54 protein-coding genes (2 of these 54 running past the window's edge) are annotated in these 55,949 nt (G+C 66.9%); 33 read left to right on the top strand and 21 right to left on the bottom strand.

Going from position 1 to position 55,949, the window contains the following annotated elements:
- Together cobU and BLS81_RS01790 are read left to right on the top strand one after the other, a co-directional pair.
- Positions 1-177: the final stretch of a bifunctional adenosylcobinamide kinase/adenosylcobinamide-phosphate guanylyltransferase gene (cobU, locus tag BLS81_RS01795; protein ID WP_093219956.1), read on the top strand. Its footprint begins 330 nt before the window's first position; 177 of the gene's 507 nt are visible here — the last part of the coding sequence; the start codon falls outside the window, past its left edge; the stop codon is at positions 175-177.
- Positions 178-238: 61 nt separating this feature from the next.
- The gene (locus BLS81_RS01790) at positions 239-1,255 is read left to right on the top strand and encodes an LLM class flavin-dependent oxidoreductase (protein WP_093219953.1); all 1,017 of its coding nucleotides are present in this window, start codon (positions 239-241) and stop codon (positions 1,253-1,255) included.
- A 32-nt stretch (positions 1,256-1,287) separates the two neighbouring features.
- Here the strand turns inward: BLS81_RS01790 and BLS81_RS01785 are convergent, their stop codons facing one another.
- Positions 1,288-3,021, bottom strand: a complete 1,734-nt coding sequence (locus BLS81_RS01785; protein ID WP_093219951.1) for a DUF885 domain-containing protein — start codon at positions 3,019-3,021, stop codon at positions 1,288-1,290.
- Between the two features lie 115 nt (positions 3,022-3,136).
- On the opposite strand from BLS81_RS01785, the gene BLS81_RS01780 reads away from it, so the two are divergent.
- Positions 3,137-4,045: an alpha/beta fold hydrolase gene (locus tag BLS81_RS01780; RefSeq protein WP_093219948.1), complete on the top strand. Its 909-nt coding sequence runs from the start codon at positions 3,137-3,139 to the stop codon at positions 4,043-4,045.
- Between the two features lie 153 nt (positions 4,046-4,198).
- Here the strand turns inward: BLS81_RS01780 and BLS81_RS01775 are convergent, their stop codons facing one another.
- Positions 4,199-4,543, bottom strand: a complete 345-nt coding sequence (locus tag BLS81_RS01775; protein WP_256326022.1) for an FtsB family cell division protein — start codon at positions 4,541-4,543, stop codon at positions 4,199-4,201.
- Positions 4,544-4,595: 52 nt separating this feature from the next.
- Positions 4,596-5,873 (bottom strand): phosphopyruvate hydratase, encoded by a 1,278-nt coding sequence (gene eno, locus BLS81_RS01770; RefSeq protein WP_093219945.1) that lies wholly within the window; start codon positions 5,871-5,873, stop codon positions 4,596-4,598.
- Between the two features lie 141 nt (positions 5,874-6,014).
- On the opposite strand from eno, the gene BLS81_RS01765 reads away from it, so the two are divergent.
- The 15 genes from BLS81_RS01765 (at position 6,015) to BLS81_RS01700 (ending at position 26,437) form a co-directional block, all read left to right on the top strand.
- Positions 6,015-6,509: a hypothetical protein gene (locus tag BLS81_RS01765; protein ID WP_093219943.1), complete on the top strand. Its 495-nt coding sequence runs from the start codon at positions 6,015-6,017 to the stop codon at positions 6,507-6,509.
- 26 nt (positions 6,510-6,535) lie between these two features.
- The gene (locus BLS81_RS01760) at positions 6,536-6,871 is read left to right on the top strand and encodes a phage holin family protein (protein WP_093219941.1); all 336 of its coding nucleotides are present in this window, start codon (positions 6,536-6,538) and stop codon (positions 6,869-6,871) included.
- Positions 6,868-7,221, top strand: coding sequence for a hypothetical protein (locus BLS81_RS01755; RefSeq protein ID WP_093219938.1), 354 nt, complete (start codon positions 6,868-6,870; stop codon positions 7,219-7,221). Before BLS81_RS01760 ends, BLS81_RS01755 begins: the two co-directional genes overlap by 4 nt.
- The gene (locus BLS81_RS01750; RefSeq protein WP_093219935.1) at positions 7,218-7,697 is read left to right on the top strand and encodes a hypothetical protein; all 480 of its coding nucleotides are present in this window, start codon (positions 7,218-7,220) and stop codon (positions 7,695-7,697) included. The genes BLS81_RS01755 and BLS81_RS01750 overlap by 4 nt, the downstream gene beginning before the upstream one ends.
- A gap of 176 nt (positions 7,698-7,873) precedes the next feature.
- Complete coding sequence (locus BLS81_RS01745) at positions 7,874-9,997, top strand: autotransporter assembly complex protein TamA (RefSeq protein ID WP_093219932.1); 2,124 nt, start codon at positions 7,874-7,876, stop codon at positions 9,995-9,997.
- Positions 9,997-14,256 carry a translocation/assembly module TamB domain-containing protein gene (locus BLS81_RS01740; RefSeq protein WP_093219930.1) on the top strand — a complete coding sequence of 1,420 codons (4,260 nt, stop codon included), beginning with the start codon at positions 9,997-9,999 and terminating at the stop codon, positions 14,254-14,256. Before BLS81_RS01745 ends, BLS81_RS01740 begins: the two co-directional genes overlap by 1 nt.
- 71 nt (positions 14,257-14,327) lie before the next feature.
- A complete protein-coding gene (locus BLS81_RS01735; protein ID WP_176787041.1) occupies positions 14,328-15,758 on the top strand; it encodes a flavin-containing monooxygenase in 1,431 nt (476 codons plus the stop codon).
- 97 nt (positions 15,759-15,855) lie between these two features.
- Positions 15,856-16,089: a hypothetical protein gene (locus tag BLS81_RS20610; RefSeq protein WP_176786978.1), complete on the top strand. Its 234-nt coding sequence runs from the start codon at positions 15,856-15,858 to the stop codon at positions 16,087-16,089.
- Positions 16,086-17,246 (top strand): HlyD family secretion protein, encoded by a 1,161-nt coding sequence (locus tag BLS81_RS01730; protein WP_256326021.1) that lies wholly within the window; start codon positions 16,086-16,088, stop codon positions 17,244-17,246. The genes BLS81_RS20610 and BLS81_RS01730 overlap by 4 nt, the downstream gene beginning before the upstream one ends.
- A gap of 2 nt (positions 17,247-17,248) precedes the next feature.
- A complete protein-coding gene (locus tag BLS81_RS01725; RefSeq protein ID WP_093219926.1) occupies positions 17,249-18,847 on the top strand; it encodes a DHA2 family efflux MFS transporter permease subunit in 1,599 nt (532 codons plus the stop codon).
- Positions 18,844-20,325, top strand: coding sequence for an efflux transporter outer membrane subunit (locus tag BLS81_RS01720; RefSeq protein WP_093219924.1), 1,482 nt, complete (start codon positions 18,844-18,846; stop codon positions 20,323-20,325). The genes BLS81_RS01725 and BLS81_RS01720 overlap by 4 nt, the downstream gene beginning before the upstream one ends.
- Before the next feature lie 49 nt (positions 20,326-20,374).
- Positions 20,375-21,541, top strand: a complete 1,167-nt coding sequence (argE, locus tag BLS81_RS01715) for an acetylornithine deacetylase (protein WP_093219921.1) — start codon at positions 20,375-20,377, stop codon at positions 21,539-21,541.
- A 394-nt stretch (positions 21,542-21,935) separates the two neighbouring features.
- Positions 21,936-23,453 (top strand): EAL domain-containing protein, encoded by a 1,518-nt coding sequence (locus BLS81_RS01710; protein ID WP_256326020.1) that lies wholly within the window; start codon positions 21,936-21,938, stop codon positions 23,451-23,453.
- 70 nt (positions 23,454-23,523) lie between these two features.
- Positions 23,524-25,983: a tetratricopeptide repeat protein gene (locus BLS81_RS01705; protein ID WP_093219915.1), complete on the top strand. Its 2,460-nt coding sequence runs from the start codon at positions 23,524-23,526 to the stop codon at positions 25,981-25,983.
- Positions 25,984-26,047: 64 nt separating this feature from the next.
- Positions 26,048-26,437, top strand: a complete 390-nt coding sequence (locus tag BLS81_RS01700) for a response regulator (protein ID WP_093219913.1) — start codon at positions 26,048-26,050, stop codon at positions 26,435-26,437.
- 62 nt (positions 26,438-26,499) lie between these two features.
- On the opposite strand, the gene BLS81_RS01695 is transcribed toward BLS81_RS01700, so the two are convergent.
- The 4 genes from BLS81_RS01695 to BLS81_RS01680 all read right to left on the bottom strand — a co-directional run bounded on the left by BLS81_RS01695 (position 26,500) and on the right by BLS81_RS01680 (position 29,302).
- Positions 26,500-26,853 (bottom strand): hypothetical protein, encoded by a 354-nt coding sequence (locus BLS81_RS01695; RefSeq protein ID WP_093219909.1) that lies wholly within the window; start codon positions 26,851-26,853, stop codon positions 26,500-26,502.
- Between the two features lie 62 nt (positions 26,854-26,915).
- Positions 26,916-28,364, bottom strand: a complete 1,449-nt coding sequence (locus BLS81_RS01690; RefSeq protein WP_093219906.1) for an AMP nucleosidase — start codon at positions 28,362-28,364, stop codon at positions 26,916-26,918.
- 64 nt (positions 28,365-28,428) lie between these two features.
- Complete coding sequence (locus tag BLS81_RS01685) at positions 28,429-28,752, bottom strand: hypothetical protein (RefSeq protein ID WP_093219904.1); 324 nt, start codon at positions 28,750-28,752, stop codon at positions 28,429-28,431.
- A 70-nt stretch (positions 28,753-28,822) separates the two neighbouring features.
- Entirely contained in the window at positions 28,823-29,302 is a 480-nt protein-coding gene (locus BLS81_RS01680; RefSeq protein ID WP_093219901.1) for a peroxiredoxin, read from the bottom strand.
- A 94-nt stretch (positions 29,303-29,396) separates the two neighbouring features.
- Here BLS81_RS01680 and BLS81_RS01675 point away from each other — a divergent pair, with 94 nt between their 5' ends.
- Positions 29,397-29,957: a YqgE/AlgH family protein gene (locus BLS81_RS01675; protein WP_093221695.1), complete on the top strand. Its 561-nt coding sequence runs from the start codon at positions 29,397-29,399 to the stop codon at positions 29,955-29,957.
- 12 nt (positions 29,958-29,969) lie between these two features.
- On the opposite strand, the gene ruvX is transcribed toward BLS81_RS01675, so the two are convergent.
- A complete protein-coding gene (gene ruvX / locus BLS81_RS01670) occupies positions 29,970-30,431 on the bottom strand; it encodes a Holliday junction resolvase RuvX (protein WP_093219898.1) in 462 nt (153 codons plus the stop codon).
- On the bottom strand, positions 30,428-31,606 hold the full coding sequence (locus tag BLS81_RS01665; protein ID WP_093219896.1) for a DUF3089 domain-containing protein: 1,179 nt from the start codon (positions 31,604-31,606) through the stop codon (positions 30,428-30,430). The genes ruvX and BLS81_RS01665 overlap by 4 nt, the downstream gene beginning before the upstream one ends.
- A gap of 138 nt (positions 31,607-31,744) precedes the next feature.
- Between BLS81_RS01665 and gatC the strand changes: the two genes are divergently transcribed.
- The 7 genes from gatC to BLS81_RS01630 all read left to right on the top strand — a co-directional run bounded on the left by gatC (position 31,745) and on the right by BLS81_RS01630 (position 38,392).
- Positions 31,745-32,032: an Asp-tRNA(Asn)/Glu-tRNA(Gln) amidotransferase subunit GatC gene (gatC, locus tag BLS81_RS01660; protein ID WP_093219894.1), complete on the top strand. Its 288-nt coding sequence runs from the start codon at positions 31,745-31,747 to the stop codon at positions 32,030-32,032.
- A gap of 118 nt (positions 32,033-32,150) precedes the next feature.
- The gene (gene gatA, locus BLS81_RS01655; RefSeq protein WP_093219891.1) at positions 32,151-33,635 is read left to right on the top strand and encodes an Asp-tRNA(Asn)/Glu-tRNA(Gln) amidotransferase subunit GatA; all 1,485 of its coding nucleotides are present in this window, start codon (positions 32,151-32,153) and stop codon (positions 33,633-33,635) included.
- Between the two features lie 99 nt (positions 33,636-33,734).
- Entirely contained in the window at positions 33,735-34,142 is a 408-nt protein-coding gene (locus BLS81_RS01650; protein ID WP_256326019.1) for an AbrB/MazE/SpoVT family DNA-binding domain-containing protein, read from the top strand.
- Positions 34,143-34,144: 2 nt separating this feature from the next.
- On the top strand, positions 34,145-34,552 hold the full coding sequence (locus BLS81_RS01645) for a type II toxin-antitoxin system VapC family toxin (protein ID WP_176786977.1): 408 nt from the start codon (positions 34,145-34,147) through the stop codon (positions 34,550-34,552).
- The gene (gene gatB, locus BLS81_RS01640; RefSeq protein ID WP_093219883.1) at positions 34,545-36,017 is read left to right on the top strand and encodes an Asp-tRNA(Asn)/Glu-tRNA(Gln) amidotransferase subunit GatB; all 1,473 of its coding nucleotides are present in this window, start codon (positions 34,545-34,547) and stop codon (positions 36,015-36,017) included. Before BLS81_RS01645 ends, gatB begins: the two co-directional genes overlap by 8 nt.
- On the top strand, positions 36,014-36,643 hold the full coding sequence (locus tag BLS81_RS01635; RefSeq protein ID WP_093219881.1) for a peptidylprolyl isomerase: 630 nt from the start codon (positions 36,014-36,016) through the stop codon (positions 36,641-36,643). Before gatB ends, BLS81_RS01635 begins: the two co-directional genes overlap by 4 nt.
- 135 nt (positions 36,644-36,778) lie before the next feature.
- Positions 36,779-38,392, top strand: a complete 1,614-nt coding sequence (locus BLS81_RS01630) for an AmpG family muropeptide MFS transporter (protein WP_093221693.1) — start codon at positions 36,779-36,781, stop codon at positions 38,390-38,392.
- Positions 38,393-38,617: 225 nt separating this feature from the next.
- Here the strand turns inward: BLS81_RS01630 and BLS81_RS01625 are convergent, their stop codons facing one another.
- The 7 genes from BLS81_RS01625 to BLS81_RS01595 form a co-directional block, all read right to left on the bottom strand.
- Positions 38,618-39,046, bottom strand: coding sequence for a DUF6628 family protein (locus BLS81_RS01625; protein WP_093219878.1), 429 nt, complete (start codon positions 39,044-39,046; stop codon positions 38,618-38,620).
- A 59-nt stretch (positions 39,047-39,105) separates the two neighbouring features.
- On the bottom strand, positions 39,106-40,452 hold the full coding sequence (locus BLS81_RS01620) for a bifunctional folylpolyglutamate synthase/dihydrofolate synthase (RefSeq protein ID WP_093219876.1): 1,347 nt from the start codon (positions 40,450-40,452) through the stop codon (positions 39,106-39,108).
- A gap of 48 nt (positions 40,453-40,500) precedes the next feature.
- The gene (gene accD / locus BLS81_RS01615; RefSeq protein ID WP_093219873.1) at positions 40,501-41,358 is read right to left on the bottom strand and encodes an acetyl-CoA carboxylase, carboxyltransferase subunit beta; all 858 of its coding nucleotides are present in this window, start codon (positions 41,356-41,358) and stop codon (positions 40,501-40,503) included.
- On the bottom strand, positions 41,355-42,158 hold the full coding sequence (gene trpA / locus BLS81_RS01610; RefSeq protein WP_093219870.1) for a tryptophan synthase subunit alpha: 804 nt from the start codon (positions 42,156-42,158) through the stop codon (positions 41,355-41,357). The genes accD and trpA overlap by 4 nt, the downstream gene beginning before the upstream one ends.
- The gene (locus BLS81_RS01605) at positions 42,155-42,343 is read right to left on the bottom strand and encodes a hypothetical protein (protein WP_143023266.1); all 189 of its coding nucleotides are present in this window, start codon (positions 42,341-42,343) and stop codon (positions 42,155-42,157) included. Before BLS81_RS01605 ends, trpA begins: the two co-directional genes overlap by 4 nt.
- Before the next feature lie 5 nt (positions 42,344-42,348).
- A complete protein-coding gene (trpB, locus tag BLS81_RS01600) occupies positions 42,349-43,578 on the bottom strand; it encodes a tryptophan synthase subunit beta (RefSeq protein WP_093219865.1) in 1,230 nt (409 codons plus the stop codon).
- Between the two features lie 136 nt (positions 43,579-43,714).
- The gene (locus BLS81_RS01595; RefSeq protein ID WP_093221690.1) at positions 43,715-44,353 is read right to left on the bottom strand and encodes a phosphoribosylanthranilate isomerase; all 639 of its coding nucleotides are present in this window, start codon (positions 44,351-44,353) and stop codon (positions 43,715-43,717) included.
- Positions 44,354-44,452: 99 nt separating this feature from the next.
- Here BLS81_RS01595 and radA point away from each other — a divergent pair, with 99 nt between their 5' ends.
- From radA to BLS81_RS01565, 6 genes are all read left to right on the top strand, one after another.
- Positions 44,453-45,823, top strand: coding sequence for a DNA repair protein RadA (gene radA / locus BLS81_RS01590; protein ID WP_093219863.1), 1,371 nt, complete (start codon positions 44,453-44,455; stop codon positions 45,821-45,823).
- A 209-nt stretch (positions 45,824-46,032) separates the two neighbouring features.
- Positions 46,033-46,596 carry a CvpA family protein gene (locus BLS81_RS01585; RefSeq protein WP_093219860.1) on the top strand — a complete coding sequence of 188 codons (564 nt, stop codon included), beginning with the start codon at positions 46,033-46,035 and terminating at the stop codon, positions 46,594-46,596.
- Between the two features lie 27 nt (positions 46,597-46,623).
- Positions 46,624-47,325 (top strand): SDR family NAD(P)-dependent oxidoreductase, encoded by a 702-nt coding sequence (locus BLS81_RS01580; protein ID WP_093221688.1) that lies wholly within the window; start codon positions 46,624-46,626, stop codon positions 47,323-47,325.
- An 84-nt stretch (positions 47,326-47,409) separates the two neighbouring features.
- Positions 47,410-47,844 carry an iron-sulfur cluster assembly scaffold protein gene (locus BLS81_RS01575; RefSeq protein ID WP_093219857.1) on the top strand — a complete coding sequence of 145 codons (435 nt, stop codon included), beginning with the start codon at positions 47,410-47,412 and terminating at the stop codon, positions 47,842-47,844.
- Positions 47,841-49,598 (top strand): cation:proton antiporter domain-containing protein, encoded by a 1,758-nt coding sequence (locus BLS81_RS01570; RefSeq protein ID WP_093219856.1) that lies wholly within the window; start codon positions 47,841-47,843, stop codon positions 49,596-49,598. Before BLS81_RS01575 ends, BLS81_RS01570 begins: the two co-directional genes overlap by 4 nt.
- Positions 49,598-49,927, top strand: a complete 330-nt coding sequence (locus BLS81_RS01565; RefSeq protein WP_093219853.1) for a DUF423 domain-containing protein — start codon at positions 49,598-49,600, stop codon at positions 49,925-49,927. The genes BLS81_RS01570 and BLS81_RS01565 overlap by 1 nt, the downstream gene beginning before the upstream one ends.
- Positions 49,928-50,179: 252 nt before the next feature.
- Here the strand turns inward: BLS81_RS01565 and mmsB are convergent, their stop codons facing one another.
- The 5 genes from mmsB to BLS81_RS01540 form a co-directional block, all read right to left on the bottom strand.
- A complete protein-coding gene (gene mmsB, locus BLS81_RS01560; protein WP_093219851.1) occupies positions 50,180-51,070 on the bottom strand; it encodes a 3-hydroxyisobutyrate dehydrogenase in 891 nt (296 codons plus the stop codon).
- Positions 51,071-51,190: 120 nt separating this feature from the next.
- A complete protein-coding gene (locus tag BLS81_RS01555; protein ID WP_093219849.1) occupies positions 51,191-51,970 on the bottom strand; it encodes an enoyl-CoA hydratase-related protein in 780 nt (259 codons plus the stop codon).
- Complete coding sequence (locus tag BLS81_RS01550) at positions 51,967-53,004, bottom strand: enoyl-CoA hydratase/isomerase family protein (protein WP_093219847.1); 1,038 nt, start codon at positions 53,002-53,004, stop codon at positions 51,967-51,969. Before BLS81_RS01550 ends, BLS81_RS01555 begins: the two co-directional genes overlap by 4 nt.
- A 139-nt stretch (positions 53,005-53,143) precedes the next feature.
- Positions 53,144-54,283 carry an acyl-CoA dehydrogenase family protein gene (locus BLS81_RS01545; RefSeq protein ID WP_093219844.1) on the bottom strand — a complete coding sequence of 380 codons (1,140 nt, stop codon included), beginning with the start codon at positions 54,281-54,283 and terminating at the stop codon, positions 53,144-53,146.
- Positions 54,284-54,285: 2 nt separating this feature from the next.
- Entirely contained in the window at positions 54,286-55,785 is a 1,500-nt protein-coding gene (locus BLS81_RS01540; protein WP_093221686.1) for a CoA-acylating methylmalonate-semialdehyde dehydrogenase, read from the bottom strand.
- Between the two features lie 118 nt (positions 55,786-55,903).
- Between BLS81_RS01540 and BLS81_RS01535 the strand changes: the two genes are divergently transcribed.
- Positions 55,904-55,949, top strand: partial view of a LysR family transcriptional regulator gene (locus BLS81_RS01535; RefSeq protein WP_093219842.1) — the beginning only. It continues 830 nt past the right edge of the window; the window shows 46 of its 876 coding nt (coding positions 1-46); it begins with the start codon at positions 55,904-55,906; the stop codon falls past the right edge of the window.

Genomic DNA, 55,949 nt, shown 5'->3' with positions numbered 1-55,949 from the left:
ATCACAGCACCCGGCCCGGTGATCCTCGTCGCCAACGAGGTCGGGCTGGGGATCGTCCCGGACAATGCGCTCGCGCGCCGCTTCCGCGACCATGCCGGGCTGCTCAACCAGCGGATCGCCGCCGCCGTCGGTGCGGTCGTTCTCGTCACCGCAGGGTTGCCGTTATCGCTCAAATAGCGGGGTTGCGCCGGCGCGCGCGAGGGGCGACCTGATGCGCGACACGCAAGGACATTCGTCAATGAAGAGCATTGGTTTTCTGTCGTTCGGCCACTGGTCGCCGTCCGCGCAATCGGCGACACGCTCGGCCTCGGACGTACTGCTGCAATCGATCGACCTCGCCGTCGCGGCGGAGGAACTCGGGGCCGACGGCGCCTATTTCCGCGTCCACCACTTCGCGCAACAGCTCGCGTCGCCGTTCCCGCTGCTCGCCGCGGTCGGCGCCAAGACCAGCCGGATCGAGATCGGCACCGGCGTGATCGACATGCGCTACGAGAACCCGTTCTATATGATCGAGGATGCCGGCTCGGCCGATCTGATCTCGCGCGGGCGGCTCCAGCTCGGGATCAGCCGTGGCTCGCCCGAGCAGGTGATCGAGGGCTGGCGGCATTTCGGCTATGCCCCCGCCGAGGGCGAGAGCGATGCCGACATGGGCCGCCGCCACGCCGAGGTGTTCCTCGATCTGCTCGACGGCAAGGGCTTCGCCAAGCCCAACCCGCGCCCGATGTTTCCCAACCCGCCGGGGCTGCTCCGGCTCGAACCGCATGCGCCCGGCTTGCGGCGGCGAATCTGGTGGGGGTCTGGCGCCAACGCCACCGCGCTCTGGGCGGCGCAACACGGCATGAACCTGCAAAGCTCGACGCTCAAGGCCGACGAAAGCGGCGAACCGTTCCACGTCCAGCAGGCGAAACAAATCCGCCTGTACCGCGAGGCGTGGAAGGCGGCGGGGCATGACTGGGCGCCGCGCGTCTCGGTGTCACGCTCGATCTTCGCGCTGGTGAACGATCGCGACCGCGCCTATTTCGGACGGGGCGACAGCAGCGATCAGATCGGCATCATCGATAACATGCGCGCGGTGTTCGGCCGCTCTTACGCCGCGGAGCCTGACGCGCTCGTCAAGCAACTCCGCGAGGACGAGGCGATCGCCGAGGCCGATACGCTGCTGCTGACGGTGCCCAATCAACTCGGCGTCGATTACAACGCGCACGTGCTCGACGCCGTCCTGACCCACGTCGCACCAGCACTTGGCTGGCGCTGAGCTTCGGGCGGCTCACGCCGCCCGAGCGCGCCTCAGAACACCGCCTTGCCGTCGCCGCCGAGCATCGCCTTGCGCACGAGCGGAATCGGCGGCCCGCCGAAGCTGAGGAAGGTGTCGTGGAACGCCTTCCAGCCGGCGCGGCCGCCGTGGTTCGCAGTCCAGTCGTCGCGCAACCGGCGGATCATCAGCTTGCCCATCGTGTAGTTGAGATACGCCGGATCGTAGGTGCCGCGCGCGGACTGCTGCCGCGCATTGCCTTCGTCCTGATAGCATTGCTCTACGAACATTTTCCGCGACTGTTCCTGCGTCATCCCGCGCGCGTGCAGACCGATCGCCGAGAGGAACCGGCAGTCGCGGAGCAAGGCGTTGGAAAGCTCGCCGATGTGCGTTTCGGGATCGCCTTTGTGGAGGCCCGCGTCCCACATCATTTCCTCGGCATAATGCGCCCAGCCTTCGGCGAAGGCGTAGCCGACGAACAGCCGCCCGAACACCGAAGGCGAATGGTTGGCGTGGCGGAACTGGAGGAAATGGCCGGGCATCACCTCATGCACGGTGGTGAACAGCAGGTCGTTCTTGCCCGGAATGAAATCGAGCTGGACCTGCCTGCTCCACGAAGGATCGGGCGGCGAGATGTAATAGACCGACGGGATGCCCTTCTCGAACGGTCCCGGCGGATCGATGTACGCCGAGTTCTGCCGGTTGTAGGGCGGGCTTTCCTCGACCAGCGCCTGTTCATTGTCGGGAATCGAGACGATGTTGTGGGTCAGCACGAACGCGCGCAGCTCGGGGATCTGCTTGCGCGCTTCGGCAACGGGATCGTTGTTGGCGGGCTTGTCGGCGTTGGCCTTGGTCATGCAGGCGGGCACGGTCGCACCCGGCGCAAAATCCGCGCACGCGGCGACGAGCGCCTTGCGGTTGCGGTCCAGATCGGACTTGCCTGCGGCCTCCAGCGTTTCCAGCGGCACGTCGACGCCTTCGGTCATGCTGAGCATGCGCGAGAAACGATCGGCGCCGAGCGCGAAGTCCTGCGTCGCCGCCGGGCGCTGGCTCTGAAGCCACGCGGCAAGGTCGTTCATCGCCTTGGTGGCGGCCGCCGATGCCTGCGCATATTCATCCTGCGACGCGGGGCTTTTCACGCCCGCGAACGCCTTCTTCGCGTCGTTGCTGTAATAGTCCGCGAAGCCTTTGAAGGCCGCGACGCCGAAATCGATATAGCTCGCCGGCATCGGCGTCTTGAGGTTGGCGCGGATGTTGGCGGCGGCCTGCGGGATCTTGTGGAGGAATTTGGTCATCGCGCGCATCCGCGTTGCCGGATCGGCATAGGTGCGGGCGATATAGACGTTGGGGTCGAGCCCGCTGTTGACGTACCACGCCGGATTGCGGTGCGGCTGGTCGGCATCCTCGAGCCAGAACAGCTTGCCCTGCGCGACGGTGACCAGATAGTCGCGCTCGAACGCGGCCTGCTTGTCGAGTTTGGCGGGATCGAACGCCTTCGCCTTGGCCACCGCGTCGCGCAGGAAGTCGCCTTGCCGCTTCAGCCCCGCCGCGCTCCAGTCGCCGAGGCCACCATCGAAATCATGGCGTCCCTGATAGACCGCGTCGGCGGGCGAGACCTTGAACCAGCCCTCGATGAACGCATCGCGAAACGCGGGCCAGTTTCCGGTCGGCAGCGGCGCGAGCGTGGTCGTGGCGGATGGGGCGGGGGACTTTGTGGTGCATCCCGCGAGCGCGAGGGCGGCGGCGCTGGCCAGCCAGATGGTACGCATAGGCACTCCGATTCGATCTGCGCGAATGCTGGCAGCTTGCACGCGCGCACACCAGCCCCGGGGGAACGCGGCTCCCGCCGGATCGTTTTTGTCTCCGATCCGATGGAGAAGACCGATGCCGTATATCAAGACCCGCGACGGAACCGATCTGTATGTGAAGGACTGGGGCGAAGGCCGTCCCGTGGTGCTGATCCACGGCTGGCCGCTGTCGTCGGACAGTTGGGATGCGCAGGCACTCGCGCTCGCCAATGCCGGGTTCCGCGCGATCGCCTATGACCGGCGCGGTTTCGGGCGCTCGGGCCAGCCGTTCTCGGGCTATGATTACGACACGCTCGCCGACGATCTCGCCGACGTGCTGGACGCGACCGGCGCACGCGATGCCACGCTGATCGGCTTTTCGATGGGCGGCGGTGAGGTCGCCCGCTATATGAGCCGGCACGGCGGGCAGGGCGTGATCGGCGCCGGGCTGATCTCGTCGGTGGTGCCGTACATGCCGCAGGGCGAGGACAACCCGCACGGCGTGCCGGTCGAGCAGCTCAGCGCGATCGTCGAGGGCATCAAGCAGGATCGTCACGGGTTCTTCGCGACGTTCTTCAAGCAGTTCTTCGGGGTCGGCTTCATCTCGTCGCCGGTCAGCAACGAGACGGTCGAATGGGCGCAGCAGACCGCCAACCTGGCGGGGCTCAAGCCGATCCTGGCGTGCGCGGACGCGTTCAGCTTCACCGATTTCCGGCCCGATCTCGCCGAATTCCGCGTGCCGACGCTGATCGTCCACGGCACCGCCGACAAGACCGTGCCGATCGATGCGACCGCGCGCGTCGCCGCCAAGGCGATCGGCCAGTCGCAGCTCGTCGAATATGACGGCGCGCCGCACGCGCTGACGATCACCGAGAGCGATCGCTTCACGCGCGACCTGCTGACCTTCCTCGGCCACACGCCGACGATCGACGAGGCGACCACGATCGAAGAAGAAATCCAGCGCGAGCAGTTCCTTCACCCGCAGCTCGCGCCGATCGTGCCGTAACGTCCGCGCTTTCTCGCTCCCCTCCCTGCCAGGGAGGGGAGTTGGTTTCGGTGATGCGGCCACACGTCGCCCCGGCGCAGGCCGGGGCCGTTGCGTTATCTGGCGAGCCGATCGCGCCACACGCAACGGCCCCGGCCTGCGCCGGGGCGACGGTTATTTCAGCGGAACGATCACTTCGTCGGGGTGCGCCACATTCAGATCCTTGCGGACCAGTTCGTCGACCATGTCGGGATCGGCGTTCTTCGGGTCGAGCAGCGCGACCCGGTTCTTGAGTACCTCGCGCTGCTTGGTGAGCAGCGCCAGTTCGGTGCGCTTGCGTTCGAGATGTTTCTCGATATCGCCGTAAGCCAGCGCCCCGTTCGGGCCGATGATCGCGTAGGCGCCGAAAAAGGCGCCCACGGTCAGCAGGGCCGCTGGCGGCCCCGCTTTTCGAAGGACCGTCCGGAACGAGGTCCGTTTCGGGGTTGTACGCTTTACCATGTCGCGATTCTCGCGCATCGCGACTCGCGGATCAACCCCGAATTAGCGGTATTCCGTCAATATGGCGTAACTATTTCCGCAGCACACCCCGGCCGGCATAGACCGCCGCGTCGCCCAGTTCTTCCTCAATGCGGATGAGCTGGTTGTACTTGGCGAGCCGGTCCGACCGGGCGAGGCTGCCGGTCTTGATCTGGCCGCAGTTGGTGGCGACGGCGAGGTCGGCGATCGTCGAATCCTCGGTCTCGCCCGACCGGTGCGACATGACCGCCGTGTAGCGCGCGCGCTGTGCCAGCGATACGGCCTCGAGCGTCTCGGTCAGCGTGCCGATCTGGTTGACCTTGACGAGCAGCGAGTTGGCATAGCCGCCCTCGATGCCGCGCTTGAGGCGCTTCGGGTTGGTGACGAACAGATCGTCGCCGACCAACTGGCACGTGTCGCCGATCAAATCGGTGAGCGCCTTCCAGCCCTCCCAATCGTCCTCGCTCATCCCGTCCTCGATCGAGAAGATCGGATAACGCGCGACGAGATCGCCGAGGTAGGCGGCCATTTCATGGCTGTCGAGGATCTTGCCCTCGCCCGAGATGTCGTACTTGCCGTTCTTGTAGAATTCGGTCGCGGCGCAATCGAGCGCGATCATCACGTCGTCGCCGGGGGTGTAGCCGGCCTTTTCGATCGACGACATGATGAAGTCGAGCGCGTCGGTGGTGCTGGCGATGTTGGGCGCGAACCCGCCCTCGTCGCCGACCGAGGTGGCGAGACCCTTGTCGTGCAGCCCCTTCTTGAGCGTGTGGAAGATCTCCGACCCGCAGCGCACCGCCTCGAAGATCGAGTCCGCGCCGACCGGCACGATCATGAATTCCTGGAAGTCGATCGGATTGTCGGCGTGTTCGCCGCCGTTGATGATGTTCATCATCGGCACCGGCAGCACATGCGCCGAAACGCCGCCGACATATTTGTAGAGCGGCAGCCCGCGCGCATCCGCCGCCGCCTTGGCGACCGCGAGACTCACCCCGAGGATGGCGTTGGCGCCGAGCCGTCCCTTGTTCTCGGTGCCGTCGAGCGCGATCATCGCGGCATCCACGTCGGCCTGGTCCTCCGCGTCGAGGCCGACGACTTCGTCGGCGATGTCGTCGTTGACGGCATCGACCGCGCCCTGGACGCCCTTGCCCGACCAGCGGCTCTTGTCGCCGTCGCGGCGCTCGACCGCCTCATGCGCGCCGGTCGATGCGCCCGAGGGCACGGCGGCGCGGCCGAAGCTGCCGTCCTCGAGCATGACATCGACCTCGACGGTCGGGTTGCCGCGGCTGTCGATGATCTGGCGAGCGTGAATGTCGATGATTGCGGTCACGAAACGATCCTTCTATCGTTGGCGTCAGGCGTGCTTGGCGCGGCCTGTATCGGCAATCGCCACGGGCGGCAATTCGTTGCCGTATGGAACCGCGCCTTGCCCCGCCGGTTGAGGCCGCAATGGATTTGGAAAGGGCATGTCATGGCCGATGAGACCGTAAACGAACCGACCCCGAACGTGTTGAACGACGCGCCGATCGACACGCCGGCGGACGGCGAGTCGACCGCGAACGCGTCCGGCGAGGCGGAAACGCCGAACGTGACGCAGACGCTCAAGGACGGCGCGGCGAAGCTCGCCAAGGAAGCCACCGACCGAGCGCGCACCTTCGCCGAGGACGGCAAGGCGCGGGCGGGCGGTGCGCTCGACGAGCTGACCAAGATGATTTCCGACGCGGCCGACACCGTCGATGAGAAGATCGGCCCGCAATATGGTCAATATGCACGCAGCGCGGCCGAAACGCTCGGCGGCTTCTCCGAGCAGCTCAAGGCGAAGCAGCTCGAAGATCTGATCGAGGACGCGCGCGGTTTCGTCCAGAAGAGCCCGGCGGTCGCGATCGGAACGGCGGCGGCGCTCGGCTTCGTGCTGGCGCGGCTGGTCGCCTCGGGCCTGACGCCCGACACGGTCGATCAGGCCTGATCGGCGATCACGGTTCCGGGGGAAGCATGGCCGACGATACCACCGATGACGGCATCGGCACGCTGATCTCGCGGCTGATCGAGGACGCCAAGGCGTTCGCGCTCGCCGAGATCGACGTGTATCGCGCCCGCCTGCGCAAAGCGGTGGCCGAATATCGCGCCGCCGCGATCCTGGGTTTCGCCGCGCTGATCCTCGCGCATGCCGCGCTGATCGCGCTGCTGGTCGGTGTCATCCTGAGCATCGCGCAGGCGCTCGGGCCGGTCTGGGCGACGGTCATCACGGTCGGCGCCACGCTGCTGGTCGCGGGGGTGCTGGTGTGGATCGCGGTGTCGATCGTCAGCGCGAAAGGCAAGGCACGATGAGCGGCGCGGTCGATCCGGTCGCGGCTGCGGAGGAGCGGGCGCGTATCGCGCGCGCGCGGCTGGAGACATCGGCGGCCGCCCTGCGTGAGCGCGTCGATCCGCGCACGGTCGCCAGGAACGCCGCCGAAGGCTTGCGCGAGCAGGCCGAGGCGGCGGCGGCGGTGGCGCGGCGCAACCCCGGCATCGTCGCCGGTACGCTCGCGGTCGCCGGTCTGCTGATCGCGCGCCGGCCGGTGCTGGCGCTGTTTCGGCGGCGCGGTAAGGATACGGCAGGCGGGGATACGGCGGGCGGGGCCAAGCATTCTATCACTCACACTGCCCGCGAGGGCGCGAAAGGAAAGCCGCAATGACCCAGACCGATGACGCGCTGACCGCGGAAGTGTCGGACGCCACGCCGGCGAAAGCGACCATCCGCGACACGATCGAGACGACGCTGGATACCGCCAAGGAATCCGCGAACAACGCGCTGCTGACTGCGAGCGAGGCCGCGCGGGAGGCCGCGCGCAAGACCGCCGAGGGCATCGAGGCAAATCCGCTGTCGGTGCTGGTCGGCGGTGTCGCACTCGGCGTGCTCGCCGGTGCGCTCATCCCGCGCGGCGAGAGCGAGACCAAATTGCTCAAGCCGGTCGGTCGCAAGCTGACCGACACCGCGCGCGGCGCGGTCGAGGCGGCGAAAGATGCGGGCAAGGCGGAACTCGCCGGCATCGGGCTCAGCCGGGCGGCGGCGAGCGACACGGCGGGCAAGCTCGTCCTGAGCGTGCTCACCGCGCTTGCGACGGCCGGGGTATCGGCGGCGACCAAGGGCGCCACTGCCGCCAAGGAATAGCCGCGCGCGCGGCGAAGCGCCCTTTCGCCTCGTCGCACCAATTCCGGCGTGAAACCAATTCCCGTTCGGCGCGTTGGCCGGTCAATGGGGTGGAACCGTAACGGTCTGCTTCGAAATGGGGGCAGAACCGTTTGATTGCACCGGGTTTCTCGACGAGTTGGTTGGCGATTGCGGTGATGGGCGCCGCACCGCAACAGGTTCCATCCGGGCAGCCCGCCCCGGCCGCGCCGGTCGCTCAGGCTGATGAGCGTGCGGCCGAGCAGCCGATCGTGCCCGACGCCGAGTTCGACAAGGCGCTCCCGCCACTGAGCAGCGATATCAACGCGCCGCTCGAACCGATGACGCTCGAGCCGGTCGGCACGCCGCCCCCGGCGGCGGCCCCGGCAACGGCCCCGGCAACGGCGGTGCCGCCAGTGACGCCGTCCCCGGCCACCACCCCCGGCACGACCCCGTCTGCAGCGACGCCCGCGACCGCCGTTCCCGCCCCGGCGGACCTCGACCAGCCGCTGCCGCCACTCGCCAGCTTCGATGCGACCCCGCTCGTCACCGTGGCGGACAAGGCGGAGAAGACCCCCGAGATCCGCTACGAAGCGGTGGTTACCGGGCTCGACGCGGTCGGCCTCGAAGACGAATTCAAGGCGCATTGGGTGCTCAAGAGCAAGGGCAAGGCCGAGAACGCCGCGGTCGTTTCGGCGCGCGCGCATGAGGATGAGGAACTCGCCGGGCGCGTCATGCGCGCGGCGGGCTATTATGATGGCACCGCCGTCGGCACGATCGAGACGGTGCCGAACGAACCCGGCCGGGTGCGTGCGCGCATCAACGCCACGCCCGGCAAGCTCTATCATCTCGGTACGGTCAAGGTCGATGCGCAGCCCACCGTCCCGCCGGACCTGATCGCCAATGCGCTCGCGCTCAAGACCGGCGATCCGATCGAGGCTGGCCGCGTGCAGGGCGCCGAAGCCAATATCGCGACCGTGCTGCCGCAGAACGGCTATCCCTTCGTCAAGGTCGGCCAGCGCGACATCCTGCTCGATGAACTGACCACGACCGGCGACTATACGCTTCCGCTCGATACCGGCCCGCGCGCCTCGTTCGGCGGCTATTCGACCACCGGCAGACTCGCGTTCGACGCGCATCATGTCGGCGTGCTGGCGCGCTTCAAGCCGGGGCAGATCTATGACAGCCGCAAGGTCGATGATCTGCGCCAGGCGCTGATCGCGACGGGACTGTTCTCGACCGCGTCGGTCGAGCCGGTGCGGACCGGCAAGCCGGGGCCGGACGGCACCGAACAGGTCGAACTGCTCGTGCGGCAGGTCGCCGGCCCGAAACGTTCGCTGTCGGTGAGCGGCGGTTATTCGACGGGCGAGGGCTTCAAGCTCGAAGGCAGCTTCACGAACCGCAACCTGTTCCCGCCCGAAGGCGCGCTGATCCTCAACGTGACCGGCGGCTCGCAGGAGCAGGGCGCCGGCGCGACCTTCAAACGGGCGAACGCCGGCAAGCGCGACCGCACGTTCAGCGCGGGCATCACCGCCGATCATTCGAACTATGATGCGTACAACGCCTTCACCGGCACGGTGTTCGCGCGCATGTCGTATGATTCTACGCCGATCTGGCAGAAGAAGTTCACCTGGGCGCTCGGGGTCGAACTGACCGGCACCAACGAAAGCGTGTATGATTTCGCCAAGCCCGGCAACGTGCGGCGGACCTATTTCATCGCCGCGCTGCCTGGCCAGGCGCAGTGGGACACGACCGACAGCCTGCTCAACCCGACGCGTGGCTATCGCGCCAAGATCAGCCTCAGCCCCGAGACGTCGGTTCAGGGCAAGGCGAGCCCCTATGTCCGCTCGATCGCCGAGGTGAGCGGCTATTATCCGGTGAGCGACAGCATCGTGCTGGCCGGCCGCGTGCGGGCCGGGTCGATCGCGGGCATCGCGCGTGACGATCTCGCGCCGTCGCGGCGCTATTACGGTGGCGGGGGCGGGTCGGTGCGCGGCTATGGCTATCAGCGGCTCGGGCCGTTCGATCCCAAGGGCGATCCGGTCGGCGGGCGCAGCCTCAACGAATTCTCGCTGGAGGCGCGTTACCGGTTCGGCAATTTCGGCATCGTGCCGTTTTTCGACGGCGGCAACAGCTATGAAAGCGTGTTGCCCAAGGGGCAGGATCTGCGCTTCGGCGCGGGCATTGGCGGACGCTTCTACACCAATTTCGGGCCGCTGCGTCTGGACGTCGCGACGCCGATCAACAAGCGCAAGGGCGACGGTTTGATCGCACTCTACATTTCGATCGGGCAGGCGTTCTGATGGCGAGCGAAGCCCCCTCCGAGCAGGTCGTCATCGTGCGCGCGCCGCTGTGGCAGCGCGTGCTCAAATGGGTGGGCATCGCCCTCGTCGCGCTGGCCTTGCTCGCGGTCGCTCTGGTGTTCGGCATCAACACCCAGCCGGGGCGCCGCTTCCTCGCCAACACGATCGGTGGCTACACGCTCGCCTCCGGCCTGAACGTGACGGTGGGGCGGATCGACGGCTCGATCTACGGTGCGATGGTGCTGCGCGACGTGCGCGTGCGCGATCAGCAGGGCGTGTTCCTGACCTCGCCTGCCATCGCGGTCGATTGGCGGCCGTTCGCATTCGTCAACAATCATGCCGACGTGAAGAGCGCCACCGCGCGTCTCATCACCATGGCCCGCATGCCGGTGTTGAAGCCGACGCCGGTGGACCCCAACGCGCCGACCCTGCCGAGCCTCGACATCGATGTCGGCCGGCTCAAGATCGACCGATTCGTGATGCGCAAGCCCGTCACGGGGCAGGCGCATATCGTCGCGGTCGATGGTCTCGCGCATATCGCCGACCGGCGCGCGCAAGTGAGCGCGAACGTCGTGGCGCTGGCGGGGCGCGGCATCGCCGGCGGCGATCGGCTCGCGGTGAAGCTCGACGCCGTGCCCGACGACAACAAGCTCGACATCGACGCGAAGCTCGACGCGCCGGCCGGCGGCGTCGTCGCGACGATCGGCAAGCTGACCGCGCCGCTCGACCTGACGGTCAACGGCAAGGGAAGCTGGAAGGCGTGGAACGGCAAGGTCGCCGGCACGCTCGGCGGCGCGTCGCTCGCCGACCTCACGCTCACCGCCAACGACGGTACGTTCAAGCTGCGCGGCAATGCGCATCCCGGCCTGTATCCGGGCGGCGCGCCCAAGGACAAGGCGACCCCGGTCAACCCGGTCGCTCGGCTGACCGCGCCGCAACTCGACATCGCGCTCGACGCGGTGATGAACAAGCGCGTCGTCGATACCAGGCTGACGCTGCGCTCGGACGCGCTCGCGCTGGCCGGGCAGGGGCGGCTCGATCTCGCCGCGAGCAAGTTCGGCCAGTTCAAGGTCGATGCCAAATTGCTGACGCCGGGCGCGATCGCGCCCAACCTCAACGGCCGCGACGTGGCGGCGAGCGTGGTGCTCGACGGGCCGTTCGCGACGCCTACGGTCAATTACGTCGTGCAGGGCGCGCAGATCGGCTTCGGCGCGATCCGCGTCGACAACGTCTATGCGTCCGGGCTGGCGACCGTCGATGCCAAGCACATCATGATCCCGGTCAATGCGCGCGCTTCGCGTGTGGTCGGGCTGAACGCGGCGGCGGGCGGTCTGCTCCAGAACGTCGCGATCAACGGCAGCTTCGCGATATCGGGCGACAAGGTGCTATCGGACAATCTGCGCATCCGTTCGTCCAAGATCGATGCGACCGCGTTGGTCGTGGCCGATCTTTCGACCGGCATGTATCGCGGCGCGCTCAACGGCAAGGTCAACAACTACCGGGTCGAGGGCTTCGGCATCGTCAGCCTCGCCACAAACGCCAAGCTGGTGACCGCGCCTAAGGGCGGCTTCGGCATCACCGGCCATGTCGTCGCGCGCACGTCGCAGATCTTCAACGAAGGCGCGCGCAACTTCCTCGGCGGCAACGCGATCGTGAAGGCCGACGTCGGCTATGATCCGACCGGGATCATTACCTTCCGCAACCTCAGGCTCGCCGCGCCCGATTTCTCGGTGACGCGCGGCGAGGGGCGCTACGATCCGGCCGGGCCGCTCGCCGTCAACGCCGATGCCTATTCGAAGCAATACGGCCCGCTGTTCGCGCGCGTGACCGGCACGATCGCCAAGCCGGTCGTGCTGCTGCGCGCGCCGCGTCCAGGTGTCGGCGTCGGTCTCGTCAACCTCGAAGCGCAGGTGCGCGGCACCGGCTCCGCCTACGCGATCGTCGCCAAGGGCGGCACCAATTACGGCCCGTTCACCGCCGACGTGGTCGCCGCGACCGCCCCGGCGTTGACGGTCGATATCCGCCGTATCCAGTTCGCGGGCGTGGTCGCGAGCGGCAAGGTCCAACAGATGCGCGCGGGGCCGTTCGCCGGCCGCGTACAGTTCGCCGGATCGGGCATCGCCGGCGCGGCGGTGCTCGGCGCCCAAGGCGCGGTCCAACGCGCCGACATCGCCGCGACGGCCACCAACGCCAAGATCCCCGGCCAGACCGCGTTCACGATCGGCCGGGCGATCATCAAGGCGCAGGCGATCCTGTACCCCAAGGCGCCGCAGGTCATTGCCGACGCGCAGATCGGCAACCTGCGCTATGATGCCGCCGTCATCACCGCCGCGCGCGCCAAGGTGAACTACGCTGGCGGTGCCGGCACCGCGCAGTTGCTCGCCAATGGGTCGAGCGGGGTGCCGTTCCGGCTCGCGGCGAACGCCAAGCTTAGCCCCAAGCTGTGGCTGGCGGCGCTACAAGGCCAGGCGAACGGAATCGACTTCAAGACCGCCAACCCGGCGCGGATCGCGATCGACGGCGGCAGTTACACGCTCCAGCCGACGCGGATCGATTTCGGTGGGGCGAGCGGCGGATCGGCGCGGATCGCCGGCAGCTACGGCAAGGGTATGACCGTACAGGCCCGGCTCGACCGCATGGACCTGACGATGGTCAACGCGCTGGTGCCGAACCTCGGCCTCGGCGGCACGGCGACCGGGGGCGTGGACTTCAGTCAGCCTTCGGGGGCGAGCTTCCCGCAGGCGACCGCGCGCCTCTCCATCGCCAATTTCACGCGCGCGAGCCTCGCCACCGTCTCCGAGCCGGTCGGGATCGTGTTCGTCGGCAAGCTCTTGCCCGACGGAGGCGACGCGCGCGCGATCGTCACGCGCGGCGGCACCACCGTGGGCCGGATGGTCGCGACGCTGCGGCCGCTCGGTTCCGCTTCGGGAAGCTGGACCAGCCGGCTGATGTCGGCGCCGCTTGCCGGCGGAATCCGCTACAATGGCCCGTCGGCGGTGCTGTTTTCGCTGGCCGGCCTCGCCGACCAGCAGTTGAGCGGGCCGATCGCTGTCGCGGCGGACTTCTCCGGCCGCGTCTCGGCGCCGCAGCTCAACGGCCTGATCCGTGCCGACAATCTCACCTACGACAATGATACGTATGGCACGCGGCTGACCAACATGAAGATCGCCGGGCGGTTCACCAACGATCGGCTCGATATCACGCAGATGAGCGCCAAGGCTGGCGACGGCACGGTGCAGGCGCAAGGCTCGGTCGGTTTTGCGGCGGATTCGGGTTTCCCGATCAACATCCAGGCGACGCTCAACAAGGCGCAGCTCGCCAAGAGCGATGCGCTTGGCGCGACCGCGAGCGGCACGCTCAAGATCACCAACAGCAAGGCGGACGGCGGCCGGATCACCGGCGACATCCGCATCCCCAACGCGCGCTATGAGATCGTCACGCAGGGGCAGGCCGAGGTGCTCGAACTGACCGGGGTCCGGCGCAAGAGCGATCTGGTGAAGGCCGCCGCCGCGGAGCAGGCGCCCCCCGCCGCCCCGCCAGTCGGGTTGTTCCAGCTCGATATCCGCGTCCGCGCGCCCGATCAGCTTTTCGTCAGCGGCATGGGGCTCGAATCCGAATGGTCGGCGGACATGCGTGTCAGCGGAAGCTCGGCCAATCCCAAGATCGTCGGCAAGGCTGAGATCGTGCGCGGCACCTACACCTTCTCGGGCAAGCGCTTCGATATCGATCACGGCATCGTGCGCTTCAACGGTGGCGCGCTGTCCGACCCGACTCTCGACATCAGCGCGACGACGACGGTCGATACCGTTTCGGCGATCATCGCGATCGGCGGCACCGGCCAGCATCCGCAGATCACCTTCACCTCGACGCCGACGCTGCCGCAAGACGAAGTGCTCAGCCGGTTACTGTTCGGTACCTCCGTCACCGATCTGTCGGCGACCGAGGCGATCCAGTTGGCGGCGGCGCTCAACTCACTGCGGGGCGGGGGCGGCGGACTCAATCCGCTCGGCAAGCTTCGCTCGGCGACCGGGTTCGACCGGCTGCGCATCGTTGGCGGCGACAAGGCGACCGGGCAGGGCACCAGCCTCGCGGCGGGCAAGTATATCACCAAGAACATCTATGTGGAGATCATCACCGACGCGCGCGGCTTCACCGCGACGCAGTTGGAGATCGCGCTCGCCAAGGGATTGAGCGCGCTGTCGCAGGCGGGCACCTTTGGCAGCTCGAACGTGAGCGTGCGCTACAAGAGGGATTTCTGATGGACGCGCGATGACCTATCGCCACCCACGGGGAGACCGGCGTGGCGATAGAACATTTCGACGTGGTGGTGATGGGCGCGGGGTTGTCCGGGATTGGCGCGGGCTATCACTTGCAGACGGCATGTGCGGACCATTCCTACGTTATCTTGGAAGCGCGCGACGCGATCGGCGGAACGTGGGATCTGTTCCGCTATCCGGGCATCCGCTCGGATTCGGACATGTTCACGCTCGGCTACGGTTTTCGGCCGTGGACGGGGGCCAAAGCCATCGCCGATGGCGCCTCGATCCGCGACTATATCCGCGACACGGCGCGCGCCTTCGGGATCGACCGGTACATCCGGTACGGCCATCGAATCCGCAGCGCCGCGTGGTCGAGCGCGGAGGCACTCTGGACGATCGAGGTCGACACGCCCGAAGGCGCGCGCGCGTTCACGTGCGGCTTCTTCCTCGCATGCAGCGGCTATTATGATTACGCGCGCGGCCACACGCCGGACCTCCCCGGGGCGCACGCATTCGCGGGACGGATCGTCCATCCGCAATTCTGGCCGGAAGATCTCGACGTCGCGGGCAACCGCGTCGTGGTGCTCGGCAGCGGCGCGACTGCGGTGACGCTGGTCCCCGCGCTGGCACGTGCTGGCGCGCGCGTGACGATGCTCCAGCGTTCGCCGAGCTATGTCGTCTCGCTGCCCTCGGAGGACGGCTTCGCGCGACGCATGCTCGCATGGTTGCCGGCCAAACTCGCGCACCGCGTTATCCGCGCGCGCAGCATCCTGGTGCAGATGGCGTTCTATCGTTTGGCGCGCTGGCGCCCCGCCGCCACGCGCACGAAGATCGCGGCGATGGCGCAAGCGCGGCTCGGACCGGGCTATGATGTCCCCACGCATTTCACGCCGCGCTACGATCCGTGGGACCAGCGCATGTGCCTCATACCCGATGGGGATCTGTTCGAGTCTATCAAGGCGGGCACGGCGGCGGTGGTCACCGGGCGGCTGGTGCGCGTAACGCAGACCGGCGTGGCGCTCGAATCAGGCGACGAACTGCCGGCCGACATCATCGTCACCGCGACTGGACTCGAAATCCTGCTGCTCGGCGGAGTCGCCCTGTCGGTGGACGGCGAAACCGTCGATCTCGCCAAATGCTACAGCTACAAGGGGCTGATGTTCAGCGATGTACCGAACCTCGCGCTGGTATTCGGTTACACCAACGCGTCATGGACGCTGCGCGCCGATCTCGCCAGCGGCTATATCTGTCGCGTGCTCAACGCGATGCGGCGGCGTGGTATGCGCCAGGTCACGCCACGGCTCGGAGGGGCCGTCTCGCCGCTGCCGTTCGTCGATTTCAGCTCGGGTTACATCATGCGTGCCGCTGACAAACTGCCGAAGCAGGGGCATCGGCGGCCATGGCGCGTGCGACAGAATTATGTGGCGGATCTGCTCGGGCTACGCTTTGGCCGCCTGGGTCGCGAGCTGGAATTCTCGAACCGGAACGGGGGTGCGTCATGAGTGGGGCGGGAACCCGGACGGCGCAAAGGCGTTCACGAGCCTACCGCACTGCACAAAAGCGTTGCCGCGTTCGGTCGAACGGTTAGGGCGGGGGGTGATGGTTCAGGGGCGGTTTTCCAATATGGCGATTCGTGGGTCGGCCGAGCGCAGCCTTGCCGGCGCGCGTCCGCACGTGATCTCGGCGTGCGCGGCGATGGCATCGCCGATGCACCGGGACCGCCGCAAGAACGCTCCGCGCCGTAGCGACGCTTTCACCGGATTCCCCGTACATCAAATCCGCACGGATGCGACGTTCGACCGGCCGCACGCCGAATGTCAGGAGACTGCATGACCGAAGATCAGGCCCCGCACTCCGGCACCGGAGACGATGAGGGCGACGAGCATCGCCGCGCGGATGGGGCGGCGGAACAGGCGGCCAGCGGCGAGGAGAAGCCGCAGAAGCCGTCTCTGCTCAAAAGCCCCTTGTTCTGGTTCGGCGTCATCGGCGTGGCGGCGGTGTTCGCGATCGTCGGCACCTTCTACTTCCTCGACGCGCGGCAGTATGAATCGACCGACGACGCCTTCGTCGATGCCCATATCGTGAGGATTGCGCCGAACGTCGCCGGCACGCTGATCCAGGTCGCCGATCTCGACAATCGCCACGTCACGCCGGGGCGGCTCCTCGCGGTGATCCAGCCCAACGGGCCCGAGGCGTCGCTCGCGGAAGCGCAGGCGAACGTCAGCCAGGCGCAGGCACAGGCCGAGCAATCGCGCGCGCAGGTCGTCGCCGCACAGGCCGCTGCCGCCAAGGCCGAGGAGCAGGCGCGGGGTCCACTCGCCGATGCCCAAAAGGCCGCGCAGGATCTCGCCCGCTATGAAGCGCTGCAGCGGATTGACCCACAGGCGATCGCTGGGCAACAGCTTGACGCGGCGCGTGCCGCTGCGCGGTCGGCCGCCGCCGCCGCCGATGCCGCCCGCCGCGAAATCACAAGCGCGCAAGCGCAAGTGGAGGTCGCGAGGCGGCAGGTCGCCGCGTCCGAGGCGGTGATCGGCGCGCGTCAGGCCCAGGTCAAGCAGGCCAATGTCACGATCGGATATCTCCGGCTGACCGCGCCCGTGGCGGGGCAGGTGGTCAACCGCCAGGTCAACGTCGGCTCCTATGTCGGGCCGGGCACGCAGTTGATGGCGATCGTTCCCGATCATGTCTGGGTCACCGCGAACTTCAAGGAAACGCAGCTCCGCGACATGAAGATCGGCCAGCCGGTCGAGATCAAGGTCGACGCCTATCCGGACATCAAGTTCCACGGCCATGTCGATTCGGTCCAGCGCGGCGCCGGGCAGGCGTTCGCGCTGTTGCCGCCGCAGAACGCCACTGGCAATTACGTCAAGGTGGTGCAGCGCGTGCCCGTGCGGATCGAATTCGACCGTGGCGGCAAGGACGCGCCGGATCCGCGCAAGTATCCGATCGGCCCCGGCATGTCGGTCGTTCCCACCGTCAAGGTGCGCTGAGCGTGGCGAGCGCCGCCCCGCGCAAGGACGGCTGGGATCCGACCCGTTCGGCGGCGGGTCCGTATAGCCCGTGGCTGATCGTGGCGCTCATCAGCGTGCCCACGTTCATGGAGGTGCTCGACACCTCGATCGCCAACGTCTCGCTCGATCACATCGCGGGTGGCCTGTCGATTTCGAGCGATCAGGCGACCTGGGTGCTCACCAGCTACCTCGTCGCCAATGCGGTCGTCATCCCGATCAGCGGATGGCTGTCGGACGTGATCGGCCGCAAACGCTATTTCATGATCTCGATCGCGCTGTTCACGATCTCGTCGCTGATGTGCGGCCTCGCGCCGAACCTGTCGACTCTGATCATCGCGCGCGTGTTTCAGGGGATCGGCGGCGGCGGGCTCGCGCCGGTCGAGCAGTCGATGCTCGCCGATACCTTTCCACCCGCGCAACGCGGCATGGCGTTCGCGGCTTTTGCCATCGTCGTCGTGGTGGGGCCGGTGCTCGGCCCTACCATCGGCGGCTACATCACCGAGACTTGGTCCTGGCATTGGGTGTTCCTCATCAACGTTCCGATTGGCATACTCTCGCTCATCGCGGTCAATATCTTCGTCGATGAGCCGGAGACGATCGTGAAGGACCGCGAGAAGCTGCTCAAGCGCGGCATCCGCATCGACTATATCGGCGTACTGCTGGTCGCACTGGGGCTCGGCTTCCTCGAGATCACGCTCGATCGCGGCGAGCGCGAGGACTGGTTCTCGAGCGGCTTCATCGTCGTAACCGCGGCCATCTCCGCCATATCGCTGATCGGGCTGATCCTGTGGGAAAGCCAGCACGACGATCCGGTCGTCGACGTGAAGCTGATGCGCAACCGCAATTTCGCTGCAACGCTGCTGGTGATGGGGCTGACTGGCATGATCTTGTTCAGCACGACCCAATTGATCCCGCAGATGCTCCAGCAGGTGATCGGCTACACGTCGTTCGACGCGGGGCTGGCGCTGACCGCAGGCGGGTTCATGACATTGGTGATGGTGCCGTTCGCCGGGCGGCTGAGCGGTGTCGTCGATGTCCGTTTCCTGTTGTTCCCGGCGATCCTCGGGCAAGCCTTCGCGCTATGGAACATGTCGCACCTCACCGCCGACATCAGCTTCTTCGACGCGGCGATGGCGCGGCTGTATCAATCGATGTTCCTGCCGTTCCTGTTCGTGCCCTTGAGCGCGGTCGCTTACACCGGGCTGCCGCAGAACAAGACGGCGCAAGCATCGAGCCTTCTCAACGTCGCGCGCAATCTGGGCGGGACGATTGGGATCGCGAGTTCGCAGTCGATGTTGGCGAACGCGATGCAGCGCCACCAGAGCGAATTGGTGCAGACGCTCAATCCGCTCGACTTCAACTATACCGATTGGCTCGCCAAGGCGCAGAGCGCGGTCGGCAGCGTGGGCGACACGACCACCCCGCTCGCACTGCTGTACAGTCAGGTCCAGCGGCAGGCGGCGATGCTTGGTTTCCTCGACGTGTTTCGATCGCTGATGGTTATAGTGCTGGTGGTCTCGCCAGCGGTGTTCTTGATGCGCCCCAGCAAGACCGGTGGCGGCGGAGGAATGGCGCATTGATCCGGAAATCCACGCTGACCGCTTTGACGGCGGCGCTACTTGCGGGCGGCTGTACGGTCGGTCCGAATTATCATGCTCCCGATATGCCGGTGCCCGCCAGCTTCGGCGAAGCGCAGGCGAAGCTGCCTGGCGCGGCGGTGGACCCGGCCCGCTGGTGGAGCGCGTTCGGTGATCCGCAGCTCGACGGGCTGGTGGAACGCGCGCTGAAGGGCAGCCCGAACATCGCCATCGCGGCCGCGCGCGTCCAGCAGGCGCGTCTCTCGGAGGTGGCGGCGCGTGGCGTGGGACGGCCGACGGTCGATGCCACCGCGAACGCCAGCCATATCGAGTTGAGCAAGAACAGCGGCATTTCGCAGATCGCCCAGTTGTTTTCGGGCGGTTCGTCTGGCGGCAGCGGTTCGAACAACGGGATCGCGCTCCCCGGCACCGGCATCACCACCTATGCCGCGGGCTTCGATGCGAGCTGGGAGATTGATCTGTTCGGGGGCGGTCGCCGTCAGGTCGAGGGCGCGGTCGCCCGCACCGAGCAAGCGGTGTGGAATCAGCGCGACGCGGCCGTAACGCTTGCCGCCGAAGTGGCGCAGGCCTATTTTTCGCTGCGGCTGGACCAGACCCAGATCGCGATCGTCACGGACGAGATCGCGCGCGAGAAGCGCGCACTGGCGATCGCCGGCCATGTCGCGCGCACGGGCCTCGTTCCCCAGAGCGACGTGACCCGGCAGCGTGGTTCGCTGACCACGCTCGAGGCGCGGCTCGAACCGCTCAAGGCGGATGTACGCGTACGCATCCACGCGCTCGGCATTCTGATCGGTGAGGCGCCCGAAACGCTCGACGCCGAGCTGAGCGCGGCGCCTGGCGCGGTGCTGGGCTTGCCTGATGTGCCGGCCGGGCTGCCGTCCGATCTGTTGCGCCGACGTCCCGACATTCGCGCCGCCGAACGCAATCTGGCCGCCGCGACCGCCGATATCGGCGTCGCGGTCGCCGATCTATACCCCAAGTTCCAGTTGACCGGACTGGGCGAGCTGCTTTCCACATCGCTCGGCAATCTGTTCAGCAGCGACAGTTTGCAGGCGAGCGTGACCGGCGGCGTCAATTTCCCGCTGCTTGATTGGGGGCGCCGCAAGGCGACGGTGGCGATCCGCAGGGCGCAGGCCGAGGAGGCATATGCGCAGTATAAGGCAACCGTGCTCGGCGCGTTGCGCGATGTCGAGGATCCGCTCGCCCGAATCGACGCGGAGCGACGCCGCAACGCGGCGCTGAAGCGCGCGGTCAAGGACGAGGAGCGTAGCGCCCGTTCGGTCGAGGCGCGCTATCGCACCGGCTTCGTGGCGCAGGACGAATTGCTCAACGCGCAAATCCGGGTCGCCTCGGCGCGCGAGCAACTCGCGGCCAGCGACATGCAATTGCGCGAGGATACCGCGTCATTGTTCAAGGCGATTGGCGGCGGCTGGGATGAGGGCGCCCCGACGGCGCCGTAGCGCTCGGGCGGAGTTTTGACCTCCCCGGAACAGCCGGTAAGATACCGCGATGGACACGACGCATATCGCCGCCGCCGCGCTCACGCACCTCGATCGGCTGATCGGGTTCGACACGACATCGCGCGATTCGAACCTCGCCTTGATCGGCTATGTCGAGGATTTCCTGCGGGAACATGGCGTCGCATCGCACCGTGTCGCCAACGACGATGGGCGCAAGGCCAACCTCTATGCGACGATCGGTCCGGCGGTCGAGGGCGGGGTGGTGCTGTCGGGACATACCGATGTCGTTCCCGTCGACGGGCAGGGCTGGGCCAGCGACCCGTTCACGCTGACGCGGCGCGGAGACCGGCTGTACGGGCGCGGCACGTGCGACATGAAGGGCTTTATCGCGCTCGCGCTGGCGATCGTGCCGGAGGTGGCGCGCGGCAGCGTCGCGCGGCCGCTGCACCTCGCATTGTCCTATGACGAGGAGGTGGGGTGCCTTGGTGCGCCGTCGATGATCCGCGCCTTGGTACGCGATCTGCCGCCGCCGCTCGCGGTGATCGTTGGTGAGCCGACGAACATGGAGGTGGTGAGCGGCCATAAGGGCATCGCGAGCTGGATCGTGACGGTGCGTGGGCACGAGGCGCATTCGAGCCTGACCCATCTCGGCGTGTCGGCGAACATGGTCGCGGTGAAGCTGATGCAGGCGCTCGGCGAAATCGCGGCGGATCTCGAGCGCGCCGCCGATCCGCACTCGCCCTATCATCCACCGCATGCCACGCTGACGATCGGCATGATCAACGGCGGCACTGCCGTAAACATCCTCGCGCGCGAATGCGTGTTCATGTTCGATCTGCGCACGCCCGCGGGCCACGACCCCAAGGCGATCATCGCGCCGTTCGAGGCGCTGTGCGCGGCTGAGGATGCGGCGATGCGTGCGCGTTTTCCCGATGCCGGCGTGGTGGTCACGCGGCGTTCGTTGACGCCATCCTTCGCGCTCCAGCCCGACAGTCCCGCCGAAGCGCTCGCGCGGCGCCTCGCGGGTGACAATGGCGCGCCGCGCGCGGTTTCCTATGCGGCCGAGGCGGGCCAGTTTCAGGAGGCCGGCTTTTCGACCATCATATGCGGTCCCGGCTCGATCGAGCAGGCACACCAGCCGGACGAGTATCTGGAGGTCGCGCAATTCGAGCGCGGTGTGGCGTTCATGGCCCGGCTCGACGAGGCGCTTAGATAAGGTCGGGGATACCTGATTTTAGCGAGCAATCGAGCGGCTGTGCCGCCCGGCAGTCCGTTTCAAGGTTTCCCGAAATGAGACACGATCTCGATGCGCAGCATGGCCTCGGTTGGCCGATCTGATGGACTTGCGAGCGCAGGGCCACACGGGCGCCGGAGCTCTGGTAAGCGAAAATATAGCTGACTTGCCGCGGACCGACCTATGTCAATAACGCTGGCAGGCGACTGTAAGTCCGTCCCGGCGAGAATCCTAAGCTATTCCAAATGCGGGAATTTTTCGGGATCTCGCCGGGCCGGGTCAGAAATTTACCAAGGACGGATGTTGTTGCCGTAGATCAGCGCGAGAATGAAACGCAGCATTGCTTTCTCCCATTTGTGCCCAGTTGGGCCGGGTTATGCTTAACGAAAAATTAAGCATTTCACAATTTGGTTTCCGGCGCTTTCCCATATGTTGGGAGTGGTACTTAACGGTTCCTTCAAGGCTCGGGCGTAGGTTTGCGCGCATGGCGCGAGCTCTCCAGATCCAGCACGTCTTCGGCGCCTCGCCCGTTCCGCGTGGTGGCTTGCTCTCCGAATGCGGTGAGGCGCGCTCATTCGGCTCGACGACGGGGGACGCCGCGGGTGGCAGCTACCAGCGCCCGAGTAGCAGACGGGAGGACATCCCGGCTGCGACATTGCCGTGGCAGATGATCGTGCTGGCCGAGATCACCAACTTCGCCGGATTGCGCCGCCACCTCGGCCGGCCCCGCGCCGATCGGCTGATTTTCGATCTCATCGGTCGCGCGTCAGATTGCGTCCCTGGCATCCGTTCTGTCGGAGCCGGGCGGACCATCGCGGAGTTCGAGCTCGGCGCGATCGATCTTGCGGCCATTGAGGCCACGGTGGAGGCACTAAGCGCCGCGTTCGACACACCGTTCGACCTTGATGGTGAGCTGCATCGCGTCGATATCGTGCTCGCGGCCGCAGCAGCACCGGCCGGCAGCACCGAGGATGTCCGGCTCGTAGAGGAAGCCGAAGGTGCGCTCGAACAGGCGCGTATCGAGCTTCGCCCGATCGTTCGCGATCTCTCCGCCGGCACCCCAGCATTTGATCGGCTCTCACTGGTTCGCGAGCTGCCGGCGGCGATCGCCAATGGCGAGATGTTCCTGCAATACCAGCCCAAGGTGCATGTTCGGCGTCAGGCGATATCGAGCGCGGAGGCGCTGATCCGTTGGCAACACCCGCGCCGTGGGTTGATCCTGCCGGGCGATTTTATCACCATCGCGGAAGAAGCCCGCCAGATCAGCGCGCTGACGCTCTGGACGCTCGATCAGGTGATCGCCGATCAAAAGACGCTGTGTGGCGATGGCCGCGACCTGACCATCTTCATCAATATCTCCGGCCAGTTGCTTGGCGATGCCGAGTTCGTCGCCGAAGCCTGTCGCAAGGTCGGCGCAGCCGGTGTTCGGATCGGCTTCGAGATCACCGAGACGGCGGTGATCCGCGATCCGCAGAGCGCCATCGCCAATTTGTGCCGATTCGACGACGTCGGCATCACTATCGCGATCGACGATTACGGAGCGGGGCTTTCTTCACTGGCCTATCTCAAGCAGCTACCGGCGCGGGAGTTGAAGATCGACAAGATGTTCATCCTGCAACTCACCAGCAGCAACCGCGATCCGCTCATCGTGCGGTCGACGATCGATCTCGCGCACGCGCTGGAGATGGAAGTCACCGCCGAAGGGGTCGAGACGCAGGCCGCGCTTGCCCTTCTATCGGTGATGGGCTGCGACATGGTGCAGGGATATCTCATCAGCCGTCCCGTCTCGATCGAGGCGTTCCGTCAGTTCCTGCGCGATGACAACCTTCAACTCGGCGGCGATCTCCGCGAAGCGATGTTCAAGCGCCCGGCGAGCTTCTGGCGCACCGGGTGAGCACGCGGTTTTGCAGGCTGCCGAATGAGCATTTAGCGGCATATTAACGATGATCGGCTAGGGCGGCACGATGAGCATCGCCATCCTCAATCGCGGGGCTAAGCGCCTCCTCTGCGCGATCATACTGTGGTGCGGATTGCTTCTGCACCCGGGCACGGCGCAGTCAGCCAGCGTCGGGGATCAGTTTGACGGCCTCGTGGCGGACGCGAAGGCGGCGATGCTGGTCAATCCGGCGCAGGCGATCGACAAGGCCAAGGCTGCTCAACAGGCCGCGAATGCGCTGCCCGGAAGCCGCCGCCCGACCGGCGTCGCCACCGCGCAGTGGCTCCAAGGCGAGGCCTATCTTCGGCTCGGTGATGTCGTGCATGCCCGCCCGCTGATCGACCAGGCATTCGCCACGGCGTCAGCGGGGCCCGTGACCAAGCTGACCGGTGACATTCTCCTATCAAGGGGCGGCCTACACACCGCCACCGCTCAGGTCGCGGCAGCGCTCGCCGATTATCAGCAAGCCTACAACCTTTTTCGTGGCCTCGGAGAGACGAGAAGCCGCGCGATCGCGTTGTTAAGTATAGCGTTACTATACCAAGAGGCTGGTGATTATAGAGTTGCGTTGAGATATTATGATCAGGCGCGAGAAATTTATACTGCGGATCCGCAATTGCTGTTATCTATCTTCAATAATCGTGGGAATGCATTAAAAGAACTCGGGCAGTACAGTGCAGCGGAACTGCAGTTTCGGGAGGCGTTCGCGCTCGCCAAGACGATGCACAGTCCGGCGTTTGAGGCGCGTGTCTTGAGCAATGTCGCGCGGAGTCAGTTACGCGCGGGCCAACTCGATGCCGCCGATCGCACGATTTCGCAGGGGTTTGCCTATCGTCGCCTCCCGGAAGCAGCAGGCGAGATCGGCCAATTCTGGGCGCTTGCGGCACGATCCTCGCTCCAGCATGGCGATGCGAGCAAGGCGACCGAGTTGATAGCGCGCGGATTCACGGGGATCGATCTTTTGGACCGTGAAGCGCACGAGACCGCCTACCAAGCCTTCAAACGCGTAGGTGACGAGAAGCAGGCGCTTTCGCATCTCGAGGCGCTCAAGAAACTGGACGACCAGACCTCCAAGCTTGCCGCATCGACCAACACGGCGCTCGCGGCCGCGCGGTTCGATTTCGCCAATCAGGAACTGCGCATCGCCAAGCTGCGCAACGACGACCTCGCGCGCAAGAATGCCTTCGAACGCAGTCGCGCCGAGACGCAGCGGATGATCTTCGCGGGCGCAGCGATCGTGGCCATCATCATCGTCGCGCTGCTGGCGACCAGTCTGATCGTGATCCGCCGGAGCCGTAACGAGGTGCGGGCCGCCAACGTCGATCTCGCCGCGAGCAACGTCGCGCTCGCGAAGGCCCTCGCCGCCAAGACCGAGTTCCTCGCGACCACCAGCCATGAGATCCGCACGCCGCTCAACGGTATCCTCGGCATGACTCAGGTGATGCTGGCCGATGCGAGACTTGAAAGCGCGCTGCGCGACCGGATCGGCATCGTCCATTCCGCGGGCGTGACGATGCGCGCTTTGGTCGACGATATCCTTGATGTGGCGAAGATCGAGACCGGTAACCTCTCGATCGAGCAGGCGCCGTTCGATCTCAAGGAGATACTGCGCGATGTTTGCCGGCTGTGGCAGGAGCAGGCGCGCGACAAGGGGCTGAGTTTCGCCCTGGACCTCGATAATGCGCCACGCGGTATCGAGGGAGACGCGGCACGGCTTCGGCAGATCGTGTTCAATCTGCTGTCCAACGCCATCAAATTCACCGACGCAGGCACGATTCGGCTCACCGTCGCCACCGTCGCGCAAGACGCTGGCGAGCGGGTGCGGATCGCGGTGGCTGACAACGGCATCGGCATTCCCGCCGATAAATTGGGCCTGATCTTCGAGTCATTTCGACAGGTCGACTCTGGTACGACCCGCCGCTTCGGCGGCACCGGGCTGGGGCTTTCGATCTGCCGCAATCTCGCGCGCGCGATGGGCGGCGATGTCTCGGTCGAGAGCCTTGAGGGGCAGGGGTCGATCTTTACGGTCGACCTGCCGCTGGTTCGCGTCGCGGTGGCGGACTGTGCCGCCGAGCCGGGATCGAATGGCCTGCTGATCGTCGATCGCAACCCGATCACGCGCGCGATGCTGCGCACCGTGCTGGCGCCGCACGCCAGCGATGTGTCGTTCGCGGCCAGCGCGGAGGAAGCAGCCGGGCGGCTCGCCTTAGGGGGCATTGCACAGGTGTTGATTGACGACGCCACGGTCAAGGCCACTGAGGATGTGAATGCCGCACTTCGGGAGATCGGACGGGCCGCTGTGCTGGTAGGTGCCCGGACCACTTTGTTATGGTCTGACTCGGATGTGCAGGTTTATAGGCGAACCGAAGATACCGTGATCGATCAGTTCGTGGCCAAACCAATTTCGGGTGCGCGGTTGACCGAACTGATATACGGCCAAAGTGAGCGTAATCGGCCCGCAAGGGGGCTTGTAACGCGGGCGGCATGATCGGTAGTGAGCCTGTTATGAAGTGTGGACGGTCCTTTTCGCATCCTGTCGCCGGCCCCCGGCCATGAGGATCTTGTTTGTCGAAGACGATCCGATGAACCGGCGGGTCGTCAACGACATGCTCGACGTTGCGGGCGCCACGATGATCGGCGCCGAGTCCGCCGAGATCGGGCTGGCTTTGATCGACGAAGATGACTTCAACATCGTCCTGCTCGATCTGCGGATGCCTGGCATGGACGGGCTCACCGCGCTTGGCCATATTCGCGGCCGGAAGGACGCGAAGGCTGACCTACCGGTGATCGTGCTGACCGCCGACACCGCGATCGACCTGCGTCAACGGTGCCTTGCCGCTGGCGCGGACGAGGTGTTGTTCAAGCCGGTCGCGATGGATTCGCTGTTTGACGCGATCGGGCGGATGCTTGCCAAGGGCGCGGGCGACGGCATGATCGGCTGAGCGCCTTCACGCGCTGGCGAACGGCGAGCCGAACTCGCCCATCCGCCAGCGCGACGCTCCGATTATGCTTCGTCGGTCGTCGGTTCGGCCAAGCCGACGGCTTGTTCGACCTTGTCGATTGCATCCTCGACCACCTTGGGCTTGCGCAGCGCGAACACCGCCGCGCCGGCGGCTGCCACCGCAGCCGCCGCGCCGCCCGCGATGGCGGCGGCGGACCAGCCGGTCTTCGCGGTGGCCTTCTTGGCCGCCGACGCTCTAGGCTTGGCCGGAGCCTTGGCGCGGGCGGGCTTGGGGGCAGTCTTCTTCGCCGCCGCGGGTTTCGTCGATGCTGGCTTCGTCCCTGCCGCCTTGGCTGCCGCCGGCTTGCGCGCCGTCGTCTTGGTGGTGGTTGCTGGCTTGGTGGTGTCGTCGGCCATCGCTCTGTCCTGCAATCGTTGAGCCCCCGTAACGCACGGATGGCCGCGAGTTTCCCTGCGGCTCAGCGGAACGGCGGCTCGTTGAACGCGCGCAGCTTGCGCGAATGCAGTTTAGCGCCCTCGCGGCGCAGTTCCTCGCACGCCTCGATGCCGATCTTGAGGTGCTCGGCGATCGCGCGCTCGTAGAAGCGGTTCGCTTGGCCGGGCAGCTTCAACTCGCCATGGAGCGGCTTGTCCGAGACGCACAGCAGCGTCCCATAGGGCACGCGGAAGCGATAGCCTTGCGCGGCGATCGTCGCGCTCTCCATGTCGATGCCAACCGCGCGACTGAGCGAGAAGCGCAGGGCGGATTTCGAATAGCGCAGTTCCCAATTGCGGTCGTCGGTGGTGACGATCGTGCCGGTGCGGAGCCGGCGTTTGAGTTCCTCGCCCGACTGGCCCGAAATCGTTTCGGCCGCGCGGGCCATCGCGAGCTGTACCTCGGCGATCGCGGGTACCGGAATTTCGGGTGGCAGCACATCGTCGAGAACATGGTCGTCGCGCAGATAGGCATGGGCGAGCACATAGTCGCCAATCCGCTGGCTCGGACGCAGGCCGCCGCAATGGCCGATCATCAGCCACGCTTCCGGGCGCAGCACCGCGAGATGGTCGCAGATGGTCTTGGCGTTGGCCGGGCCGACGCCGATGTTGACCAGGGTTATGCCGGTGCCGTCCGCCGCCATGAGGTGATAGGCCGGCATCTGGTGCCGCCGCCATGCGCTGGTATCTGCCATGAACGCCTCGACGTCATCGCCGGCGCGAAGCATCACCCCGCCCGCGCCGGAAACCGCGATGAAACGCGATCCTTCGCCAAGCTGGCCGAATGCCCAACGAATGAATTCATCGACATAGCGATGATAGTTGGTGAACAGAACGAACCGCTGAACATGCTCGGGCGGCGTTCCGGTGTAATGTCGCAGCCGTGCGAGCGAGAAGTCGGTGCGCAGGCCGTCGAACAGCGCGAGCGGGCGGATGTCGTCCGGAATGGCGTACAGCCCGTCCGCGATCTCGTCACCAATATGGGCGAGCTCGGTCGCCGGGAAGTAGCGCGCCAGCTCGGCGGTGGAGACGGTGTCGAGCCGCAGCGCATAGCCCGCATCTAGAACATACGGGAACGGAATCTCCTGCCGCCCCGCGACCGCCTCGACCGAGACGTCGTAATCCTCGATCAGCAAGGTGAGTTGCTCGGTCAGATATGCCCCGAACATCGCCGGCTTGGTGACGCTGATGCGATATTCTCCGGCCGATACCAGCCGCCCGAACGATCTGGGCGGCACCGTCGTCGCGCCGCCGTCGTAACGGACGTGGATTTCGGGATAGGCGAAGCTGCCATCGCGGCGGCTCGCAGGATCGGGCACCGCGCCCGTTTCGAGATACGCGTTCAACGCCGCCTGGAGCCGCGACACCGAAGCGGCATAGAGCCGCTCCAGTTCGGCAACGATTTTCGCGGCGGGGGTGGGTGCTGTCGTCATCCACCGGGGCTAAAACAGCGCCGTTACGCTGGCAAGACAGCGCGAGCGACGCCGTTCCAGAGCGTCAGGCTTTCGCCTTGCCCTTGGCGCCCTTTGCCGGCGCCTCTTCCTCTTCGAGCAATTTCGAGACGCCGAAGGCGGCGCCCGCGACGGTCGCAGCAACGCCGGCGCCGATCGCGGCCGCGGCAACGGGATGCTCCTTCACTGCTTCGATCGTCGTCTCGACCGCCTGGCCGATCGCGTCCTTGGCCTGGCCGAGCAGCGAAGCCGACGTATCGGCAACGGTCTTGGCGGCTTCCTGCGCGGTCGCGCTCGCCTGATCGATGATCGATTCCGCGGTCGGCGTATTGGTGTTGCCGGAGTCTTCGGTTTTGGTGGTGTCGGTCATGGAACAACCCTCCTTGTGTCGCCCGATCAACGGATCGGGCGCGGCGGCGTTCCATGACCGCAATGATCGATCAGATTTCTTCGAGCAGGTGTTCGGCGGTGGAGACTTTGAATTCGCCCGGCGCCTCGACGTTGAGCCGCTCGACCACGCCGTCGTTGACGAGCATCGAGAAACGCTGGCCGCGCGTGCCCATGCCGAACTTGGACGCGTCCATCGTCAGGCCCAGCGCGGTGACGAAGTCGGCGCTGCCGTCCGCGAGCATGGTGATGGCGTCCGCGCCCGAATCCTTGCTCCACGCCTTCAGGACGAAAGGATCGTTGACGGCGGTGCAGGCGATTTCATCGATGCCCTTCGCCTTCAATGCGTCAATCTTGTCGACATAGCCCGGCAGATGGCGCGCCGAGCAGGTCGGCGTGTAGGCGCCAGGCACCGAGAACAGCGCGACCTTGCGCCCCGCGAAATAGTCGTCGGAGTTGATCTGATCCGGGCCATCGGCCGTGACCTTGGTGAGCGTGACGCTGGGAATACGGTCGCCGACGGTGATCGTCATGGAAATCTCCTCGCAGTGGATCGTTGCCTAAGTCGCCGCTGCCGGGTGCCATTTCAAGCGTGACGCATGGTCACGCCGGGCTATGATTGGCGCGATGGAGACAGAAATGTACCTGACGGGACAATTGTTGCTCGCGCTGCCGGGGATTGGCGACCCGCGCTTCGAACGCGCGGCCATCGCGATGTGCGCGCATGACGAGCACGGCGCGATCGGGGTGGGCACCGGTGCGGTGATCGCCAACCTCGGATTACACGCGCTGCTCGCACAGTTCGAGATCGAGCCTGGTGAGGCCCCCGACGCGCCGGTGCATTTCGGTGGACCGGTCGAGCCGCAACGTGGCTTCGTGCTTCACACGTCCGAATGGAGCGGTCAGGACACGATCGATGTCGCCGGGCGCTGGTCTTTGACAGGAACGATCGACGTGCTGCGCGCGATCGCCGAGGGCGGGGGGCCCAGCCGGTGGCTGGTCGCGCTGGGGTACGCCGGCTGGGGAGCGGGGCAGTTGGAGGGTGAACTCACGCGCCACGGCTGGTTCAACGCGCCGGCCGACGCCGATCTGCTGTTCGACAATCCCGCCGAGGCGCGCTGGGAGCGTGGCTTCACGCGGATCGGCATCGACCCGCGCTTGCTCTGTGGCGAGACCGGGCACGCGTGACGGCACACGCGATCAGACGCGCACCAGCGCATCGATCGCACCTTGCAGGATGTAGCTGGCGGCGAGCTTGTCGACTCGCTCGGCGCGCTTTGCGCGGCTGATGTCCTCGGCGATCATCTGCCGCTCCACTGCCTGGGTCGACCAGCGTTCGTCCCACAGCAGGATCGGCAGGCCGAGATCGGCGAGGTTGCGCGCGAAGGCACGGGTGCTTTGCGAACGCGGGCTTTCGGTGCCATCGAGGTTGATCGGCAGCCCGATCACGAGGCCGGTGACGTGCTGCTCGCCGATCATGGCGACGAGCGCGACCTTGTCGGCGGTGAACTTCGTGCGCCGGATCAGCAGCGCGGGAGACGCGAATGACCAGCCTGCGTCGCACAGAGCGGTGCCGATCGTCTTGGTGCCGACATCGAGCCCCAGCAGCCGGCCACCGGTCGGGAGCGCCTCGCGGAAGGCGACGGTTTCGGTGGTGATCATAAAAGAACCCGTTCGTGCTGAGCCTGCCGAAGCGCGTGCCCCGGAATACGTCCTTCGACAAGCTTAGGAGGAGCGGCTGACTGCGCCTGATACGCTGCCAACCGGCGCGCCGCATCGGCGCGGACGTTCGCCCAGAACAGGCCGTAATCGTAAACATGGTAGTTGTTGCCCGGCAACACGTATCCGCCCAACGGCGGCGGGGTGCCGATCATCAACAGGCCGCGCCCCGCGCAGCGCGCGCCGACTTGCCCGGCGCTGATGGAGGCGGAGCTAAGGTCGCTCGTCGGCAGCAGCGTGCCGAGATTGGCGGCGGCGGGCGCGGTGGCGTCGGGCGTGCCGGTGATCGGGTTGGTGCAGATCATCGCCGTGCCATTGCGGCGCGCGCCCGTGTAGCCGGTCGAGGCGTCGAACGTATCGAGGATCAGCGACGGGTCGGCCGGCTCGGCGAAGCTCTGCCACGATAGGATACAGCCGGGCTGATCTGCGCGGGTACATTCGGGCAGCCCCATCAGCGGCAGATCGGCGGTGCGGGACACCGGCCAACCGACGACATAGGCCGCGACGATCCGCTTCGCGAGCGGCGTGCCGGCAATCTTCTCATGCAGCAGCCGCGACAAATGCAGCCCGCCCTGGCTGTGGCCGGCGAGGATGATCGGCCGGTCGCCGGCTTCGCGCACGAACGCATCGAACGCGGCGACGACATCGCGATAAGCGAAGTCGAGCGCCTTTTGGGCATCGCCCTGAGACGTCAGGAAGGCGCCGAACGCGGCCTGTCGATAGCGCGGCGCCCAGACGGCGCCGACGCCGTTGAACGCGCTGGCTTGTCCTTTCAGGAAGATCGTCGCGCGCGCATTCGCCTCGGGATCGTCGAGCGGGGCGTTCCAATGGGTGCGCACGAGGTAAGACGTCGGGTGGATGAAGAACACCGCCGCGTGCGGCCGTGTGCCCGGCGTATAGCCCGGCGGCGTCCACAGGGCCGGGTTGCCGGCCTTGTCCGGCCGCGCGAGCCACATTTCAGCATCGTCATAGGATGGCGGCGGCGGCAGCGAGTCGACGCGGCCATCCGGCACCAGTGCCATCCGCATGAACAGCACCGGAAAGGCGTTGAGGGCGAAGCCGCCGGCCACCGTCAGCATGATGAGGACGGCGAAGGCGTACAGAAACTTTCGTGCCATCAGGCGGTGTCGTTCCATCGAGCGGGGCAGCGGAGCGCTGCGGCTGGCAAGGGGCCAAGGGTTGGCGCAAGGATGCGCGCGGCGCAATCGCCCGCGTAGAGGTTGATGGGTTCCGCTGGCGATGCTAGCCGCACGGCCATGTCAGTCGATATCGCCACCGTGAAGAAGATCGCGAGCCTCGCCCGCATCGCGATCACCGAGGAAGACGCCGCCCGGCTCGCGCCGGAGCTGGACAACATCATGGGCTGGATCGAGCAACTCGGCGAGGTCGATACCGCCGATGTCGCGCCGATGACCGCCGTGATCCCAAACCATCTGCGCCTGCGCGAAGATGTCGTGACCGATGGGAACGTGCGCGATCTCGTGCTGGCGAACGCGCCACAGGCGGAGCATGGGTTCTTCACTGTGCCCAAGGTGATCGAGTGACGGCGCTCTCCCGCGTCGCTCTAGCGAAAGCTGGGGTCTCGTGCCGCAGGGGCGCGCTCCGTTATGACCAGACCCCGGCTTTCGCCGGGGTGACGTATGTTGCCGGGAACTTCTTCGCATGACCGACCTTACCGATCTCGGCGTTGCCGCCATCCGCGACGGGGTACGCGCGGGCGGGTTTTCCGCGCGCGACGTCGCGGAGGCGTTCATCGCGCGGGTAAGCGCTGCCAAGCCGCTCAACGCTTTCCTCGTCGAAACCCCCGATCATGCGCTCGCCGCCGCCGACGCGACGGATGCCGCCAGAGCGGCGGGTGATACGCCCAAGCCTCTGGCCGGCGTGCCGATCGGCATGAAGGATCTGTTCTGCACCAAGGGCGTCCCCGCCACCGCCGCCAGTCTGATCCTGGACGGCTTCACGCCGACCTATGAGTCGACCGTCTCGGGCAAGTTGTTCGCGGCGGGCGCGGGGATGCTCGGCAAGCTCAACATGGACCAGTTCGCGATGGGCTCGTCGAACGAGACGAGTGCGTTCGGCAACGTCATCTCGCCGTGGAAGCGCAACGATGGCGGCAACGCCGCGCTGACGCCGGGCGGCTCGTCGGGTGGTTCTGCGGCGGCTGTCTCGGCGCGGCTGTGCCCGGGCGCGACCGGCACCGACACCGGCGGCTCGATCCGGCAGCCGGCTGCGTTCACCGGCATTGCGGGGATCAAGCCGACCTACGGCCGCTGCTCGCGCTGGGGCGTGGTGGCGTTTGCCTCCTCGCTCGATCAGGCCGGGCCGATGGCGCGCGACGTGCGCGACTGCGCGATCATGCTCGAGGCGATGACCGGTTTCGACCCCAAGGACGCGACCTCGCTCGATCTGCCGGTGCCGGCGTGGGAAGCGGGCCTGTCCGCCGATCTGCGCGGCAAGACCATCGGCATCCCGCGCGAGTATCGCGTCGAGGGCATGCCGCCCGAGATCGACGCGCTCTGGCAGCAGGGCATCGCCTGGATGAAGGACGCCGGCGCCGAGGTGATCGAAGTGTCGCTGCCGCACACCAGATACGCGCTCCCGGCCTATTACATCATCGCGCCCGCCGAGGCCTCGTCCAACCTCGCGCGCTATGACGGCGTGCGCTACGGGCTGCGCGATCTGCCCGAGGGCGCGAACCTGCAGGAAATGTACGCCGCGACTCGCGCCGCCGGCTTCGGCGACGAGGTGAAGCGCCGCATCATGATCGGCACCTATGTGCTGTCGGCGGGCTTCTACGACGCGTATTTCACCCAGGCCTCGAAGGTCCGCACCTTGATCGCGCGCGATTTCGAGCGGGCGTTCGAACAGTGCGATTACCTGCTCACGCCGACCGCGCCGTCGGCCGCGTTCGCGCTCGGCGAGAAGCAGGCCGATCCGATCGCGATGTATCTCAACGACGTGTTTACCGTACCGGCCTCGCTGGCCGGCCTACCCGCGATGAGCGTACCGGGCGGTCTCGACGCGCAGGGGCTGCCGCTCGGGTTGCAGATCATCGGCCGCCCGCTGGACGAGCAAGGTGTTCTGAACGCGGGCTTGGCGATCGAGCAGCGCGCGGGGTTCGTGGCGCGGCCGGAGGCGTGGTGGTAAGCGGCGAGTAGGCAGCCGCCGTGTCGATTTGGCCGGACCTGTTGGAACTGGCTGTGGATGTCGTCCAAATCGTCGCGGAACGGCTTCTGAAACGCCGTAATGACGCTCCTGCGCGTCGCCGAAATACGCCGCTGCCGCCACCTTGCCCGGTTAAGCGAGAACGCCACCCATTGTTCAGGCGAAGACGCCGATAGACAGGTATTACCTCTGGATGGTAATACTCGAGACATGGGCAAGCTGAGCAACCTCACGCAAAAGGGGCAAGTGACGATCCCGAAGGACGTCCGCGATGCGCTAGGTTTGAAGCCCGGCGAACCCGTCGAGTTCGACCGCAACACGGCGGGCGAAACGGTGATCCGCAAGCCGGTGGAGGATCGCGAAGCCAGGGTGCAGAAGATCATGGCGCGGATCGAGGCGACATCAGAGCGTTTCGCGCATCTGCGGGAGGGCAGGCCGACCGACGAGATCATGCGCGATATCCGCGGTGACGATCCGTTTCCGCCATGATGATGGCCGATACGAACGTGTTGATCGACATTCGCGAACGCGATCCCACCTGGCACCCCTGGTCGAAGCGCGCGCTGGCCATCGCGCAAATCGCCGATGATGTCGCGATCAGCGCAATCGTGTTCGGGGAACTTGCGGCCGGCGGGTCGAATGAAGCCGACATCGCGAGTTTCGTGGCCGATCTTGGCATCTCCATTAGCCCCGTGTCGCGGCGTGCTGCTTTTCAAGCCGGGCACGCGCAACGTGCGTATCGCGCTGCCGGTGGGGGTCGCGACAAGCTGCTCGCCGACTTTCTGATCGGCGCGCATGCCTTCGCCGAAGGTGCGACGCTGCTGACACGTGACCCGCGCCGATATCGTCGCTATTTCCCCGATCTACTTCTTGTGACACCCGAGACAGACCATGACTGAATCCACCTACACCATCACAGGCGAAACCGGCGATTGGGAGGTCGTGGTCGGCCTCGAAGTCCATGCGCAGGTCACGTCCAACGCCAAGCTGTTCTCGGGCGCGGCGACCGCGTTCGGGGCGGAGCCGAACACGCAGGTCAGCCTGGTCGACGCGGCGATGCCGGGGATGTTGCCGGTGCCCAACCGCGAGTGCATCCGCCAGGCGGTGCGCACCGGCATGGCGATCGATGCGCAGATCAACAAATGGTCGCGGTTCGATCGTAAGAATTACTTCTACGCCGATCTGCCGCAGGGCTATCAGATCAGCCAGCTTTACCACCCGATCGTGGGCGAGGGCTCGCTCGACATCAGCCTCGACGAGAAGAACCCGGAGGGCAGCGTCAAGACGATCGGGATCGAACGCATCCATGTCGAGCAGGATGCCGGCAAGCTGATGCACGATCAGCATCCGACTCGCTCCTATGTCGATCTCAACCGCTCGGGCGTGGCGCTGATGGAGATCGTCTCCAAGCCCGACATGCGCTCGCCGCAGGAGGCCGGCGCGTATCTCGCCAAGCTGCGCTCGATCCTGCGCTATGTCGGGTCGTGCGACGGCAATATGGACCAGGGCTCGATGCGCGCCGACGTCAACGTCTCGGTGCGCAAGCCCGGTGCGGAATTCGGCACGCGCACCGAGACCAAGAACGTCAACTCGGTGCGTTTCGTGATGGCGGTGGTCGAGCAGGAGGCCAAGCGACAGATCGAGGTGCTCGAAAGCGGCGGGCGCATCGTTCAGGAGACGCGGCTGTACGATCCCGATCGCAACCAGACGCGTTCGATGCGCTCGAAGGAAGATGCGCAGGATTACCGCTATTTCCCCGATCCCGATCTGCTCCCGCTCGAACTCGACGATGCGTTCCTCGAGGAATGCCGCGCGAGCCTGCCGGAACTGCCCGACGCCAAGCGTAAGCGCTATGAGGCGGGCGGTATCACCCCGTATCAGGCGGCGGTGCTGACCGCAGAAGTCGAGGCGGCGCGCTGGTTCGATGCGCTGCTGGAGGCTGGCGCCAAGCCGGTAGCGGCGGCGAACTGGACGACATCGGAGCTGTTCGGCGCGCTCAATCGCACCGGCAAGAGCATCGAGGAGTCGCCGGTCAGCCCGGCGCAGGCGGCGGAACTGCTCGCTCTGGTGGCGGACGGCACGCTGTCGGGTACGCTCGCCAAGCAGGTGTTCGAGATCATGCTCGAAACCGGGCAGGGCGCGGGCGCGATCGTCGAGGAACGCGGTCTCAAGCAGACCAGCGACACCGGCGCGATCGAGGCGGTGATCGCCGACGTGCTCGCCAAGAATGCCGACAAGGTCGCGCAGTATAAGGGCGGCAAGGAGGCGCTGTTCGGTTTCTTCGTCGGGCAGACGATGAAGGCGATGGGCGGCAAGGCCAACCCGCAGGTCGTCAACGAACTGCTCAGGACGGCGCTGGCATGATCCGGCGGCTGGTCGTGGCCGGACTGCTGGCGGCGCTTGCGCTGCCGGCGGCCGCGCAAACCAGCCCCGCGCCGCTCGCGACGCCTGCGCCCGCCCTGCCGCGCGTCGCGCTGGAGACGAGCGCGGGGCGGATCGTGATCGAACTGGAGACGGTCAAGGCACCGGTCACCGCCGCCAATTTCCTGCGTTACGTCGATCAGAAGAAGCTCGATGGTGTCGTGTTCTACCGAGACGTCAAGGTCGCCGATCGCTTCGGCTTCATCCAGTTCGGCACCGACGGCGACGCCAAGCGCACGCTGCCGCCGATCAAGCACGAACCGACCAGCGAAACCGGGCTCCATCATACCGACGGCACGATCTCGGTCGCGCGGCTGGGCTTGGGCACCGCGCGCGGCGACTTCACGATCAGCGTCGGCGATCAGACCGCCTCGCTCGATGCCGGCCACGGCCAACCCGAGGACGGTCAGGGCTATGCCGCGTTCGGCCATGTCGTCGAGGGGATGGACGTGGTGGTGAAGATCCTCGACGCGCCGGTCTCGCTCACGGCGACCCGGCGCGGCGCGTTTCAGGGGCAGGTGCCCGAGGCGCCGGTCACAGTGGTGAGCGCGCGGCGCGTGAAGGACTGACCCCGCCCGTTGCCCTGATCGTCGCCGCACCCTAAACCCGTGCGATTGTATTTGCGGGGGTGAAGGTTGGCGGTTGAACGACCAAAGGGCTGGCGGCTGTTCGTCGCGGCGCTCAGGACACGAAAATCGGCGTCGATGCTGGCGCTGGGCTTCTCCTCGGGGTTGCCGTTCGCGCTGCTGATCGGCACGCTCAACGCGTGGCTGGGCGAGGTCGGCATCACGCTCGCGACGATCGGCGTGCTGTCGTGGATCGGGCTGGCGACCGCGTTCAAATTCCTGTGGTCGCCGCTGGTCGATCGGCTGCGGCTGCCGCTGCTCGGGCGGCTCGGGCGGCGCAAGAGCTGGATCGTGCTATGCCAGTCGATCATCATCATCGCGTTGCTCGGGCTGGTGACGACCGATCCGACCACGAATATCGCCCGTTTCGCGGCATTCGCCTTCCTCGGCGCGGTCGCGTTCGCGACGCAGGACATCGCGATCGACGGCTGGCGGATCGACGTTGCCGACGAGACGACTCCGGTCGAACTGCTCTCGGCGATCAACCAGCTCGGCTACCGGGTGGCGAGCATCGTCGGCGGCGCGATCGCACTCTACATGGCCTCACGTATGTCGTGGCCGACGGTCTATCTCGTCATGGCCGGGATCATGGCGGTGATGCTCCTCCTCGCGCTCGCCGCGCCCGATACGCAGCGCGCCTCGAATGCGGTGGTGGACGCGCTCGCGGACGCGGGCGAAGTGAAGCCGGGGCTGCGCGCGATCGCGCTGCTGATCGTCGGTGCGAGCTGGACGTGGGCGATCGTGTCGCTGGTGAGCTTCATGGTTTCGATGCTGGCCGAGCCGACGCCCGGTGTGCCGCGTCCGTCGCCCGCCGATTTCCTCAAGTTCTACGGCCCCGCGATCGTCGTCGCGACGGTGCTGGTGCCGCTTGGCGTCGCGGGCTGGGTCAATTGGCTCAAAGCGCGTGGGCATGGCGTGCAGGCTAAGGCGGATGTCACGCATTCGCCGCTGCGGACGGTTGCGAACCACCTCTACGGCGCGCTGATCGCCCCGCTCGCCGATCTCGCCGAGCGGCTCGGCTGGGGCGTGTTGATCGTGATCGGGCTGATCCTGACCTATGCGCTCTGCTACAACGTGTGGGCATCGTTCGCCTATCCGTTCTACCTCGATTTCCTGCACTACACGAAGGACGAGGTGGCATTCGCCTCCAAGGTGTTCGGTATCATCATGACGATCCTCGGCACTGCGCTCGGCGGGTTCCTGTTCGTCAAGGTGGGCCGCTTCCCTACCGTTCTGGTCGGCGCGATCCTGCCGATCTTCGGTAACTTCCTCTATGCCGATCTCGCCGATGGCTCGCCCCACATCGACATGGTGCTGGGCGCGCTCCAACTCAATCATCTCGCGGTCGCGCTCGGCAGCGACGAGCGGATGGCGCGGCTGCTGCTGGCGATCTGCTACGAGAACGTTTCGACCGGGCTCGCGCTCGCGGCGTTCGTTGCGTACCTCTCAAGCATCGTCAGCAAGAAGTTCGCCGCCGTGCAATATGCGGTGCTGTCTTCGCTGACCTTCCTGATCGGCTCGCTCGGGCGCGGCCTCGCCGGCGAGATGTTCGACAAACTCGGCTATGCGACGGTGTTCCGCTATGTCGCGGCGGTCGGGTTGCTGGCGATCGTGTTCGTGCTGCTCGAATGGTGGCGTGCCTCGCGAGTCGCACGCGCGGCTGAAGTCGGGGGGACGGGGGAGGCCGCGTGACTGGCTGGCCGCCCCTCCTGTACATCGCGGGTGCCAGCATCGGCGTGCGTGCGGTGTTCTGGGTTATCGGGCGCTGGCTGGGGCCGAAGCCGGTTTCGCCGCACATCGCTCCACCAACGCCGAGCCGGACCATACCACCCAGACCACCTCTCGGAGATTATCGCGTGTGAGCGGCCGCCTCCGCCGCGGCGAGCACGGCTGAATGCGGCGGGAAGTCGCCGAAGTTCACCCCCGCCCGATCGGACGCCCCGCATCCGCGAACGCCGCCGCCACCGATGCGGTGCTCGCAAGCACGCCCTCCGGGCGACGCATGCCGAGCAGGTCGGCGAGCAGCAGCGCCGCCGCCGCCGGTTCGCGTTCGACGCGGGCGACCACGGTGAGCATCGCCGCCTCGGCGTGGGTGATGCGTGCGAAGCAGCACGGCGCGATCGCGATGGTCGCGCCGGTATGGGTGGCGATGTCGTCCATCAGCGCGCGCATCAGCATCAGGGGGCGGCGATAGGCGGTGCCGAACGCCCGCAGCATCGCGTGCGCCGCGACAGCATCGTTCAGCCCATGCGCGCCCATTCGGCGGAAGGCGAAAAGGAACAGCCGTGCATGGTCGCAATCCGGCATGTCTTGAAGCGTCAGCGCGGTGGTCGGGGCGATCGTCATCAACTGCTCTCCTGCGATGAGGAGAGATTGATGCTTCAGCTATTGCAAGTCAATCGCAATTAAGTCGGGCGCTCGTCGTTCGCATTCAGCACGTCGCCGGCAAGATACAGCGAGCCGAGAACCAGCACGATCGGAGGCTCCGCCGGGTCGGCGATCCGCGTGATATCGGCGAGTGCGCCAGGAACATCCCCGGCGGTATGCGCGGCGATGCCGAGTGAACGCGCCGCCGCAGCGAGCGTGGCGGGGGCGTGATGCTCGTGATCGGAGACGGGCACCGCATAGACGGTGGTCGCGAGGGATGCGAAAGGGGCGAGCAGCCCGGTGACATCCTTGTTCGCGAGCATGCCGAGCACGAGATGTACCTCGGCGCGTCCGGTACCGGGATGCGCCAGCGTCTCCAGGGTCGTCGCGATCGCGCCCGCCGCCGCCGGATTATGCCCGCCGTCGAGCCAGAGTTGGCTCCCCGGCGGCAGCAAATCGACGAGCGGCCCTGGCGCGAGACGCTGCATCCGCGCTGGCCACGCGGTATCGCATGCCGCCGCGCGATAGGCTTGCGTGGGGATGTCGAGCGCGCGCTGGTGGCGCAGCATCGCGGTCGCGAGCGCGAGATTGCCTGGCTGGTGCGGCCCGGCCATGCGCGGCAGCGGCAAAGTGAGAACGCCGGCCGCGTCCTCGTAGCGAAGCTGGTCGCCGACGCTGTAGCGCCAGTCTCGGCCGAGCGCGATCACCGGTGCATGGGCACGCGCGGCGGCGTGCTCGATTCGCTCGGTCACGCTCGGCGCATACGCCATCGTCACGAGCGGTACCCCACGTTTGGCGATGCCTGCCTTCTCGCCGGCGATATCCTCGGCAGTGTTCCCGAGGAACGCCTGATGATCGATACCGAGCTGCGCGATGCCGGTGACGGCGGGGGCGGGGATGACGTTGGTCGCGTCGAGCCGACCGCCCAGGCCCACCTCGATGATGCACGCGTCCGCCGGCGCGCGCGCGAAGGCGAGGAAGGCGGCGGCGGTCGTCACCTCGAAGAAGCTCGCGCCGATGCCGTCGGCTCCCTCTCCGGCCGCGTCGAGCACCTCGGACAGCAATACGGCGAGCGCTTCGTCCTCGATCAGCCACCCGGCGATGCGAATACGTTCATTGAAGCGCACGAGGTGCGGACTGGTGTAGACATGCACGCTGAGGCCCGCCGCCTCGATCGCCGAGCGCAGGAACGCGCAGGTCGAGCCCTTGCCATTAGTACCGGCGACGTGGAGGACCGGCGGCAACCGCATATGCGGGTCGCCGAGCCGCGCGAGCAGGGCGGTGATCCGCTCCAGCCCCAGGACGTCCGCACCCGGCGACAGCGCCCATAGCCGGTCGAGTTGGGCCTGTACGGCAGGCGCGGAGGAACTGGCGTGATCGGGCATATAGACGACCTGACGCCCTCTCCCACGGGGAAGAGGGCTTCCCTATGCCTAAGCTGCGGCCTTAGCGCCGAGGAAATCGACCACGCTCGCGAGCGTCGCGCGCAAATCCCTGCGGTGCTTGACCATGTCGAGCATGCCGTGTTCGAGCAGATATTCGGCGCGCTGGAAGCCTTCGGGCAGTTTCTCGCGGATGGTCTGTTCGATCACGCGCTGGCCTGCGAAGCCGATCAGCGCGCCTGGCTCGGCGATCTGGACGTCCCCCAGCATCGCGTAGCTCGCGGTCACGCCGCCCGTCGTGGGGTCGGTCAGCACCGCGATATAGGGCAGGCCGGCATCGTGGAGCATCTGGATTGCCACGGTCGAGCGCGGCATCTGCATCAGGCTGAGGATGCCCTCCTGCATGCGCGCGCCGCCGGCGGCGGTGAAGATGATGTACGGGCAGTTCTCGGCGATCGCGGCCTCGACGCCGCGCACGAACGCCTCGCCGACGGCGAGCCCCATCGATCCGCCCATGAAGGCGAAATCCTGCACGCCGACGACGACCTTGAGGCCCTCGATCCGCCCCTTCGCGGTGGCGAGAGCGTCGACCTCGTCGGTCGCGGTGCGCGCCGCCTTAAGGCGATCGGTATAGCGCTTGGTATCCCGGAACTTGAGAGGGTCTTCCGGCACCTTGGGGATCGGCAGCACGGTATAGCCGGGATCGAGCGTATATTCGAAGCGTAGCGCGGGGCCGATCCGCTCATGAAAATCGCAGTGCGGGCAGACGTGGAGGTTCTCCTCCAGTTCCTTGACGAACACCATCTGCCCGCATCCCTTGCACTTGTGCCAGAGATTGTCGGTGCTCGTGTCTTCCTTCTTGGGGACGACGAGCGAGAGTGCGTTACGGACGTTGCTGAGCCAACTCATGCGGCGATTTCCTGACGGGCCGACGCGATGGCGGCGGCGAGGGAAGCGATATAGGCGCGTACCGGCTCTGGCGCATCAACGCCGTGCTGGCCGACCAGTTCGACGATCGCCGAGCCGACCACGACACCATCGGCGACGCGCGCGACGGCGGCGGCCTGTTCGGGGGTGCGGATGCCGAACCCGACCGCGACGGGCAGGTCGGTCGCGGCCTTGAGCCGGGCGACCGCCTGTTCGATCGAGGCCTGGGCGGCCTGCTGCTTGCCGGTGATGCCCGCGACCGAGACGTAATAAAGGAAGCCCGATGCGCCATCCAGCACCTGCGGAAGCCGTGCCGAATCGGTGGTGGGGGTGGCGAGGCGGATGAGGTCGATCCCGGCGGCGCGCAACGCCGGGCCGAGTTCGGCATCCTCCTCGGGCGGAATATCCACGCAGATGACGCCGCTTACGCCAGCATCGGCGGCGGTTGCCGCGAACCATTCGGGCCCGCGCACCGTCATCGGATTGGCATAGCCCATCAGCACCAGCGGCACGTTGGGGTGCCGTGCGCGAAAACGCTTGGCGATGGCGAACACGTCGGCGGTCTTGGTGCCGGCGGCGAAGCTGCGCAGGTTGGCGGATTGGATCGCCGCGCCATCCGCCATCGGATCGGTAAAGGGCATGCCCAGCTCGATCACGTCGGCCCCGCCCGCGACGAGCGCGTCGAGAATGGCCGGGGTGGCGGCAGGCGAAGGATCGCCTGCGGTGACGAAGGCGACGAGCGCGGGGCGCCCTTGAGCAAAGGCGGCGGAGAGGATGCTCATCGACGCCCCCCCGATTGCGCGACGATCTGCGAGACAGCACCGACGATCGCGCCAGTCGCGAGCGCTTCGCCGATGCGCGGAACGCGGAGGCTCCAGTTGGCGAACGCCAGACCATATTGGTTGAGTTCGCGAACGAGAGCGGCGGCGACGGCGCCGACGATGATCCCGGTAAGAAGGTTCCGCACACTGATCATATCGCCACCCCCAGCGCTTCCGCGACGGTGAAGATGTCCTTGTCGCCACGCCCGCACAGATTGGCGAGGATGATCTGATCCTGCCGCATCTCTCGCGCGCGCGTCGTCACGGCGGCGATGGCGTGGCTCGGCTCGAGTGCGGGGATGATCCCTTCGGTGCGGCACAACAACTGGAACGCGTCGAGCGCGTCTGCATCGGTGGCGGAGGTGTATTCGACACGGCCGATCGAATGCAGCCAGCTATGTTCGGGGCCGATGCCCGGATAGTCGAGTCCCGCCGAGATCGAGTGCGCCTCGGTGATCTGGCCGTCCTCGTCCTGGAGCAAATAGGTCTTGTTGCCGTGGAGGATGCCGGGCGCGCCACCGGCGAGGCTGGCGGCATGCTCCTTGTCGAGCCCGCGCCCGGCCGCCTCGACGCCGAGCATCATCACGTCGCCATCATCGAGGAACGGGTGGAACAGCCCGATCGCGTTCGATCCGCCGCCGATCGCAGCGACGAGCAGGTCGGGCAGACGGCCGATGCGCGCGAGCATCTGCGCGCGCGCTTCCTTGCCGATCACGCTCTGAAAATCGCGAACCAACTCGGGATAGGGATGGGGGCCGGCGGCGGTGCCGATGATGTAGAAGGTGTCGTGAACGTTCGCGACCCAGTCCCGCAACCCCTCGTTCATCGCGTCCTTGAGCGAGGCAGAGCCGGTCGTCACCGGCCGCACTTCGGCGCCCAGAAGCTTCATGCGAAACACGTTGGGCGCCTGTCGCGCGATGTCCTTGGCGCCCATGTAGATCACGCAGGGCAGGCCGAAGCGCGCGCAGACGGTGGCGGTCGCCACGCCATGCTGGCCCGCCCCGGTTTCGGCGATGATGCGCGTCTTGCCCATCCGCATCGCGAGCAGGATCTGGCCGATGCAATTGTTGATCTTGTGCGCGCCGGTATGGTTGAGTTCGTCGCGCTTGAACCAGACCTGCGCGCCAAAGCCTTCCGGCGCCGACTCGCGCAGCGTATCGGTAAGCCGTTCGGCGTAATAGAGCGGGCTGGGACGGCCGACATAATGTTCGAGCAGGTCGTCGAACTGTGTCTGGAATGCCGGATCGGCCTTGGCGTCCCGATAGGCGACGTCGAGTTCGAGGATCAGCGGCATCAGCGTCTCGGCCACGTAGCGGCCGCCGAAATCGCCGAAATGCCCGCGATCGTCAGGCTGGGTGCGGAAGGAGTTGGGGGCGTTCATAGATGCGACGCCTTAAAGCGGGGCGGCCGCGCTGTCACGCCCCACACCGTCGCCCCGGCGCAGGCCGGGGCCGTTGTGTATCGGGCGATCGATCCGCCCTAGGCAGCAGCGGCCCCGGCCTGCGCCGGGGCGACGGTCATGCCGACTTTACCGCCTCCAGAAACGCGGCGATCTTGGTCACGTCCTTTACCCCCGGCGCGCTTTCCACGCCCGACGATACATCGACCAGCGCCGCGCCGGTGCGCGCAATCGCCGCGCCCACGTTGAGCGGATCGAGACCGCCCGACAGCGCCCAGGGCAGCGGATGACGGAAACCATCGAGCAGGTTCCAGTCGAACCGCACACCCATTCCGCCGGGCAGCGTCGCGCTGGGCGGTGTCTTGGCGTCGTAGAGGATGCGGTCGGCCGCGCCGGCGAAGCTGGCGGCACCATTGAGGTCGGCTCTGGTGCGTACGGCCACGGCAGCCCAGATCTCGCGCCCGGTTTTCGCGCGGATCGCGGCGGCGCGGGCAGGGCTGGTGTTGTGAAGTTGAAGCGCGTTGAGCCGCCCGGCGTCGATCACCGCGTCGATCAGCGCATCGTCGGGATCGACGAACACGCCGACCCGCGCGACATGCCCCGGCACGCGCGCCGCGAGTTGCGCCGCCAGATCGCGCGACAGGTTGCGCGGCGAGGGTGCGAAGAACACGAAGCCGACATGGCTCGCGCCGCCGGCGACGGCAGCGTCGAGCGTGGCCGGCGTGGACAGGCCGCAAATCTTGGCGGTGGTGGGCATGGCCGGCCCATTCCGCACTTTCGCGGCGCTGTCCATCCTCGGCGCCGCGCTTTCACGAATGTTGTTCCCCTATCGTTCCGTTCTGGCTAACGTGGTCGCATGGCAAAACCTCAGAAACGCTACGTCTGCCAATCCTGCGGCTCGGTCTCGCATCGCTGGGCGGGGCAGTGCGGTGATTGCAGCGAATGGAACACGCTGGTCGAGGAAGCGGGTGCGGTGGTCACGCCGTTCCAGGCCAAGCACAACCTGCAAGGTGGCGGCCGGTTCATCATGCTGTCGGGCCTCGACGCTGAGGTCGAACTGCCCGAGCGGATGGCGAGCGGCATAGCCGAGTTCGATCGCGCGCTCGGTGGTGGCTTCGTCGAAGGCTCGGCGACGCTGATCGGCGGCGATCCCGGTATCGGCAAATCGACCCTGCTGCTCCAGGCGGCGGCGAAGATGGCGCTCGCCGGCAAGAGCGTCGCCTACGTCTCGGGCGAGGAAGCGGCCGATCAGGTGCGGCTGCGCGCGCGGCGGCTCGGGCTTGGCGCCGCGCCGGTGCAACTCGCCTCCGCCACCTCGACACGGGACATCCTGACGACGCTGTCGCAAGGCACGCCCCCCGATCTGCTGGTGATCGATTCGATTCAGACGATGCATTCGGACCTGATCGAAGGCGCGCCCGGCACGGTCAGCCAGGTGCGGGCGTCGGCGCAGGAATTGATCCGCTTCGCCAAGGAACGCGGCACGGCCGTCGTGCTGGTCGGCCATGTCACCAAGGATGGCAGCATCGCCGGCCCGCGCGTGCTCGAGCATATGGTCGATACCGTGCTGAGCTTCGAGGGCGAGCGCAGCCATCAATATCGTATCCTGCGCGCGATCAAGAATCGCTTCGGCGGCACCGACGAGATCGGCGTGTTCGCGATGGTCGCCGAGGGGCTGACCGAGATTTCCAACCCATCGGCGCTGTTCCTTACCCAGCGCGACGAAGGCGTGACCGGCACCACCGTCTTCCCCGCGCTCGAAGGCACGCGCCCCGTGCTGGTCGAGATCCAGGCGCTGGTGGTCCGGCTCGCGAGCGGTGCGACGCCGCGCCGCGCGGTAGTCGGATGGGACAGCGGACGGCTGGCGATGATCCTCGCCGTGCTGGAGGCGCGGTGCGGGCTCAGCTTTTCGGCCTGCGAAGTCTATCTCAACATCGCCGGCGGCTACCGCGTCGCCGATCCCGCCGCCGATCTCGCGGTGGCGGCGGCGCTGGTTTCCGCGCTGTCCGAGCGGCCCGTGGCGGTGGACGCGGTCGCGTTCGGCGAGATCGCGCTGTCAGGAGAGGTCCGCCCGGTCGCGCACGGGCCGCTACGCATGAAGGAAGCCGCCAAACTCGGTTTCGAACGCGCGCTGGTGCCGGCGGCGAGCACGAGCGAGAAAACCACATTGTCGCTCACCGGATTCCGGACGCTCGGCCAGTTGGTCGAGCATATGCTCGGGCGTTGACATATGACGGCCCGTATCCCGCGAAGTCGCGGGACGGCGCGGAGCACTTGCGTTGCGACGTCGAGCGGCTGGCTTGCCAGCCGACCTAAGCATTCGACATGGACGGATGCTTGTGGGCGACGCGTGATGTCCTGAGACGCGACGGACAGGGTGAACTATGCGAACACCACACTCGACATGCACCGCCTCGTCATCGTAAGCGCGCGCCGATGGGACTGACCGCGCTCGACATCATCGTTCTTCTCGCCATCGGCGGCGCCGCCGTGCTGGGGCTGGTGCGCGGCTTCGTGACCGAGGTGCTGTCGCTGTTCGCGTGGGTGGCGATCGTGTTCGCGGTCAAGCTGTTCCATGTCCCCGTGGCGCACGCGCTGACCGGCATCGTCGGCACGGTGACGGGCGCGGCGGTGCTCGCCTTCGCGATCCTCGCCGGCGTCACCTATTTCGGCGGGCGGCTGGTCGCGCGATCGATCGGTGGGCGTATCCGCGATTCGGTCGTGGGCCCGCTCGATCGCGCGCTCGGCTTTGGCTTCGGCGCGCTCAAGGGGCTCATCCTGACGAGCCTCGCCTTCCTGCTCGTCGTGCTGATGACGGATACTGTGCATGGCGGCCCGGCGCACCGGCCCGACTGGCTGACGACCTCGAAGACCTATCCCTTGCTCAACGCGACCAGCGCGGGCATCGCCGATTTCGTCGATCGCCGCCGCAAGGGGCTGCCGGTGTTCGGCCAGACAACGCCGTTTGCCACCGAGCGGGCGGCGGATCGTACCGACTGACGCTGCTCGGGAAAGGACGTGCCGACCATGACTGCGACCGCCCCCACCATCCTCATCGCCGGCGCCTCGCGCGGCCTCGGCCACGGCATCGCGAGCGCCTATGTGGCGCGCGGTTGGAACGTGATCGGCACCGTCCGCTCGGACGCGCGCACCCCGTTGCACGACCTCGCCGACGCGCATCCTGGCCGCGTCACCATCGAGACGCTCGACATCGACGTGCCCGACCAGATCGCCGCGCTGCGGGAACGCCTGTCCGGCGCCACGCTCGAAATGCTGTTCGTCAACGCGGGCACCACCACCCGCGACGAGCATGTCCGCGGCGGCATGGTGAGCACCGAGGAGTTCACCCGCGTGATGGTGACCAACGCACTCGGTCCGATGCGCGTCGTCGAGGCGTTCGCGGATCTCGTTCCCGCAACCGGCCTGATCGGCGTCATGTCGTCGGGGCAGGGCAGCATCGCCAACAACGAGACGGGGCTGCGCGAGGTGTACCGCGCCAGCAAAGCGGCACTCAACATGCTGATGCGCAGCTTCGCCGCGCGTCAGCCGGAGCCGAAGCGCGCGATGCTGTTGCTCGCACCGGGCTGGATCAGGACCGATCTCGGCGGCCCCGACGCCCCGTTCACGCTGGAGGAGAGCGTGCCGGTGCTGGTCGATCTTCTGCTGGCGGCACGCGGCATGCCGGGCCTGCGCTACCTCGATCGGTTCGGACAGACCGTGCCGTGGTGAGGAAGGGCGCGAAAATCGTTGCGATGGCGGCATTGTTCCCGGCGGCGGGGTGACGGGCGCCCGATCCGGCCTTACATCGGCCATATGACCGCACCGCTCTACAATACCGAGATTCTCCGCCTCGCCGCGACCATCCCGTATCAGGAGCGGCTCGCCGATCCGATGGCATCGTCCGAAAAGCGCTCGCCGATCTGCGGCAGCCGCGTGACGGTCGATGTCAATACCGATGCCCAAGGCCGCGTCAGCCAGGTCGGCATGCTGGTGCGGGCTTGCGCGCTGGGGCAGGCGTCCTCGTCGCTGTTGGCCGCGAATGTGATCGGCCGTTCTCCGGACGAACTAGCGACCGCGCGCGACGCGCTCGCCGCGTGGCTCGCGGGTTCAGGCCCAGTGCCGGACTGGCCGGGCATTGACATCTTCACTCCGGCGCTGCCGCACAGCGCGCGCCATCCCTCGATCCGGCTCGCGTTCGAAGCGGCGGCGGAAGCGGCAGCGGCGGCGTCGCTGCAGCGCGCGGCATGACGGAGAGCCTGCTCGGCGCCGGCGCCGTGCTCGGCGGCTTCGGGCTGCTGTTCGTGCTGATCTTCCGCCGGCTCGGGCTGGGTGCGACGCTGGGCTATCTCGTCGCGGGCGCGGTGGTCGGCCCGCAGGTGCTGGGGCTGGTCGGCGATGCCGAACAGAAGATCGGCGTGGCCGAACTCGGCATCACGTTGCTGCTGTTCATCGTCGGGCTCGAGCTCAATCCCGCGCGGCTGTGGAGCTTGCGTAAGGAGATTTTCGGATTCGGCGTGCTTCAGGTCGTGCTCTGCGGTCTGGCGGTGACCGGCGTGGTCTGGGCGTTCGCGGGCTTCTCGATCGCTTCGGCGATCGCGCTCGGCCTGCCGCTGGCGCTGTCCTCGACCGCACAGGTGCTGCCGATGCTGCAATCCGCCGGGCGGTTGCGCACCCCGTTCGGCGAGCGCGCCTTCTCGATCCTGCTGTTCCAGGATCTGTCGATCGTCCCGCTCATCACGATCGTCACCGTGCTGTCGCGCAACCCGGCGGATGCGCAGGGGCCGCCTGGCTGGCAATTGTTCCTCTATACCGTTCTCGCGATCGTCGGGCTGGTGCTCGCCGGGCGCTTCCTGATGCGGCCGATGTTCCGTGCGATCGGCAATCTCGGCGAGCGCGAGATGTTCGTGTTCGCGGCGCTGTTCACCGTCGTCGCGGCGGCGGCGATCATGGAGGCGCTCGGGCTGTCGACCGCGCTCGGCGCGTTCGTCGCCGGCGTGATGCTCGCGGACAGCCCCTATCGCCACGAGATCGAAAGCGATGTCGAACCGTTCCGGTCTGTGCTGCTCGGGCTGTTCTTCGTCGCGGTCGGCATGATGCTCGATCTCCACGCGATCGCCGCGCGCCCGCTGTTCGTGATGGGGATGGCGGCGGCACTGATCGTCACCAAGACCGCGATCATCATGGCGATCGGCCTGCTGTTCCGCATGACCTGGCGGCAGGCGTTCGCGCTCGGGCTGTTGCTGAGCCAGGGCGGCGAGTTCGGCTTCGTGCTGTTCGCACAGGCGCAGAACGCCTGGCTGATCAAGCCCGAAGCGGCGAGCCTGTTCGGCGCGATCGTCACGCTGTCGATGGCGACGACGCCGTTCCTGATGGCGCTGACCCAGCGGCTGCGCACCGAGCCGATCGTCGCCACCGGCGAGCGCGAGGGGCCGCGCGCCGACGGCGCGAACGCGCTGATCGTCGGCTACGGGCGTTTCGGCCAGACGGTCGCGCAGATGCTGATCGCGCAGGGCATTCCGGTCACGCTGATCGACACCGACATCGAGATGATCGACATCGCCAGCGAATTTGGCGCCAAGGTCTATTATGGCGACGGCACCCGGCTCGACCTGCTCCGCCAGGCGGGCGCGAGCGAGGCCGAGCTCATCATGTTCTGCATCGACAAGGATCAGGTCACGGCCGATCTGGTCGAGGCGGTTCACACCGCTTTCCCCAAGGCCGGCATCTTCGTGCGCGCTTATGATCGGCGTTCGCTCATCAAGCTCAAGGGTAGCCCGGCGACGGCAGTGGTGCGCGAGGTGCTCGAATCGGCGGTGAAGATGGCGCGGCTCGCGATGGCCAGCCTCGAAATCGACAACGAGGAGATCAACCGCAGCGAGGCGCATTACCGCGCGCGCGACAAGGAACGACTCAAGGCGCAGCTCGAGACCGGCGATTTCCGCACGCAGGAAGCGCGGATGCTGGTGCAGGATGCGCGTGAGGAATTGCGGGAGGGCGGCTGATGAACTGGCTGGTGGCGGCGGCAGCGCTCTCGGGCGCGCTCGCGGTTGGCGCGGGTGCGTTCGGCGCGCACGGCGCGAGCGGGCAGGCGCAGTCGTGGCTCAAGACGGGCGGCGAGTATCAATTGATCCACGCGGTCGCGGCATTGGTCGCGGCGCAGATCGGCGCGCGCGGGCCGGGCTGGCTGTTCGTCGCCGGCGCGTTCGTGTTCGCGGGCACGCTGTACCTGATGGCGCTCGGGCTGCCACGATGGCTGGGCGCTATCACGCCGGTCGGCGGCGTGCTGTTGATCGCGGCATGGGTCTGGCTCGCGTGGAGCGCGGCGCGGTAGGAAAGGCGAGCTCGAAGCGCGAGCGACATCGGTAAATCACAGCCGTTCGTGCCGAGCGAAGTCGAGGCATCTGTGCTCCGGGCCTGCCCCTCGACTGCGCTCGGGACGAATGGAATTTAGCCGGTACGCTCGTGATCTGCGCGTCTGGTCCAAAACCCAACCGTTCGCACTGAGCGAAGTCGAAGTGCGTGCCACAAGCGTCCCGCTCCGGGCACGTGCCTCGACTACGCTCGGCACGAACGGATAAGGGGTCTATCCTGCCGGCTTCCTGTCCAGCAGCCGCACGATCGCCGAGAAATCCAGGCCGCCGTTTCCCGCATCCGCGAATCGCTGGTACAGGTCAGCCGCCCGCGCGCCCATCGGCGTATCGGCGCCCACCGACGCCGCCGCTTCCATCGCCAGCTTCAAGTCCTTGAGCATCAGTGCGGTCGCGAAGCCGCCCTGATAGCCGCGATCGGCCGGCGTCTCGGGGCCGACGCCCGGCCACGGCGCATAGCTCGTCAGCGACCAGCTTTGCCCCGAGCTGACGCTGGCGATCTCGAAAAATTTCTGCGGATCGAGGCCGAGCTTGTCGGCGAGCAGGAACGCCTCGCAGGTCGCGATCATCTCCGCGCCGAGCACCATGTTGTTGCAAATCTTGGCCGATTGCCCTGCGCCGCTCGCCCCGGCATGGATCACCGCCTTGCCCATCTGCGCCAGATACGGTTGCGCGCGCGCGAACGCATCCTCGCTGCCGCCGACCATGAAGGTCAGCGTGCCCGCATTCGCCGCCGCGATCCCGCCGGAGACGGGCGCGTCGACCATCGCGAACCCTCGGGCGGCGGCACTTTCCCCGACGCGCTTGGCGGTGGCGACGTCGATCGTCGAGCAATCGATCAGCAGCGCGCTTTGCGGCGCGGCGGCGAACACGCTCTCGCCATACACCGTCTCGACGTGCCGCCCGGCGGGCAGCATTGTCACCACTGCGTCGGCGCCCTCGCACGCTTCGGCCGCGCTGGCGAGGGGTACGCACCCCGCCGCCTTTGCGCGATCAAGCGCTTCCGAGGAGAGATCGAACGCCCGCACCTGGTGGCCGTGCTTCGCGAGATTCGCGGCCATGCCGCCGCCCATGTTGCCGAGGCCGATGAAGCCGATGCGTGCCATGTCTCTCTCCTAAAGTGTGCTCACACCAGTCCGTTCGCACTGAGCGCAGTCGAAGTGCGTGCCCCAAACGGCACGCTTGCGACATGTCCTTCGACTTCGCTCAGGACGAACGCGGAGTGGTTAGCGCCCCACCCAAACGGCCGGTCGTTTCTCCACAAAGGCGGTCATGCCCTCGCGCTTGTCCTCGGTCGCGGCGAGAAGCTGGAACAGCCGGCGTTCGCTATGGATGCCCTGCGCCAGTCCGCTTTCGAACGCGAGGTTGACCATTTCCTTGTTCACCATCGCCGCGAGCGGCGGCATGGCGGCGATCGTCGCGGCGGTCTTGAGCGCGTCGGCGAGCAGATCGGTGGCAGGCACGATCCGCGCGACCAGCCCGGAACGCTCCGCTTCGACCGCGTCCATCATCCGCCCGGTCAGGCACATCTCCATCGCCTTGGCCTTGCCGACCGCGCGCGTGAGCCGCTGCGAGCCGCCCATGCCCGGCGCGACGCCGAGCTTGATCTCGGGCTGGCCGAACTTCGCGGTGTCCGAGGCGAGGATGAAATCGGCCATCATCGCCAATTCGCAGCCGCCGCCGAGCGCGAAGCCGTTGACCGCCGCGATCCAGGGTTTGCGCGTGCCGACCACGCCGCTCTGCCAGCCGGAGAAAAAATCCTGCAGGAAGAAGTCTGCGGCGGGCTTGTCGACCATCTCCTTGATGTCGGCGCCAGCCGCGAACGCCTTCTCGCCGCTGCCGGTCAGCACCGCGCAGCGCTGGCCCGGATCGGCGTCGAACGCCGCGAAGGCGTCGATCAGGTCGGCCAACACCTCGGTGTTGAGCGCGTTGAGCGCCTGCGGCCGGTTGAGCGTGATGAGCGTGACGGCATCGTGCCGTTCGACAAGGATGTTCTGATAGGTCATTGCGGTGTCCAGGCCTCATGTGCGGGGAGGGGGGCGAAGATCGCATCGATCGTGGTGTCGCTCACGCCCTCGGGCGTCGCCGGGTTCCAGCGCGGCGCGTTGTCCTTGTCGATGATCAGCGCGCGGACGCCCTCGAGGAAGTCGGGCAATTGCGCGACGCGTGCGGCGACCGCATATTCCTGCCGCATCTCGTCGGCGAAATCGGTCACCGCTGTGCCCTCGGCGAGCAGCCGCAGCGACACCTTCATCGCCTGCGAAGACTTGCTGGCGAGCGTCGCACGCTGCGCCGCCGCCCATTCGCCCGGATCGGCCTCGAGCGCGGCCAGCACGTCCTCCAGCCGGTTGGATGCGAACAGCCGGTCGATCTCGTCGCGGTGCGCGAGGATCGCTGCGTCGGGGGCGGTTGTGCTCGCATCGTCTAGGATCGATGCGATGGCCTGCGGCGTCGCGGTGATCGCGGCCTTGACGCCATCGAGCGCGGCGGCAGCAACGAAATGCGTGGCGAGGCCCAGCGCGAGGCATTCCGCGCCGTCCAGCCGATAGCCGGTCAGCGCGATATACTGGCCAAGCCGCCCGGGCAGCCGCGACAGATACCAGCCACCGCCGACATCGGGGAACAGGCCGATGCCGGTCTCGGGCATCGCGAATTTGGTGTTCTCGGTCGCGACCCGGAACCGCGCCGGCTGCGAGATGCCAACCCCGCCGCCCATCGTGATCCCGTCCATGAACGCGACGATCGGCTTGGGATAGGTGAACAGCCGGTGATTGAGTTGGTATTCGACGCGGAAGAACGCGCGCGCGGCCGAACCGTCACCAGCGCCGCTCTCGGCGATCATGCGGATATCCCCGCCCGCGCAGAATCCGCGCCCCTCGGCATGGTCGATCAGCACCGCCTCGATCGCCGGATCGCGTTCGGTGGCGTCGAGAGCGTCGAGCATCGCCGCGCACATGCCGGTGCTGAGCGCATGGATCGCTTTGGGTCGGTTGAGCCGGATGCGCAGAACGGCGCCATCTGAAAAGGTGAGGACGTCCATCAAAACCCTCCCCGGAACGAGGGGGGCCAGCCGAAGGCTGGTGCAGGGGGGCTTCCCCAAGCGATACCGTGGGTGGAAGCCCCCCTCCGTCGCGCTACGCGCGCCACCTCTCCGTGCCGGAGAGGAACACGCCACACCCTCATTTCAGCAAATCCCGCCCGACGATCATCCGCATCACCTGGTTGGTGCCCTCCAGGATCGAATGCACCCGCAAGTCCCGCCAGAAGCGCTCGATCGGATAGTCCATCAGATAGCCGTAGCCGCCGTGCAGTTGCAGCGCGCGATCGGCCACCGCCGATCCCGTATCCGTTGCGAGCCGCTTCGCCATCGCCGCGAACCGAGTCTTGTCCGGCGCACCGTCGCTCACCTTCGCCGCCGCCATGTAGAGCAATGCGCGCGCCGCCTCCAGGTCGGTCGCCATGTCGGCGAGCGTGAACTGGGTGTTCTGGAACTCGGCGATCGCCTTGCCGAACTGCTTGCGATCCTTGGTGTACGTCACGGCCTCATCGAGACAGCGCTGCGCGCCGCCCAGCGAACATGCGCCGATATTGAGCCGCCCGCCATCCAGCCCGCTCATCGCGATCTTGAAACCTTCGCCCTCCGCGCCGAGCAGATTTTCCGCCGGCACGCGCACGCCGTCGAGGATCAGTTGCGCGGTCGGCTGCGAATGCCAGCCGAGCTTGCGCTCCTGCGCGCCGAAGCTGACGCCGGGCATGTCCTTCTCGATGACGAGGCACGAAATGCCCTTGGGGCCATCCTCGCCGGTGCGGACCATCACCGCATAGACTTCGTTCTCCCCCGCGCCCGAAATGAACTGCTTGGTCCCGGTCACGACATACGAGTCGCCGTCGCGCACCGCGCGCGTCTTGAGCGCCGCCGCATCCGATCCCGAACCCGGCTCGGTCAGGCAATAGCTGGCAATCCGCGCCATGCCGACCAGATCGGGCAAATACTTCGCCTTCACCTCGGCGCCGCCGTAGGTGTCGATCATCCACGACGCCATGTTGTGGATGCTGATGAACGCCGAGGTCGAGGGGCAGCCATAGGCCATCGCCTCCATGATCAGCGCCGCCTCCAGCCGCCCGAGCGCGATGCCACCGCTCGCCTCGGAGACGTAGATCGCCCCGAAGCCAAGCTCCGCCGCCGCGCGGATCGTGTCGCGCGGGAAGATGTGCTTCTCGTCCCACTCCGCCGCGAACGGCGTGATGCGATCGGCGGTGAAGCGCCGGGCGAGCTCCTGGATCTCGCGCTGGTCGTCGGTCAGGTCGAACTGGTTCATACTTACCCCATCGTCGGAATGACGAAGGCGTTCGCCGTATCGCCAACCCCGCCATCGGGCCAGCGCTGCGTGACCGTCTTGACCTTGGTCCAGAACTTCACGCCCTCCATGCCGTGCTGGTTGGTGTCGCCGAACGCCGAGCGCTTCCAGCCGCCAAAGGTGTGGTAGGCGACCGGCACCGGGATCGGCACGTTGATGCCGACCATGCCGACGTTGACTCGCGCGGCGAATTCGCGCGCGGCATGGCCGTTGCGGGTGAAGATCGCGACGCCGTTGCCGTACTGATGCTCGCTCGGCAGCCGCACCGCATGTTCGAAATCCTGAGCGCGGACGATCTGGAGGACCGGGCCGAAAATCTCCTCCTTGTACGCGCTCATGCTGGTGGTGACGTGGTCGAACAGCGTCGGCCCGACGAAGAAGCCGCCTTCATGGCCTTGCAGTTCGAAGCCGCGCCCGTCGACCACCAGTTCGGCGCCCTCGTCGACGCCGGTCTGAATCCAGTCCTCGATCCGCTTCTTGTGGATCGCGGTGACGACCGGGCCGTAATGCGCGTCGCTGTCGGTCGAGACGCCGACACGCAGGTTCTCGATCGCGGGAATCAATTTCTCGCGCAGCGCGATGGCGGTCTTCTCGCCGACCGGCACCACGACCGGCAGCGCCATGCAGCGCTCGCCCGCCGAGCCGAACGCCGCGCCCGACAGATCGGCGACGACCTGATCGAGATCGGCATCTGGCATGACGATGCCGTGGTTCTTCGCCCCGCCCATCGCCTGCACGCGTTTCCCCGCCGCGACGCCGCGCGAATAGACGTAGTGCGCGATGTCCGACGAGCCGACGAAGCTCACCGCGCTGATCGCCTGATGGTCTAGGATCGCATCGACCATCTCCTTGTCGCCGTGGACGACCTGCAAGATGCCCTCGGGCAGCCCCGCTTCAAGGAACAGTTCGCCGAGCCGCACCGGCACCGACGGGTCGCGCTCGGACGGCTTGAGGATGAAGGCGTTGCCGGTCGCGATCGCCACGCCCGACATCCACAATGGGATCATGCCGGGGAAGTTGAACGGGGTGATGCCCGCGCCGATGCCGAGCGGCTGCCGCATCGAATAGACGTCGATGCCGGGGCCGGCGCCCTGGGTATATTCGCCTTTCAGGACATGCGGAATGCCGCAGCAGAACTCGATCACCTCGAGCCCGCGCTGGATGTCGCCCTTGGCGTCGGCGATCACCTTGCCGTGTTCGGAGGAGAGCAGATGCGCCAGCGCTTCCATGTTCTTCTCGACCAAAGCCTTGAAGTTGAACATCACGCGTGCGCGGCGCTGCGGGTTGGTCGCGGCCCAGCCCGGCTGCGCTTTCTGCGCGGCGGCAACCGCGCGGTCGAGATCGGCCTGCGTGCCGAGCGCGACGCGCGCCTGCACCGCGCCAGTGTTCGGATTGAACACGTCGCCGGTCCGCGCCGATGCGCCGGCAGCGCCGCCGACGATGAGATGGTCGATGTCGCGGATCGCACTTGCCATGCCGATACTCTCCTTGGACGCGTTCTGTGTCGCGCGCTTTTTCGGCGCACGGGGCTGCAAAAGCAACGGGTGGACTTGCAAAGCGAAGCTGCAATATTGCAGCTCGATGAACTGGGACGACATGCGCTTCTTCCTCGCCGTCACCCACACGG

Origin of the sequence: Sphingomonas sp. NFR15 (assembly GCF_900103265.1) — a bacterium.
GTDB lineage: Bacteria > Pseudomonadota > Alphaproteobacteria > Sphingomonadales > Sphingomonadaceae > Sphingomonas > Sphingomonas pollutisoli.
This window is presented reverse-complemented; position numbering and strand designations above follow the sequence as displayed.

Bases quoted from the DNA above. Each gene is read 5' to 3' on its own strand.
- BLS81_RS01790 (WP_093219953.1), top strand. From the start codon at position 239: ATGAAGAGCATTGGTTTTCTGTCGTTCGGCCACTGGTCGCCGTCCGCG.
- BLS81_RS01785 (WP_093219951.1), bottom strand. From the start codon at position 3,021: ATGCGTACCATCTGGCTGGCCAGCGCCGCCGCCCTCGCGCTCGCGGGA.
- BLS81_RS01780 (WP_093219948.1), top strand. From the start codon at position 3,137: ATGCCGTATATCAAGACCCGCGACGGAACCGATCTGTATGTGAAGGAC.
- BLS81_RS01775 (WP_256326022.1), bottom strand. From the start codon at position 4,543: ATGCGCGAGAATCGCGACATGGTAAAGCGTACAACCCCGAAACGGACC.
- BLS81_RS01765 (WP_093219943.1), top strand. From the start codon at position 6,015: ATGGCCGATGAGACCGTAAACGAACCGACCCCGAACGTGTTGAACGAC.
- BLS81_RS01760 (WP_093219941.1), top strand. From the start codon at position 6,536: ATGGCCGACGATACCACCGATGACGGCATCGGCACGCTGATCTCGCGG.
- BLS81_RS01755 (WP_093219938.1), top strand. From the start codon at position 6,868: ATGAGCGGCGCGGTCGATCCGGTCGCGGCTGCGGAGGAGCGGGCGCGT.
- BLS81_RS01750 (WP_093219935.1), top strand. From the start codon at position 7,218: ATGACCCAGACCGATGACGCGCTGACCGCGGAAGTGTCGGACGCCACG.
- BLS81_RS01745 (WP_093219932.1), top strand. From the start codon at position 7,874: ATGGGCGCCGCACCGCAACAGGTTCCATCCGGGCAGCCCGCCCCGGCC.
- BLS81_RS01740 (WP_093219930.1), top strand. From the start codon at position 9,997: ATGGCGAGCGAAGCCCCCTCCGAGCAGGTCGTCATCGTGCGCGCGCCG.
- BLS81_RS01735 (WP_176787041.1), top strand. From the start codon at position 14,328: ATGGGCGCGGGGTTGTCCGGGATTGGCGCGGGCTATCACTTGCAGACG.
- BLS81_RS20610 (WP_176786978.1), top strand. From the start codon at position 15,856: ATGGTTCAGGGGCGGTTTTCCAATATGGCGATTCGTGGGTCGGCCGAG.
- BLS81_RS01730 (WP_256326021.1), top strand. From the start codon at position 16,086: ATGACCGAAGATCAGGCCCCGCACTCCGGCACCGGAGACGATGAGGGC.
- argE (WP_093219921.1), top strand. From the start codon at position 20,375: ATGGACACGACGCATATCGCCGCCGCCGCGCTCACGCACCTCGATCGG.
- BLS81_RS01710 (WP_256326020.1), top strand. From the start codon at position 21,936: ATGCTTAACGAAAAATTAAGCATTTCACAATTTGGTTTCCGGCGCTTT.
- BLS81_RS01705 (WP_093219915.1), top strand. From the start codon at position 23,524: ATGAGCATCGCCATCCTCAATCGCGGGGCTAAGCGCCTCCTCTGCGCG.
- BLS81_RS01700 (WP_093219913.1), top strand. From the start codon at position 26,048: ATGAGGATCTTGTTTGTCGAAGACGATCCGATGAACCGGCGGGTCGTC.
- BLS81_RS01695 (WP_093219909.1), bottom strand. From the start codon at position 26,853: ATGGCCGACGACACCACCAAGCCAGCAACCACCACCAAGACGACGGCG.
- BLS81_RS01690 (WP_093219906.1), bottom strand. From the start codon at position 28,364: ATGACGACAGCACCCACCCCCGCCGCGAAAATCGTTGCCGAACTGGAG.
- BLS81_RS01685 (WP_093219904.1), bottom strand. From the start codon at position 28,752: ATGACCGACACCACCAAAACCGAAGACTCCGGCAACACCAATACGCCG.
- BLS81_RS01680 (WP_093219901.1), bottom strand. From the start codon at position 29,302: ATGACGATCACCGTCGGCGACCGTATTCCCAGCGTCACGCTCACCAAG.
- BLS81_RS01675 (WP_093221695.1), top strand. From the start codon at position 29,397: ATGGAGACAGAAATGTACCTGACGGGACAATTGTTGCTCGCGCTGCCG.
- ruvX (WP_093219898.1), bottom strand. From the start codon at position 30,431: ATGATCACCACCGAAACCGTCGCCTTCCGCGAGGCGCTCCCGACCGGT.
- BLS81_RS01665 (WP_093219896.1), bottom strand. From the start codon at position 31,606: ATGGCACGAAAGTTTCTGTACGCCTTCGCCGTCCTCATCATGCTGACG.
- gatC (WP_093219894.1), top strand. From the start codon at position 31,745: ATGTCAGTCGATATCGCCACCGTGAAGAAGATCGCGAGCCTCGCCCGC.
- gatA (WP_093219891.1), top strand. From the start codon at position 32,151: ATGACCGACCTTACCGATCTCGGCGTTGCCGCCATCCGCGACGGGGTA.
- BLS81_RS01650 (WP_256326019.1), top strand. From the start codon at position 33,735: ATGACGCTCCTGCGCGTCGCCGAAATACGCCGCTGCCGCCACCTTGCC.
- BLS81_RS01645 (WP_176786977.1), top strand. From the start codon at position 34,145: ATGGCCGATACGAACGTGTTGATCGACATTCGCGAACGCGATCCCACC.
- gatB (WP_093219883.1), top strand. From the start codon at position 34,545: ATGACTGAATCCACCTACACCATCACAGGCGAAACCGGCGATTGGGAG.
- BLS81_RS01635 (WP_093219881.1), top strand. From the start codon at position 36,014: ATGATCCGGCGGCTGGTCGTGGCCGGACTGCTGGCGGCGCTTGCGCTG.
- BLS81_RS01630 (WP_093221693.1), top strand. From the start codon at position 36,779: ATGCTGGCGCTGGGCTTCTCCTCGGGGTTGCCGTTCGCGCTGCTGATC.
- BLS81_RS01625 (WP_093219878.1), bottom strand. From the start codon at position 39,046: ATGACGATCGCCCCGACCACCGCGCTGACGCTTCAAGACATGCCGGAT.
- BLS81_RS01620 (WP_093219876.1), bottom strand. From the start codon at position 40,452: ATGCCCGATCACGCCAGTTCCTCCGCGCCTGCCGTACAGGCCCAACTC.
- accD (WP_093219873.1), bottom strand. From the start codon at position 41,358: ATGAGTTGGCTCAGCAACGTCCGTAACGCACTCTCGCTCGTCGTCCCC.
- trpA (WP_093219870.1), bottom strand. From the start codon at position 42,158: ATGAGCATCCTCTCCGCCGCCTTTGCTCAAGGGCGCCCCGCGCTCGTC.
- trpB (WP_093219865.1), bottom strand. From the start codon at position 43,578: ATGAACGCCCCCAACTCCTTCCGCACCCAGCCTGACGATCGCGGGCAT.
- BLS81_RS01595 (WP_093221690.1), bottom strand. From the start codon at position 44,353: ATGCCCACCACCGCCAAGATTTGCGGCCTGTCCACGCCGGCCACGCTC.
- radA (WP_093219863.1), top strand. From the start codon at position 44,453: ATGGCAAAACCTCAGAAACGCTACGTCTGCCAATCCTGCGGCTCGGTC.
- BLS81_RS01585 (WP_093219860.1), top strand. From the start codon at position 46,033: ATGGGACTGACCGCGCTCGACATCATCGTTCTTCTCGCCATCGGCGGC.
- BLS81_RS01580 (WP_093221688.1), top strand. From the start codon at position 46,624: ATGACTGCGACCGCCCCCACCATCCTCATCGCCGGCGCCTCGCGCGGC.
- BLS81_RS01575 (WP_093219857.1), top strand. From the start codon at position 47,410: ATGACCGCACCGCTCTACAATACCGAGATTCTCCGCCTCGCCGCGACC.
- BLS81_RS01570 (WP_093219856.1), top strand. From the start codon at position 47,841: ATGACGGAGAGCCTGCTCGGCGCCGGCGCCGTGCTCGGCGGCTTCGGG.
- BLS81_RS01565 (WP_093219853.1), top strand. From the start codon at position 49,598: ATGAACTGGCTGGTGGCGGCGGCAGCGCTCTCGGGCGCGCTCGCGGTT.
- mmsB (WP_093219851.1), bottom strand. From the start codon at position 51,070: ATGGCACGCATCGGCTTCATCGGCCTCGGCAACATGGGCGGCGGCATG.
- BLS81_RS01555 (WP_093219849.1), bottom strand. From the start codon at position 51,970: ATGACCTATCAGAACATCCTTGTCGAACGGCACGATGCCGTCACGCTC.
- BLS81_RS01550 (WP_093219847.1), bottom strand. From the start codon at position 53,004: ATGGACGTCCTCACCTTTTCAGATGGCGCCGTTCTGCGCATCCGGCTC.
- BLS81_RS01545 (WP_093219844.1), bottom strand. From the start codon at position 54,283: ATGAACCAGTTCGACCTGACCGACGACCAGCGCGAGATCCAGGAGCTC.